We start from the raw sequence: 57,671 nt of genomic DNA on the forward strand, positions 1-57,671 counted from the left end.
ACGAATCAAAAAATACAAAGAAAAATGGTGTGCATAAAAAATGACCATACCTCATACGAAGTATGGTCATTCAGTAAACACTCATTTTAGATATTTAACCTGTCTACTTGACAGGGGGCATATCAAACGCCTGGCTTCCTGCGGAAGGCATAGCAATTCCAATCAGTTTTGTTAAATTGGTTGTTTTAATTCTTAGATCTTTTCTCGTTAAATGTAACTTCTGGCGTTTTGAGAACATCAGATACAAGGAAATTGGTACAATTGCAATCTGCCCAATCACGGTTGATAAATCTGCACCCAAAATTCCCATATGATATACCTGTATGAATAATGCCGTTAAGATGATGTTGATTATAATTGAAATTACAGACAGGATTACAGGTGATGTTGTATCTCCACGAGCCTGCCTTGATGCCTGAAATGCTGTAAAGATGAATAGAAATGGCATTTCGAAAGATCTAGCACGCATATAGATCAATGCCTGTTCATATACTGCACCCTTGGCTCCCATAAAATGAAGTACCATCGGTGCAATTACATATAGGATTGCATTGAATATTACGCCAATCCCTATACTTAGTACCAACAATAGTGCAATGTATTCTTTTGCGCTTTTCTCATCTTTCGCTCCAAGATACTGACTGATTACTGCAACTCCCGCTACTGCTAACCCAACACTTAACGATAAGAATATATTTAACAGTGGCCAAGTGATGGAGATTCCCGCTTGTGCAGAGACGGAATTATCCATTTGCCCAATAAAATAGGTATCCACCAAATCATGTAACGATTTCATAATATTCGCAAGCATAACAGGCAGTGCTAGATAAATGAAAGCACCGTATATATTCTTTTCTTCTAGTAATAAATAAGATCGCTCTTTCTTCATTTGTTTTCTCCTCAAGTTCTGTCTACGGGAATTTCTGTCCCATAAAAACAAATTATACTACGTAAGGATTACAAATTAAATGTATTTTATTACAGTATTCATTGGTAGAAATGTAGTTTTCTATGTACTATAAAAAACAATCCGATCAAACATTATCTTATTTTTCTCTAGAAAATCCGAAAACTCATATAATTTTATTTCTTTGCTAAAATAATCACGTAAACTTTTTTCTACACATTCCATATCACCAATTCGTTTTATAAACTTGCAAAATTCATCGTATATAAATTCGTAATGTGCATCCTCTGCATATTCGAAATGTATAATAACTCCTATTTTACAATGGTCCTTATCATACCAATACTCAAAATTAATTAAATTACCAAGTAGCTTAATTCGTTCTCCACTTTCATACCCTTGTGCAATCCACTGATCTGATAACAACATTATCCCTCCTTCTAATGTTCTACTTATGTTACATACTCCCATATTATCAAATAACTAGTTCTATAATATATGTTATAGTATACCTTACTCTCGTATTTCCCAGCATTTTAAAAATAACAATAATAAGAGTTCTTTCACTCATCTATGATACTACATTATTTTTCATCATATATGTTAAAAGAACTCTTTTATTTTTATTTATTCATCTATTCAAATTACATTCAATTTTGTCTATTTCTTGCTCAAACTCTACAATTAACAAGACGTACAGCCACCATCGCATCCACCTGCTGGTGCAGCCGTTTCTTCTTTTCTTCGAAGAAGATCAAAATCATCTAAATCCATTCCAAAGTCAACATAGATCTGTTGTTTTGGATGTGGACAGCTATCCATATCAACGCCTTCTGCATCTGTGATTCGTTTAACCGTTGCCATGATATTTTCTCCATTTGCTTTCATGACCTCGATGGTATCCCCCACGCAGAACTTGTTTCTTTGTTCTAGTCCGTATAGACCTGCTTCATTTTTTCCTTGGATCAGACCTAGATACGTATATTCTTTTACATAGGTATTGCTGTCATAGATCTGAGATTCACTGGTTGTTGGTCCAAAGAAGAATCCGGTTGTGAACTGACGATAGGTACATTTCGCAATTTCTTCCTTGTAATATGGAATGTTCTTGCGATAGGTTTCCTCACTGATAAAATAATCGTCAATGGCTTTTCTGTATGTTCTTGCTACTGCTGCAACATACAGAGCGGTCTTCATTCTACCTTCTACCTTCAAACTATCGATTCCTGCTTCAACAATTTCAGGAATATACTCGATCATACATAAATCTTTTGAATTAAAGATATAGGTTCCACGATCATTTTCAAAGATTGGCATATATTCGCCTGGTCGTGTCTCCTCAACGATATGGTATTTCCAACGGCAAGGGTGTGTACAAGCACCAAGGTTTGCATCTCTTCCTGTAAAGTAATTGCTTAATAGGCATCTTCCAGAATAAGACATACACATTGCTCCATGAACAAAGGTTTCAATCTCAAGATCGTCTGGTATATTCTTACGGATTTCGCCGATTTCCTTTAAGGATAATTCTCTGGCAGATACGACTCTCTTTGCACCCATACGTTGCCAGAATAGATACGTTCTGTAGTTTACATTATTTGCTTGGGTACTGATGTGTAATTCCATCTCTGGAATCACTTCTCTTGCAATATCGAATACCCCAGGATCAGAGATAATCAATGCATCCGGTTTAATCTCTTTCATCTCTTCAAAATACTCTGCAACACCTTCCAAATCACGGTTATGCGCGGTAATATTAGCTGTGATATATACTTTTTTCCCAAATTGATGGGCATATTGAATTCCTGCAATCATATCTTCCTTTGAGAAGTTCTTTGCTTTTGCACGAAGTCCAAACATTTCTCCACCGATGTAAACGGCATCGGCTCCGTAATTTATGGCAACTTTTAAAACTTCCAGACTGCTAGCTGGAATCAGTAATTCTGGTTTTTCTCTTCTACTCATTGCTTGCTTTCTCCTTCTAATCGTGTACTTAACGTAACTCCATCACCGATAGGCAACACAATCGTATCAAATTCCTGCATATGTGTCAACTCATAAAGGTACTCCCGCATACGGGAATGAATGGTACGATTTCTTCTGGTAACTCCATAACGGGATTTTACCACATCTCCATCCTGTAATACATTATCTGAGATCAAAATACCACCAACAGGTAACATTTTCATTATGTTAGGCAAAAAATTAATATATTGTCCTTTCGCAGCATCCATGAACATAAAATCAAAGCTTCTTTCCTCATTTGCTAACTGTTGTAAGACATCTGCTGCATCCCCTTCCAATAGGGTGATACGATCGGAACGTTTCGCATATTCCATATTCTCTTTTGCTTTCTGAATTCGTTCTGGCATCTTCTCTATCGTTGTTATATGACAACTCTTTGGCATGTATTCACTCATCAATATGGACGAAAATCCAACTGCAGCTCCTACTTCCAATATGTTCTCAGGACGCAACGAACGCAATAAGAAACGTAAAAGGTTCTGGGTTGGTTTCTTAATGATTGGAACCCAGTCTTCTAGTGCTTGTTTTTCAATATTTCGTAACACCTCGGGCATCTCTTGTTCTAAGGAACAGATATATGCCGCTATTCTTTCATCTACTATCATGCGTCTATACTCCTTTTTACAATACAAAGGAGTTATTGCCGATCTAGCGATCGCAACAACCCCTTTCGTATTAAACGATATCTAAATCATAACGTTTCTAATTAATGTCGTCCGAGTCTTCATCTGAATTCTGATTCTTGGAACTCTTCGTCTTTGCGCTTGTATCCTTCGAATCTTTATTCTCTGACTCCTCTTGTCCATCTTTTGTTTTCTCACTCTTATCTTTGGACGACTTGCTTTCTTGATTATCCTTATCTTTATCAAGATTGTTATCATAATCTGATATAACAGTAAGAATTTCTTCATATGACATAGCGGCATTTACCTTATACCGACCTGTCTTAATATTGGACTGAAATAACTTGGCACGCAAGTAAAACGCATACTTGTTGTTGATCACACGATTCAACTCTAATTTACTTGCAACACTCATTGTCGATTCACCTTTATTGATGGTGATCGTAACTTCCTTCACATCATCATCTGCATCGGCTAAAGCAACTTCACCAAATACTTCATAAGCAAAATCATAAGCCACTCCACTATATTTTGTTATTAACATAACAACAATAACATAGAACAAAATATTTAATAAGATATGAACTACAAAACTTGATATTCCTAGTATTAGCTTGGTTGTCTGGGACCTGGATGCCATAGGTGAACCTCCTTTACTTATATGATAAAATCAATCTTTAAATCAATATTATCCCACAAATAGTGGTTAACAGTCTTCAACATAGTGTTGACTCTTTGCTCGACGATTAAAAATTCCTGTACCAGAGGATTCATCAAAACATCTTTGTACTCTTCTCTTATGGAACGGCAGATCTCCAAGGAATGTTCTCCATCCGTAAGTTGTACTTGATAATTTCTAGATCGATACTCATTTAGTCGCGCTAAAAGTGCTTCGTTTTCCTCAATACTTGCATATAAACGCTGGTATTGATTATACTCGTTGCTCTTTTTTATGGCGGCAACTAGATTCTTCATCTGATATTCGATATCTTTCATCTTTCATCCGTCCTTACTTCAAAGTGCCTCACATACCCTCACGGGTTTTTTGTTGCGATTACACATCTTCTATCGTCAAAACTAAACTTCCATTATGATCGGTAAGATCATTGGATTTCTCTTTGTCTTCTTCCACAAATAATCACTTAAGGAGTCTTTAATTTCTGTTTTAATCTTGCCCCAATCTGTGATATTACGACCAATGCATTTATCCAATGCATTATTGACAACTTCTCTTGCATCATCCATGAGTGTCTCAGACTCTCTAACATATACAAAACCACGTGATACAATATCTGGTCCTGATAAGATCTGGTTGCTGTATTTTTCTAAAGTTACAACAACGATCAATAATCCATTTTCTGATAAATGTTGACGATCACGAAGTACGATATTTCCTACATCACCTACACCAAGTCCATCTACTAAGATGCCTTGCGCTGGCACTTTGCCAACTACCTGTGCTTTTTCTTCTGATGCTTCTAGCACATCCCCAGAAGATAAGATAAAGATGTTATCCTTAGGAATTCCAAGACTCTCTGCAATTTCTGCATGTTTCATCAAATGTCTATATTCACCATGAACTGGGATTGAATATTTCGGTTTCGTTAATGCATAGATTAATTTGATTTCTTCTTGGCAAGCATGTCCAGATACATGGGTATCTTGGAACACAACTTGTGCGCCCTTCATTGATAATTCATTGATCACTTTTGATACTGGTTTTTCATTACCAGGGATTGGTGTGGAACTAAAGATTACCGTATCACCAGGTTTAATTGTTACTTTCTTATGAATTGAAGCTGCCATACGAGACAACGCTGCCATCGCTTCCCCTTGGCTTCCTGTTGTGATCAATACCAATTGCTCATCTGAATAATTCTTCATCTGCTCAATATCAATCAATACGTTATCTGGCATAGTAATATATCCAAGCTCTGATGCGGTGGTTATAATATTTACCATACTACGTCCTTCAATTACCACTTTACGGTTGTACTTGACAGCTGAATTAATTATCTGTTGCACACGATCCACATTTGATGCAAATGTGGCAACAATAATCCTATGTTTTGTGTTTTCTGCAAATATATTATCAAATGTCTTTCCAACGGTACGTTCTGACATGGTATAGCCTGGTCTTTGAACATTCGTACTATCACACATTAAAGCGAGTACGCCTTTCTTTCCGATCTCTGCAAATCGCTGAAGATCAATGGTACTTCCAAACACTGGCGTGTAATCCACTTTAAAGTCACCTGTATGAACAATGATTCCAGCTGGAGAGTAGATTGCTAATGCTGCTGCATCTGCAATACTATGGTTTGTACGAATAAATTCGATACGGAAACATCCAAGGTTAATGGATTGTCCATATTTAATTACTTTTCGTTTTGTTGTTTTCAATAAATTGTGTTCTTTTAATTTGTTCTCAATGATTCCAATCGTTAATTTTGTTGCATAGATTGGTACATTCACATTTTTTAATACATAAGGGAGTCCACCAATGTGATCCTCATGGGCATGGGTAATAACAAACCCTTTTACTTTATCAATATTGTTGATCAGATAGGTTACATCAGGAATAACTAAATCAATTCCTAACATATCATCTTCTGGAAAGGATAGACCACAATCCACGACTATAATACTATCCTCATATTCAAACGCTGTAATGTTCATTCCGATTTGTTCTAGTCCACCTAGAGGAATGATTTTAACTCCTTTTCCATTTGTTTCTTTTGCTTTCAAAAAATAGCACCTCCAATGATTATTTTTAATTTATATTTCGATCATTGGGAATCAAACAGGGGGTTCCTGCCTACATTCTATTAGCAAAGTGCTTTTCTCTATATTTGTGTATGTGAATAATCCCATTCACTTACAATGGGGTCTTACTTTTGTTGGCATTTCGTACAATACCCAAACAGTTTTACTTCATGATCTACTACACGGAAACCCTTCGATTCGTATATTCTTTGTTCCAGCGTTTCTAGCAAATCATCTTCAAAAGAAAATACATTCCCACAATTTAAACAGATTAAATGATGGTGATGGTGTACGCTTTCTTCTTTTCCTAATTTCCCTATCTCATATCGAACATAGCCGTCATCCAAGTTCAACTTGTCAATCAAATGCAACTCGGAAAAAAGCTGAATGGTACGATATACCGTAGCTAGTCCTATATCAGGATACTCTTCTTTTACACAATCATATATTTCTTCTGCAGTTAAATGCTCATCCGGCCTACTATCCAAAACTTCTAAAATCGCTATTCTTTGTGTCGTAACTTTTAATCCGTTTTCTTTTAATAATTCTTTAAAACGTGTTTGGTCATTAGACATACTTGCCTCCCTGCCTGTATTTACAGGTTATTTATAAAGTAAGCAAATGGTAGTTTATTAACATTACACAGATAGAGATTCCTCTCCACTATACCAGAATGTATTATAATTCCAATGATTATATATACCTCTTCTTGCAATGGTGTCTCGCACCATGCAACTTACACTTATTAATCTATATATTGGGAATCTTCAAAGAACATCCCAATAGTAAAACTTCGCTAATCGCGAATTGTTCTTTCTTATTCCATATTCTGCTTATCACAAACTCTGTGACTTATCGTATTATCTATTCGATCCTTTTCAAATTGATCTTATAATCCTATATCTTCTAATCTTTTACTCTTTTTCAAATTCAATATCGGTATCATCTAGCATCTCCATAAAAACTTTGGATATTGCCTGTAATTCATTATCATCTTCTACTACATCATAAACGATATCTTCGGATTCATTAGACGATTCTTTTAAAATCAATGCATTCGCTTCTTCTTCTTCTACGGAATCCGCAACAAGAATATAGTTTTTTCCATTAATCATCGTCTGTTCTAGTACATAGAACTCGATTTTCTCATTATCTTGTGTAGTAAATACGATTTTTTCCTGTTTATCCTGTATTTCTTCCATTTACACTTCTCCTTCGCCGGCTTCTTTTGCTTTATTCATATTATAGTAATCCAAATACCCTTGTAAAATGAAGATAGCTGCTATCTTATCTACTACCTTTGCCCGATCTTCCCTACGCATATCTCCTTCGATTAATGCCTGGTGTGCAGCAACTGTTGTCAGCCGTTCATCCCACAAAACTACTTCTAAACCAGTACGTCTTCGCAACATCTCTGCAAACTCTTCTGATTTTTCCGCACGTTCTCCAATTGTATTGTTCATATTCTTAGGATATCCAAGAACGATTTTTTCTACTTCATATTCTTTGGCTAATTGCTCAATACGTGCTAATGTCTGCCGAAGCTTATCTGGCTGCTTTCTACGGATTACTTCAATTCCCTGCGCCGTTAATAAAAGTCCATCGCTAATGGCAACACCAACTGTAACTGAGCCATAATCAAGCCCCATTATTCTCATAAATTCTCCTATCATAAATAACCCATATTATACAGGATACCAGGAAAAATTCCTGGCATTCCGTATAAACGTTTATTTGGTAAGTCTTGTATTAATATAATTATCTAATAGTTCTTCTAAGATTTCATCACGTTCTACTTTCATGATCAAACTTCTTGCACCCCTATAGCTGGTAATATACGTAGGATCACCTGACATAATATAACCAACAATCTGGTTTACTGGATTATATCCTTTCTCCATTAATGCAGTGAATACCGTAGCGATTACTTCACTCACTTGGATTTCTGGTTCTTTTTGTACTTTAAAATACTGCGTATTACTAATGTCTTGCATACTATCACGTTCCTTTTTCTAGCAATTACATTGCTTTATCATTATTCTCCGTTATACCTATATTAATATATCCGGCTGGAAAATTCAATGTATTATTTTGAATAATTCATGAAAGCATGAAGAACTTCTTCCGATGCAAACCCATCAATCACAACTGGTACAATCTGGTTCACAAGGGATTCTTCCCCTTCTACCGCTACTTTAACGTATCTCTGTGTATGACCTACCATGTATTCTTTTCCATCAATCGTTACACGTTCTTCAAACAGAACTTTTTCATTTTCTCCAATAAATGATTCCAAATACATATGATTGTTCTTCTTATCAAGTTCAATCAAAGTCTCACTTCTCTCATGCTTTATACTCTCTGCAATTTGATTTTCCATCGCAGCAGCTCTTGTTCCCTGTCTCTTTGAGTATTTGAATACATGTGTCTTCATGAACGTAATCTTTTTTAAAAACTGAATGGTTTCACCAAACTCTTCTTCTGTTTCTCCTGGGAAACCGACAATCACATCGGTTGTTAATGCTGGACGATCAAAATGTTCTCTTAATTGTTCACATTTCTCCATAAATAATTTTGTGTCGTACTTACGGTTCATTCTTTTTAAGGTTGCATCACAACCACTTTGCAGAGACAGATGAAAATGTGGACAGAATTTACTGTTCTTACTTAAAGTCTTAACAAATTCATCCGTGATTATTCTTGGTTCAAGAGATCCCAATCGAATCCGTTCTACCCCATCTACCTCACTGATTTCTGTGATAATCTGTAACAATGGCGTATGTTGTGCCTGATCAATGGCTTGATCGTATTCTTCAACAGAGGCACTATCTAAGCCATAAGAGGATAAATGTATTCCCGTTAAAACGATTTCCTTATATCCCTTATTCACCAATCGATGAACTTCTGCTAGAATATCTTCCTTCTTTCTACTTCGTATTCTACCTCTTGTATACGGAATGATACAGTAGGAGCAAAATTGGTTACAACCATCTTGAATCTTCATGTATGCTCTGGTCTTTTCCGCAAGAGACCCAATGGCCAATTCCTCGTATTCCGAATCCTGTGCAATGTCAATTACTGCTTCATTCTCTTCATGATCGCTTAAGTAGTTTTCTAACAATTGTACAATCTGTTTCTTTTGGTTGTTTCCCACTACTAGATCAATCGCCTCATCTGCTTCCAAAGCATCTTTTGCAGCTTGTACATAACAACCAACAGCTACAACGACTGCATCCGGATTCAATTTCTTTGCTTTATGAAGCATCTGTCTGGATTTACGATCCGCAATATTGGTTACTGTGCATGTATTAACTACATATATGTCTGCTTGCTCCGCAAAATCTACAATCGTATAGGAGGCTTGTTGAAACAACTGTTCCATTGCTTCCGTTTCATATGAATTCACTTTACAGCCAAGTGTAAGGAATGCCACCTTCCTATTCTCTAATGGTTGTTTTATCTGGTTCTCCATCTTTCTTCCTTTCCATATATTGGACAAACTTTTTGACTATTCTAACGTTTGTCATGACCTTTTTTTATCTATATTGCATATTGACTTTTGCCTATTGAAACTGTAGTATTATAATATATTAAGCAATAGAAAAACTAAGCAAAATCAAGTCTTTCCAATTGTTTAAATTCAAACATCTAAGGAGGATTTTACTATGAAAACAGTTAAAATTTCTTTAAATTCAATTGATAAGGTGAAAGCATTCGTTAACGAAGTAACAAAATTCAATTCTGATTTTGATTTAGTTTCTGGAAGATATGTAATCGATGCAAAATCAATCATGGGTATCTTCAGTTTAGACTTATCAAAACCAATTGATCTTAACATTCATAACGAAGAAAGTGTTGATACAATCTTAACAGCACTTGCACCATATATTGTTGAATAATAAGATTCAATAATGACATTCACCAGCGAACAAACAGCTTTTTATTCGAGAGGTAAATTACTTATTGGGGAGGATACATCGTATCCTCTTTTTTTCATGTTTATAACGATTACTTTATGTTTATCAATCTTTTTCATTCTCTTTTTATAAACTTACACTCTAGATTAGAATCAACAATTCGTATTTTCCTATGCTTTTGATTTCTTATAAACATTCACGCAAACTTCACACAGTATCTATCATCTACTATCTACTTGATCAAGTTAATAGTTACGGTGTGAAGGGTGCGATTATCCATCATAATTTCTTTAAAGAAAGGAACGTGTTCTACTTGATTTCAATGGTTTCCATTGTATCTAATGCTACTTTTACTAATTCATCGATCTTCTCTTCCAGATTTCTTTCTGAACGTTCAATTACACCAACATTTGGTTTTGTTACTGGATGTTTTGCAACAAAGATTGTACAACAATCTTCAAATGGAAGAATTGATGTTTCATAAGTATTAATCTTTTCTGCGATATCTACGATATCCTGCTTATCAAAACCGATAACTGGTCGATACACCGGAATATCACAAACCGCATTGGTTGCTGCTAGACTCTGCATTGTCTGACTTGCTACCTGACCAATACTTTCTCCTGTAATCAAGCCAAGACAGTTTGTTTCTTTTGCAACACTTTGTGCAATACGCATCATATATCTTCGCATGATAATCGTCAATTCATCGTGTGGACATTTTTCATAGATATATAACTGGATATCTGTAAAGTTTACTACATGAAGATTAATTGGTCCGGAATATCTCGCTACTAATTTTGCAAGATCAACTACTTTTTGTTTTGCTCTTTCACTTGTATATGGTGGTGCATGGAAATACATTGCATCAATCTGAACACCACGTTTTGCGATCATATAACCTGCAACAGGGCTATCGATTCCACCGGAAAGTAAAAGCATGGCTTTTCCATTGGTTCCCACTGGCATTCCACCTGGTCCTTCAATAATCTTCGAATACACATATGCTTTGTGTCGAACTTCCACATTGATTCGAACTTGTGGTTCACGCACATCCACTTTCATTTCAGGAAAACGGTCTAATAAAGCTGCTCCCATCTCAATACAGATTTCTGGTGATTTAATTGGATACTGTTTGTCTCCACGTTTAGCTTCAACTTTAAATGTAAAATTACGAGTAGGATATAGATTTTCTACAAAATCTCCAACCTTTTGCACCAAATTATCCCACGCAGTATCCTCAATGATTACGACTGGGCAAATAGCTGCTACTCCAAATACACGTTGTAATGCCTCTACTGTTTCTTCATAGTCATAATCAGATAATGCCTCTATATAGATTCTTCCCTGTTCCTTTGAAACATAAAACTCTCCATCCACTGCTTTTAAAGCGAATTTAATTTGATCACGTAATGCATTTTCAAATAAATATCGATTTTTCCCTTTAATGCCAATCTCTGCATACTTTATTAGGAATGCCTTAAACATATTCGTACCTTTCCCTTTCTTGACTTTCATTTTTATTACCAAGCAATTGCCTTTTACATCACGTATTCACCTTATATGAATAGTGTCATTTGCTGGCATTGTATTTGTATTATTAATGTCTTGTATATCTTCTTAAAATCGGTAATATTTCATTGATTTGTGTTAGAGCATAATCCAATTCTTCCTTTGTTGTTTGTACAGAAAAACTGAATCGAATCGTAGAATCAAGCAACTCTTTCTTCACACCAATTGCACGTAATGTACCACTTAATCCTGGGTGATTGGAAGAACATGCTGACCCGGATGATACATATACCCCCTTATCTTCCAACGAATGAAGCAACACTTCACTTCGCACATTTGCAAAACTAACGCTCACAACATGGGGTGCTGTTTCACGAATGGATGGAACTGCTATGGCATTCACTGTTACACCTTCTATTTTTGTTACCTCTTCAATAAAATACTGTTTTAGTTCATAGAGATGATCGATCTTCTTCTCATGATCCGTATAGATTTCTTCCACTGCTTTTCCAAGTCCGGCAATTCCCGGAACATTTTCTGTACCAGAACGCATTCCTTTTTGTTGCTCGCCACCATAGATAATCGGTTTTATCTTAACCTTATCTCGGATGTACAAAAATCCAATTCCCTTTGGTCCATGAATCTTATGTCCACTAACGGATAATAGATCGATTCCCATACGTTTCGGATATATCTTAAACTTTCCATATGCCTGGATTGCATCTACATGAAATAATGTGTTCGCATTCTTTTCTTTAATAATCTGTGAAATCTTTTCAATTTCTTCAATCGCACCAACTTCATTGTTCACATACATAACCGAAACTAATATGGTATCATCTCGTAATGCTGCTTCCAACTTATCCAATCGTAGCTTTCCATTCTGATCAACAGGAAGGTACGTCACCTCATATCCACAATCCTCCAAAAAAATAAGAGGGTTATGCACCGATGCATGTTCAATATTGGTTGTTATAATATGCTTGCCTGTCCGATTATTAGCTAATGCCGTACCGATCAATGCCATATTATTGGATTCGGTTCCACCAGAAGTAAATACGATTTCTTTCGCATCCACCTTCAAACTTTTTGCTATTATTGTTTTTGCATTTGTTATATATTTTTCAGCATTTACACCCTTTGCATGCATAGAAGATGGATTTCCATAATCTACATCTAATGTTTGCATCATAATATCACGTACACTGTCAAATGCTCTTGTTGTTGCTGCATTATCCAGATACGCTTCTCTCCCTTGTGTATCCATTTCTTATCCTTTCCTTATCCTTATCCCTTAAAAACCTGAATTGATTACACCTTGATTTACTAACTTTACTTACTTTACTTTCATTTGTTTACGTTACTTTGCCTACTTTTCTTTTCCTTACTCTTCTAACGCAAACATTAATACCGATAAGATTGCAAGTCCCGCTGTTTCTGTTCTTAAAATTCTTTTTCCTAGCGTAATTGGAGCAATCCCTGCTTCCCTTGCTACAGCAACTTCTTCCTCTTCAAACCCTCCCTCTGGACCAATGAAGATTGCAACGGATTTCTTTCCTTTTACTTCTTGAATCTTTTGTTTGGTTTCTTGCATTCCCATGGCATGCTCATAAGGGAGAATTTTATACTCCATTTCCTTTGCCATAGCAACTGCTTCTTTATAATTCATGACTGGCATTACTTCTGGTATAAAACCACGACCTGATTGTTTCGCTGCACTAGTTGCAATCGCCTGCCATCGTTCTAATTTCTTTTGTTCTTTCTTTTTATCATCAAGCTTAACTACGCTTCTCTTCATCATAACAGGAATCACCTGATAAACACCAAGCTCAACAGCCTTTTGAATGATCAATTCCATCTTATCTTTTTTCGGTAATCCTTGAAAGAGATAAATTCTGGCAGGTAACTCCGTTTGCGTTTCTTCCTTGCTTATAATACTTGCTTGTATCTGGTCGGCCGCCAATACCGCGATTTTACAATGATAATCCGTACCTTGCCCATCGCATAAGATCAATTCTTCACCTACTCTCATTCGAAGGACGTTCTTAATGTGATTTACATCCGCTCCATCAATAAGGATTTGCTCCTCTCGTACGTTTGACTGCTCTATATAAAAACGATACATGTTCTCGTTTCTTTCCCCTTTCTACTTCTGATCTCACACTATTTTCTTGCTACAAAAGAAACCCATTCACCCATAACATTCTCTTCAACGATGGTAAATCCATTCTTTTCAATTGCATCTTTAACTTCATCACGTTTCATGTTAATGATACCAGAGGTTATATAGAGTCCGTCTTTTTTCAAATGTTGCCCAATTTCAGCAGACAATGGAATAATCACATCCGCTAAAATGTTGGCTACTACAATATCATAGCGTTCTTTTCCAACTTCTTCTTGCAGCTTCCTATCATCAATGATATTACCGATTTTTACAACAAATTCTTCCTCTGTGATACCATTTACCTTGGCATTGTCATACATGGCATGGATAGCATTGGGATCGATATCTGTTCCTACTGCTGCTTTTGCTCCTAATTTCAAACCAATAATGGATAGGATTCCACTACCACTTCCTACGTCTAGAAGTGTGGTTTCATTGGTGATATACTTTCTAAGTCCTTGGATGCACAAACGAGTTGTTTCATGACTTCCCGTACCAAAAGCTGTTCCAGGATCAATGTCAATAACCAAATCATCTTCACGTTTTTCGGTTAACGTCTCCCAAGTTGGTTTAATGATAATATCATCTGCCACACGGAATGGCTTCCAATATTGCTTCCAGTTATTGATCCAATCCTTGTCTTCTGTCTCTGATACAGTAATCTCCATATCACCAACTGGAACAAAATCTGCTAATTCCATCATTCCCTGTTTTACAGCCTGTAGAATCTGTTCCGTATCTTCCTCATCAGAGATATAGAAACTTACCGTAGCTTTTCCGTCATCTTCCCCAAGATCAGGTAAGATATCAATAAACATCTCTTTCTTTTCTTCCTCTGTTATAGGAACCTTATCTTCAATCTCAATACCTTCAATTCCAAGTTCATCTAACATGTTACTTACTAGATCTACTGCCTGTGTTGTTGTTTCCAAGGAAAATTTTGTCCACTTCAATGTTCTATCTCCTTACGCTCTATTTCGCATATTTATTAAATCTCGTTCAACTAATTCTTTTCAAATACATCATACCTAGCTCAAACTTCTCACATTAAAAATTTACGTAGAGTAGGTGTTTGCTATATATTAATGGATTTCTTCACGTATCGTATAAGTTTTTAAAAACAATATATCAAAGCTTACTCAAATTGATATTATATCATACTTCCTAGTATAGTGTCAAAAAAAACAAATCCAACTCATTCCTTACCGATTACGCCAATTGGAATGATTGGATTTGTTTCTTACTACCTATAATTACTGATTTGAACACAAAGGCCTAAGCAATACTTCGATTAGGCTCTTGCTAACCTAATCAACTATTTATTAAACCAGCCTTTTTTCTTTTTCTCTTTGTCCTCATGAGCCGTTGCTTCAACATCTGGTTTTTTACCTGTTACTGCTTCATCAAACTTCTGTAACAATTCTTTTTGTTCTGCATTCAACTTCGTAGGAACCTGTACGACTAATGTCACATAATGATCTCCACGAACTTCTTTGTTCCGTAAAGTAGGAACCCCTTTTCCACGCAAACGTACTTTTGTATCCGTCTGTGTACCTGGTTTTACTGTATAGTAGACATCTCCATCTACTGTACTAATTCTTACATCTCCACCTAATGCAGCTTGTGCAAAGGAAATTGGAGCAGTAGAATAGATATCATAATCCTGACGTTGGAAAATTGGATGTCTGCTAACTACTACTTCTACAAGCAGATCGCCTCTTTCTCCACCATTAACACCTGGTTCTCCTTTTTCACGGATACGAACGCTTTGTCCATTGTCAATACCAGCAGGAATTGTTACCTTAATCTTCTTTCTGCTACTGATATATCCTGTACCATGACAATCTGTACATTTTTCTTTAATAATCTTACCAGTACCACGACAATCTGGACATGTCTGTACATTTCGAACCATACCAAATAAAGATTGTTGTGTGAACACAACCTGACCTTTTCCACCACATTTTGTACATGTTTGTGCTGTAGTTCCAGGTTTTGCACCTGTTCCGTGACAAGTTGCACAATCATCTTTTAATGTTAGGTCTAATTCTTTCTCACAGCCAAATACAGCTTCTTCAAATGTAATTCTAACGCTGGTACGAATATTTTGTCCCTTCATTGGACCATTATTTCCACGAGAACGACTTCTTCCTCCACCGAAGATATCGCCGAAGATATCACCAAAGATATCGCCCATGTCCATACCATTAAAATCAAATCCACCAGCTCCACCACCGGCGCCACCTTCAAATGCTGCATGACCAAATTGATCATACTGTCTTCTCTTGTCCTGATCACTTAAAACAGCATATGCTTCCGAAGCTTCTTTGAACTTCGCTTCTGCCTCCTTGTTTCCAGGATTGGTATCTGGATGGTATTTCTTTGCAAGAACACGGTATGCTTTTTTTATCTCCGCATCGCTCGCAGTCTTTGCTATACCAAGGACCTCATAATAATCTCTCTTATCTGCCATACTCTATCTCCTAACTGCCGCTATCATTGTTTACGATACGACTTATTCCCTTTCTATCAATTCCTGCCACATAACAAAGTGTCTGTCGTACATGCTTGTGCCAATAGCACTTACAAGTGATAAACACTTTGCAGAGCAATTACCTATATATAATTACATCTCGTTATACTGTAATCTTAATATAGGAATAGGCAGCCTAAATATTAGACCGCCTATCTCTTCGCTTCGGGACGGACCCATAAGCCCTATAATACTGAAATTTATTACATTCGTCAAGCAAAATCTCCCTTTTGCTTTCCTTCAAATTCTTAAACTTCTCTATAATCTCCGTCTACAACGTCATCATCATTGTTTGCAGTACCTTGTGATGCACCTGACATATCAGGACCAGCACCTTGTGCACCAGCTGCACCTTGTGCTTGTTCATATAATTTAGCAAATAAGTTTTGTGCACTTGTCATTAATTTTTCTTTTGCAGCTTTGATATCTGCAACTTCGCCTTCTGACATAACTTCTGGGTTGCTCTTTTCGATCAACTCTTTTAAGTGTGCTAAATCTGCTTCAACAGTAGCTTTGTCATTGGCATCTAATTTATCGCCAGCTTCTTGTAATGCTTTTTCAGTTTGGAATACCATAGCATCTGCATCATTGCGAGTATCAACTGCTTCTTTACGAGCTTTATCTTGTGCTTCATATTCAGCAGCTTCTTTAACAGCTTTTTCGATATCAGAATCTGACATGTTAGAACCAGCTGTGATTGTAATGTGTTGTTCTGCACCAGTACCTAAATCTTTTGCAGATACATTTACGATACCATTGGCATCAATATCGAATGTAACTTCGATTTGAGGAACACCTCTTCTTGCTGGAGCAATACCATCAAGTCTGAATTGACCAAGTGATTTGTTGTCTTTTGCGAATTGTCTTTCACCTTGAACAACATTGATATCAACTGCTGTTTGATTATCTGCTGCAGTAGAGAAGATTTGGCTCTTTCTTGTAGGGATTGTCGTATTTCTTTCGATTAATTTTGTTGCGATTCCACCCATTGTTTCAATTGATAATGATAATGGAGTAACGTCAAGTAATAAGATATCTCCTGCACCAGCATCTCCTGCTAATTTACCACCTTGGATAGAAGCACCAAGAGCTACACATTCATCTGGATTTAATGTTTTACTTGGTTCTTTACCAGTTAATTGTTTTACTTTATCTTGAACAGCTGGAACTCTTGTTGAACCACCAACTAATAATACTTGACCAAGTTCACTTGCAGTCATACCAGCATCACGAAGTGCGTTTTGAACTGGAGTAGCTGTTCTTTCTACTAAGTCATGTGTTAATTCATCGAATTTAGCACGAGTTAAGTTCATATCAAAATGCTTTGGTCCTTCTGCTGTAGCAGTGATGAATGGTAAGTTGATGTTTGTAGTTGTTGCTGAAGATAATTCTTTCTTTGCTTTTTCAGCAGCTTCTTTTAATCTTTGAAGAGCCATCTTATCAAGAGATAAGTCTACGCCTTCTGCTTTCTTGAATTCATCGATCATATATCTTGTGATTCTTTCATCGAAATCATCACCACCAAGTCTGTTATCACCACTTGTTGCTAATACTTCGATAACACCATCACCAATTTCAATGATTGATACATCGAATGTACCACCACCTAAATCGTAAACCATGATTTTTTGTTCATGTTCATTATCAAGACCATATGCTAAAGCTGCTGCTGTTGGCTCGTTGATGATACGTTTTACATCAAGACCAGCGATTTTACCAGCATCTTTTGTTGCCTGTCTTTGTGCATCGTTAAAATATGCAGGAACAGTAATAACAGCTTCTGTAACTTTTTCTCCCAAATAGCTTTCTGCATCTGTTTTTAATTTTTGAAGGATCATTGCTGAAATCTCTTGTGGAGAGAATTTCTTATCATCAATTGTAACCTTAAAGTCAGTACCCATATGTCTCTTGATTGAAGAGATTGTTTTATCTGCATTTGTAACAGCTTGACGTTTTGCTGGATCACCAACTAATCTTTCTCCTGTCTTTGTAAATGCAACAACCGATGGAGTTGTACGAATACCTTCTGCATTTGCAATAACAACAGGTTTTCCACCTTCCATAACAGCTACACATGAATTTGTTGTACCTAAGTCAATACCAATAATTTTACTCATAATCAATTCCTCCTAATATAATAAATCGAATCATTTACGATTTCTTTGTTCAGTTTCATTTAATCTATTGCATTAGTTTACTACTTTTACCATACTGTGACGAACTACTGTTTCTTTGTACAGATATCCTTTTTGGAATTCATCTGAAACAATGTTCTCACCCAAATTCTCATCTTCTGCATGCATTACTGCATTGTGAAGATTTGGATCAAATTCTTTTCCTACTGATTCAATTGCAGTTACACCAGCTTCTTCTAAAGAAGAAACCATTTGTTTGTAGATTTTTTCAATACCTTGTGCAAATGGGCTTTCCTTCTCATCTTCTGATATTGCTCCAAGTCCTCTTTCGAAGTTATCGATTACTGGAAGGATTTTTTCAATGATGCTCTTTGCTCCAAACTCAAACATCTGCGATTTTTCTTTTTCAGTACGTTTTCTGTAATTTTCAAACTCAGCCATTTGACGCATTAATCGATCTTTTAATTCCTCGATTTGGGCATCTTTTTTATCTTTCTTCTCTTTTTTATCCTTTTTAAAGATGGACTTAGATGATTTTTCTGCACCTTCTGCATCTTCTTCTACTTCTTCCACAGTATCCTCTACTGTTTCTTCTGCTGTTTCTTCTGTCGTTTCTTCTACTGTGTCTTTTTCTACTACATCTTCCATCTTTTCTTGATCAGCCACTTTTCGACTACCACCTTTCCTCTAATTGGATATGCCTATTTATTTTTAAATATATCATCGAGTTGACTCATCATATTCTGTAATGTGCCTACTACTCGTTCATAATCCATTCGTTTCGGACCAATAATTCCTACTTTCCCATAGACGCCTTCTTCAATCTCATACGTTGCTGTAACAACGGAACAATCTTTCATAGATTCTACTGGTGTTTCATCACCAATGTATACCTGAATGCCACGATTATCTTTGTCTTCACGTTTATCTGAAATCAAATCCGTTAATAACTTCTTTTCTTCAAAAGCTGATAACAGTTCAGAAGCTTTCTTCGTATCACTCAATTCCGGATATTTTAAAATGTTCGTTGCACCACTTGTATAGATTTCAAGATCTTCTTCTTCGTTGATTGCCTCTGCCACTGCATCTAATATGTCGCTTACTAGGCTACTATAAGAACCTGCTTGCTCTTTCATCTTCTGGATTACAGATAAGTTGATATCGGTAATATCCAAACCTTGAAGAAATGTATTCAACAATATATTTAACTTTAGAATCATTTCTTTTTCTATTATTTGCGTGGAGGTGATGAATTTATTCTTAGCAATATTGCCTTCTAAAACAATTACTAATAAAATCTGTTCTTCATCTACTTCACTCAACTGTACGAACTTTACTTTTCTGTGTCGATACTGCGGTGTCGTAATCATCGTTGCATAGTTCGTATTCTGCGCCAACATCTTGGCAACCTGTTGTAACAGAAGTTCCATCTTATCTGCTTTGTCAAGCAGGATTTCCTTCATGTTCTCTACTTCTTGCTCCTTATCCGCCATTAAGGAATCAACATATACTCGATAACCTTTATCAGATGGAATTCTTCCTGCAGAAGTATGTGGTTGAATAATATAACCTAATTCTTCTAGGTCTGACATCTCATTACGGATAGTAGCAGAACTCAGATTCAAATCCGTATATTTTGATATCGTCCTCGATCCAACTGGTTCACCCGTTTCTAGATAATTTTGAATGATAGCCTGAAGAATCTTCCACTTTCTATCATCAAGTTGCACCAGACCACTCCTTTCTTATTTGCTTCAATAAGAACCATTAGGTTTTTGATTGTTAGCACTCAATTAAGTAGAGTGCTAATATCTTTATAAATAAAATATCACTATGCATTTCTTTTGTCAAGGAATATTTAAAAAAACTTTTATTTGCAACATACTGCCTTAATAAGTCACACGTAGTTTCGTAGTAATGTATTTAGCTCCTACTATATTAAGTAATCGATACTATGACTGGGAAAGTTGGAGGACTTTCCTAGTAAATAAAAAAAGAACAAGCACTATGATGGAACCATCTCCCATTCGTTCGCATTTTAGGCTCAACTTATGAAATGGTTCACCATTGTCTTGTTCTTTATTATTTTCATCCATATCAAATGATATCCCAAAGGAACTCTTTTAAATAATGGAATTTATGCATTTCTATCTTTATTGAATATCGATCTTATAAATTCATTGATCTTAACGATTCTTAGATCATATAGATTCTTTGATCTTAACGATTCTTTGATCATATAGATTCTTTGATCTTAACGATTCTTTGATCATATAGATTCTTTGATCTTATCGAATCTTTTTCCTTATCAAATTCTTAGTTTAAGGATTCAACGGAATCTTATCTGTATTCTTACTAAATTCATTATATTCCTTGTTATAACGAATAAAATACTCATCTCCATCTATCAATACATTTCGCTTCATAATCTCAATACATGCATCACTTATGCTGTTAAAGATGATATCATATTCCTCACCAAAATCTGTATTCTTCCATGGCATAATCTGAATTGGACGAGAAACCTTCTTAAATATATTGTCATAGATCTGAGGATCTGATACCCCACTCATTAAGATTGCCCGAAGTCCCGCTTTCTTATCTCCCACATTGGTTATGGTATTTCCCTTAATAATTGGCTCTTTCCAATTCATTACACGAATAGCATCCTGGTCACAATTAGTTATGGTATTATTGATAATTTGTACATTCGTATGCAACTTGTTCTGAGAATACTTATGTGTTCCAATGGAACGTTCTAGGTTCTTAAAGGTACAATTGGAAATAGTCACATTCAGATTTGCTGTTTTGTCATAAGAACTCCAATCAGCATGGAATCCATTGGTATTCTCATCAGGAGTATCTAGATTGATTGCTTCTTTATTATTTTTTCCAGAATCTTTGTGATTTTTAAAGGTACATTTTTCAACGACAACATCCTTCGATGCATCCATTTCTATAAAATGACCCCCATGCATATTCTGAAACGTAATGCCAGTAATTTTTACATTGCTATTGTGGCACATCATAATTCCTACTGTATCTTCATCATATTTTAAATCAATGATTGCTGTGCCTTCTCCTATTATAGAGATATTCTTTTCCCCTTTGTATTTTTTATATACCCCTTCTTTACTGCTCTTTGTATAGCTACAAAACTGAAAGATGGATTTCGATGCTGCGAATTTGCTTGTTCCAGATTTCGTTCCTTTGATGATCTTCACACCATTCTTCAGTTTGATGGTTACATTCGATGGTACATATAATGTATTGGAGATGGTATAACTACCTTTTGCTAATTCTAAGGTACCGCCGCCCTCTTTTTCTAGCTTCTTAAGATAAGATAACAGAACATAATAATGCTTTGTATACTTATTATAAGTACTATATTTTTCTGATTTGTCACAAGGCTTGGTCTTCGTGGTAATCTTATACACTTTACTTTTGGCTTGTACCGTTACTGGATTGTTTTGATTTGGTATAATCACACCAACCAATAGTACAATAAGAAGTAAAAGTGGTATCATTTTTCTAGTAGTGTTTTTATGCAACATATTTGTCCTTCCCTTCTGTTACTTCCATAATCGCTCTCTATTATACCACACCATACAAATATTGTATTGATTGATTACAAATTAGGACAAATTTACTAAAATCAAATGCTCCTATCCTTTCCTAAGCTCCTATCTAACTTTCCAACCATAGCAAGTAGCGAAAAATGACAACAACCTTATATTTCTATGATAACCTATAAAAGAAATTCGGACATTACATAATTACTAATATCAATGCCACGTTCTGTTAATCGCACTTTGTGATCCACGCGCTCTAACAAACCCTCTCTACACATCTCATCAACTGTATGTCCATATATTGTATTGAATTCAGCTTGAAAGATCTTGTTAAATGATTCAATATCAATTCCCTTCATCATACGTAATCCCAAGAACATAAACTCCTCCATTTGTTCCTGTATAGGTAATACATGAATTTCTTTCGCACCTAATTTATGAAGCAATTGAACCTTTTCATCTTTACCGAATACTTCTGGTAACCTTTCATTCTGTCCGTATATATCTTTCTGCCGTATAAACTCTTGCAAATGCTCTTCATTATGGAAACGTATCGTATCAATGCAAGAAGAAGCTCCCAAACCAAATCCAATATAATCAATTCGTTCCCAATACGAACAATTGTGTTTGCTTTCATATCCCGGCTTTGCATAGTTAGAAATCTCGTACCGTTCATACCCAGCATCTCTAAGCATCGTCCTCGTCTTATGATACATGAAACGATCTTCCTCCTCAGACGGTAATCCTTCTTGATCTGCATATTTTTCATAGAATGGTGTCCCTTCTTCTATGATCAAACTATATGCTGAGATGTGTTCTGGATCAAGGGAACAGATTTTCTCTAATGTAGCTTCCCAAGTATCAATCGTCTGTCCAGGTAAAGCTGACATAAGGTCTACATTAATATTATTGAATCCACATTCTCTTGCCAAATGATAATTTTCCTCAAATTGTTCATACGTATGGATCCTACCTAGCAATCTAAGTTCTGTATTATTGGTTGATTGCAATCCCATACTGATACGATTGATCCCAGCTTCTTTATATGTTAGCAACTTTTCTTTTGTCAACGTTCCAGGATTTGCTTCTATCGTAATTTCAATCCCAGCGACTTTTGACCCAACTCCATTACTTGATTTGTTATCTGGTATCTCAACATTGCCAATCCTTGAACTGTCAATATTAAATATTCTATAGACATGACTTAGAATATCCTTAATATCCGTTGCATCAATACTACTTGGTGTACCTCCACCTATGAATATTGTACGAACTTCATATTCATTTGCTAAGAACTGATATGCTTCGATCTGTGCATGTAATGCTTGTACATATTCCTTCTGTATTCCTTCCTCTGCTGGTCCAGACAAGAAATCACAATATGCACACTTTGACATGCAAAATGGTATATGAATATAGATTCCTAATGGTTTCTTCTGATTCATTGTTAATGCCTCTTTCTATTTCAATAGCTATTGAAAGCTTTCTAATCCTGTTCTTACTGGTTTATCTTGAACGCAACACTTTATATCGGTATATACTTAACTTGAAAACGAATAAAATATGCGAAACTTATTTTTTGAGTACATTAAGTTTCGCATACATTTATTGTTATTTTATTTATTTCCTGATTGTTTCTTCCAAACAATTATCCTTTTCGTATCAAAGATAAAGACTTTTGATTATTCCTCATCTAACTTTAATACACTCATAAATGCTTTTTGTGGTATCTCTACGTTACCAACCTGGCGCATTCTCTTCTTACCTTCTTTTTGTTTTTCAAGAAGTTTTCTCTTTCTTGAAATATCACCACCATAACATTTGGCAAGGACATCTTTTCTCATTGCTTTTACAGTTTCTCTAGCAATAATTTTACTTCCGATTGCCGCCTGAATTGGGATTTCAAACAATTGTCTTGGAATCTCATCCTTTAATTTTTCACACATCTTTCTTCCACGTTCGTATGCCGTATCTGCATGAACAATAAAGGATAATGCATCCACTTCTTCTCTATTAATAAGGATATCCAACTTCACTAATTCTGATTTTTCATATCCCTTCATCTCATAATCAAAGGACGCATATCCTCTTGATCTTGATTTCAATGCATCAAAGAAATCATAGATAATCTCATTCAATGGAAGATCGTATTTTAATAATGCTCTCGTCTCTTCCATGTATTCCATACCAAGATATATCCCTCTTCTTTCTTGACACAGATTCATGATTGCTCCAACGAATTCCGTTGTTACCATGATTTCTGCACTTACGATTGGTTCTTCCATGTATAGGATTTCTGATGGGTCTGGAAGATTGGAAGGATTGGTAACCTCAATCACTTGTCCATCCGTTTTATGCACTTTATAGATAACACCTGGTGCCGTTGTCACAATGTCTAAGTTGTATTCTCTCTCCAAACGTTCCTGAATAATCTCAAGATGAAGCAATCCTAAGAATCCACAACGGAATCCAAATCCAAGTGCAACTGATGTCTCTGCTTCAAATTGTAATGCTGCGTCATTTAACTGTAGTTTTTCCAATGCGTCTCGAAGATCTGGATATTTTGCACCATCTGCTGGATACATACCACAGTATACCATTGGATTTACTTTTTTGTATCCAGGTAGCGGCTCTTCACATGGATTTTGGGCATTCGTCACCGTATCGCCTACCCTCGTATCCTTCACGTTTTTTAAGCTGGCTGTAATGTAACCAACCATACCTGCTGATAATTCCTCACATGGAATGTATTGTCCAGCACCAAAATAACCAATTTCAACTACATCTGCGCAAGCGCCTGTAGCCATCATCTTGATTTGCGTACCTTTCTTAACCGTTCCTTCTTTGATTCTACAGAAAATAATAACACCTTTGTACGCATCATAGACAGAGTCAAAGATCAACGCTTGTAAAGGAGCTTGTGGATCTCCCTTTGGTGCTGGGATTTTTGTAACAATCTGCTCTAATACTTCTTCTATATTAATACCATTCTTAGCCGAAATAAGAGGAGCATCCTGTGCCTCCAAACCGATCACATCTTCAATTTCATTCTTTACACGTTCTGGTTCTGCACTTGGAAGATCAATCTTATTAATAACAGGCATAATATCAAGATCATGATCAAGTGCCAGATAAACATTGGCTAATGTCTGTGCTTCGATACCTTGTGCTGCATCAACAACCAAGATTGCTCCTTCACATGCAGCTAAACTTCTTGAAACTTCGTAGTTAAAATCCACATGTCCCGGTGTATCGATCAGATTGAAGATATACTCTTCTCCATTGTTCGCTTTATATACAATACGTACCGTCTGTGCCTTAATGGTAATCCCACGTTCCCGCTCTAGTTCCATATTATCTAGTACTTGCGCTTGCATTTCACGACTGGTTAGTAATCCTGTTTTCTCGATAATACGATCCGCTAATGTAGATTTACCATGATCAATATGCGCAATAATACAAAAATTTCTTATCTTACTCTGGTCAATGTGTGCCATCTATAATCCTCCTGAGCCTGCAACAGGCTTACTTTCCATATTTCTGATAAGCATTATATCATAGGAAACTAGCAGACACAAGAAGATTTAGAAGGCGTTGTCCATCACGGTTCACGAATACTTGTGGTATTTCCCGAAAGAACCTGATGCAAAACTTTGGCAAATGGCTCCATGGCATTCTTTGCTTCCTCAACCGTATTCTCCACGCTTCCAAGCTCCACCAAAAGGGAACGTGGCATCAAATGTAGGTTATACCGATACTGTTTCAGATAAATCTTCTTCATAAGCGTTGGATATTCCTTCATTGCTTGTAGTTGAACTTGTAAACTAAATGCAAGATTATTTGTCAAATTCTTGTTTGGCAAATATGTGATCTCTCCACTTGCATTCCGGCTCAATCCATTGAACAACATGATCGGTGCCACTTCTTTTCCTTCTATTGTAGTAACCACTCGATCGCCAGAATTCCTATGTAAGTCAATCATAACCTTTATGGATGGATTATCCTTTAATATCTTCTTCACACCTTTCAACGAATAATCATACGCCTTACTTCGATCCAGAGATCCCCCCATCATATCATATACGGTGGTATCATGAATCACTTGAATTCCATAATCCTCCTCAAGCGTCTTTGCTAGCACTTCCCCTACTCCTACAACCGTATCATCGCTTTCATTTGCACGGCTGTCAGCAAATGCTTCTGAAGCATGGGTATGATAGATGAGCACCTGTGGTTTTTCTTCCACAATCTCAATGCTCAGATCTTTCTCTAACAATTTTTCAACATCAAATTCTTGTTTGGTCGTATACGTATATTTGTCAACAATATAAAAGTTCTTTATCATAAAGGAATAATCTCTTTGCTTTTCCAACATAAGTACTTTATTCAGGATCTCCTTATTTGCAATCACCGTGGTACTTACTGCAGCTGCATCTTCCTCATAATAGGAATCTCTTGGATTTTCAACGAAACACTCCTCTTCTCCTTCGATACCAAATGTTCCGTCGTCAATTGCCATCTCATCTTCCCCTTCTAGATCATTTCTGCTCATAAATGTGGAATTCGTCATTAGCTTCATTACTTCTAAGAATTCTGTATCAACCGCTTCCCCTTCTCCATTTACAACCGTTTGAACCCTTTCTGCAATGGTGTAGCGTTGAATTGGAAACAAGCTTGTCATCAATTTGAATATCATTTTACTACCCTCTCCTTCTGGAAGGACTGCCTTTTCAATTATGTATGATTGCATCTTCGACTGTTCTTTGCAAAGGGATAAAGACATATCACTCACGATTTCTTCAACAACCGATTGAAGGGTATCGGTAAAATCTGTTTTTGTAGAAACTGCACAGCATTTTATAATAACGCCAATTGCAAGAAAGGATAATGCAATCCAGAAAACTTGTTGCAATGATTCATATAGATCTATTTTTTCAACCTTCATCTTGACCTCCCTTTGGAAAAGCATTTCTTTATAATATATTCTATGAACATGGTATTATGCCTGTATCACTTCCTCTCATCTTACTTTGAACTGCTCCCAGCCCCTGTTCAAAGTGCAGTTTTTTTGTATATTCGATATGGTTTACCGCACTTTAAACAGGCAAAGATCTCCTTGCTCCCAAACAATCATTTTAACTTCTTAAAATTTACAAAAGCACTGATTCAACGCTTCTGATATGGTATAACTAATTCTTTTTACTGCATCATCAATTCCCTTTGGTGTTACAAACATATTGCAAACCATCTTCTCCCGTACTTCCTCCATGAACTTATAGGTTTCTTCATCAGAAAAACCTTTTCCATCTAGAAAACGTTCAATGGTATCATTCACAATCGTTGCACCGTCCACAACTGTTGGAACACCAATCGCAATGACTTTCACGCCCAAGCACTCCTCATTTAGTGCATTACGATGATTTCCCACACCTGACCCTGGACTGATTCCTGTATCCGTTATCTGAATCGTCGTATTCAAACGACTTACACTTCGCGCGGCAAGTGCATCAATTGCAATTAGACATTTTGGTTTCGTTTGCTTAATAATTCCTTGCAAAATTTCACTTGTTTCCATACCTGTCTGCCCCATAACCCCTGGTGCAATGGCACTCATTGATTCCATATGATTCTTTTTCTTAAATTCTTCTCCATATTCTCTTATCAGATGTCTTGTTACAAAAAGGTTATCCACCACTTTGGGTCCTAATGAATCTGGTGTCACTTCACGATTTCCAAGACCAACGATCAGAACTTCACCCTCACTCTCATCTGCTAATAACTCTTTAATATATTTTACGATTTCTTCGGTTAATGGTTCATGATAGGAATCATCATCCTCCTGTAAATGAGGTGCTTCAATTGTAATATAGGTACCAATTGGTTTTCCCATTGCTTCCTGTCCATGCTCATCTTTTATAATTACTCTCGTAATCTTAATGTCTTTATCTTCCACCTGCTCTTCTTCTAGAACAACCCCGGATATCTCAACTTGATCCTCCTCATAACTCTCCTGTACTTCAAGTGCAAGGTCTGTACGAGCATTACAATTTGCATTGCTTCGCTTATTCCATTCCTTCATCTTTGCGATTCCTCCTTTATTTCTATTCATATTGTGTAATTGTCCAGTGCCATTTTCATTACTCTAGACAAATATAAATGAGATTGAATAAAACTTACTTTTACAACATGCTTTTTGAGTCATCAACAGTTTTACCAATAAATCTCGAAATTATGTATTGACAGAAATTCGTTCTTATACTACAATATATGAGTATGTTTACATTAGAACGTCCGTGTCCGGTTTAATGGAACAAAATATTTTAATTTAAATAATTTTTTGGAGGTGTACGGATTGGCTAACATTAAATCTGCTAAAAAGAGAATCAAAGTTATCGAAACTAAAACAATGAGAAACAAAGCAATTAAATCTAAAGTAAAAACTGCTATCAAGAAAGTAGACGCTGCTGTGGCTGCTGGTGACGCTGCTCTTGCAAAAGCATGTTTAAGAGATGCAATTAGCGAAATTGACAAAGCTACGAAAAAGGGAGTTTATCACAAGAATACTTCTTCTAGAAAAATCTCTCGTTTAAGCTTAGCTGTTAACAAAATCGCTTAATTAAAACTATAGATATAACAAGCTTGTTAGGACCTATCGAATGATAGGTCTTTTTTTCTTGCTATTCTCATTTACTTTCATCATTTTATTATAGATGCATTTGATGAATATCCCATACAAATCCAATACCAATATACATAGTTTATTCAAATTGGTGCATACTACGACTATTCTTGGATTACAATTCACACTTGTCTATAAAGTGTAGATAGGAGTTATTATGGAAGTCTTACAAGCAATCGTTACTGCACTCGGATCAATTATTACCTTATTCATATTAACCAAAATAATGGGCAATCGAGAAATGTCTCAATTAACCATGTTTGACTATATCAACGGTATTACCATTGGCTCTATTGCTGCAGAAATGGCAACAACCGAATTTACTGACCTAACGAAACCTTTTGTCGCTATGATTGTCTACGCCTTAGTCGTTACAGCCTCTTCAAAAATCTGCGAGAAATCATTTAAAGCTCGTCGTATTATTGCCGGAAAATCTTCTATTTTATATGATAACGGAATTATCTTCGTGAAAAACCTAAAAAAAGCAAAGATGGACCTCAATGAATTCTTATCCCAATGTAGGATAGGTGGTTATTTTCAACTTTCCACTCTACAAACTGTTATTCTCGAATCGAACGGAAAACTAAGCTTTCTTCCGATTTCAACAGAACGTCCAGTTACCGGAAAAGATTTGCAACTCCAACCACAACAGGATCATGTGGTTGCAAATGTAATTATGGATGGGAAAATCATGTATGATAATCTGAAACATACTGGCAAAGATGAAAACTGGCTAAACAAACAACTAAAGGTTCATCAAGTACAAGAATTATCGCAAGTTCTTTTAGCTACTTGTGATAGTCAGAATACACTTAATGTATATATTAAGAACCCTTCTGATCAGCCTTATGATATACTAGAATGACCACTTTCCCTATTGTACCCCCTCCCTATCGTATGCTCGAACTTTGAAGTTATCCTACACCCCAAACTTCTTTGTTTCGAGCATTTTTACATATTAAATACACCTCGGTGTGTCTTATACTTCTCCTTTCTGATTTTTTTTGATAAATTTCGACATTTTACGCACAAACGTATCATAATATGAATATAGTAAAGTATCAACTTCTATTGGTTGATGAACCAAGTATCCATTAACAATAGCCCCTAATTAAAATGGAGTGATTTTATGTATAATTCCAATTACTACCCATACGACGGCCAATCATGGGAATACAATAGACAATGCAATTGCTCAAATAATTGCTGTTGTAGATGTCCTGCTGGTACCCCTGGTGCTCCCGGTGCTCCCGGTGCTCCCGGTGCTCCCGGTGCTCCTGGTGCTCCTGGTGCTCCTGGTGCTCCTGGTGCTCCTGGCGCAAACGGAATCGGAGCAATTATACCATATGCTTCAGGAAGCAGTGTTGCTTTAGGCGTTAACACTGGAAATCTTAGTAGAAATGTCGGAATAATCGGATTTGGTGAAGATACCACTGAAAATACAACGATTAATACACCTATTACAACGGTAAATGATTTGCAAGCATTTGCTTTTGTTGCTCCTAGAACATTAACATTAAGTTCCATTGCTCTTGCCGCAGTTGGTCAATCCGTAACAGCAACTAACGCAACTATTACTGCACAAATCTATACTGCTGCACCAAATAGCACTACATTTACGCCATTTCCAGGTGCATCTATTACGATTCCTGCACCTACAACCAATAACTCCTCTGGTAATTTTGCTAATATAACGGGTACTATTGCTGCAGGCACGCGTGTACTTTTTGTTGTATATGCTTCAAGTACTTCCACCAGTGGCGTTGTAAATGTATTTTTGAATGGTTCACTAGGCACTACCTAACAGTCCTTTCTGCAAAAGGATAACGATTTAAAAATAGCCAGCCAATAATATGGCTGGCTATTTTTAATTTCCAGTATGTACATGTTTACATAAAAGGTAATGTTTTTAGATACAACTATCTTTACTTACCATTAGGAAAGAATCCACGTAATACAGAGGCAACATTACTGATTGGCATTGTTTGCAGTAACACTCTTCCTGGGCCAGAGATTACCGTGTTGAAGATTCCCTCCCCCCCAAATAACATATTCTTAACTCCTGGTACCGTTTGAATATCCATTGAACAAGTTGCATCCATTGCAGCTAAATATCCTGTATCTACTACAATTGATTGCCCTTGTTGTAAGGTATACTCAACCACATGACCATCAATCTCAATAAAAGCTTTTCCTCTTCCCGATAACTTCTGCATGATAAAACCTTCTCCGCCAAATAAACCTGCACCTAATTTCTTACGAAAATGAACCGATAATTCAACACCTGCTTCTGATGCAAGAAATGCAGATTTTTGTACGATCAAGTCTCTTCCTGGCTCAATCTCAAACATACGAATGGATCCTGGAAAACTGGAAGCAAATGCAATCATACCAGGTCCACCTTGAGCTGTATAAATATTTTGAAAAATTGCTTCTCCAGCAAACATTCTTCCTAATGCTTTTCCAACACCACCATTAGAACTGGTCTCCATTCGCATATTAGGTGACATCCAACTCATGGATCCTCGCTCTGTAATCATTTTTTCTCCATTTTCCAGATGACAAATCACAACTGGTAGTGATTCTCCTTGTAATTCATAATTCATAATTCATAGTAACTGTCTCCTTCCCGTTCACCCGTTATAGATGATACTATCTGTATTATACTTCATAATCCACACTTATCCAACCATTTGTAGTAATAGATTCTTACTTACATCTTCCTTATGTGAGAGTTCACTTTCTCTCGTGGATTACTATCGGGAAAGTCAGAGAACTTTCATTATAGGGTTCGAGTGTCAAAAGCCCTTATTTATTTTGAGGTCAGTCAATTTGCACAATTTAAGTTTGTATAACATGTAATACAGGACATAGTTCAATCGCAACACGCTCTCGCTTGGATGAAGTTCGTAGTGGTACATAAGGCTCTAAAGTACAGAGCCAAAGTACCAACGACTTCATACAGTTGCTCATCAAACTATGTCCTGTATTACATGAGATTAGCTAGTGTTTGTGCAAATTAACGAAAGAAAGTTTTAATAAGGGCTTTTGACACCCTAATCATTATAGAAAAAAAGACGCCCTTCTTAATGGGACGTCTTTCACTCTATTATGTTATATAATCATTCACCTTTTGCTCAGCCAATCACAGATACAAGATAAAAAGGTACTTCCATCTTTTTATTCATTTCTTCACCTTCAACGATTGTAATCTGTACGGTATGTTTTTTTCGTTCCCCATGCTCTAAGACTGTGGTAAGTTCTAATTTGTCTCCCCACGTCTCATCAAAATTACCATCTAACAAGACCGCCTTGTCTGTTTTACCATCGATCACCACACTTGCAATAGGAGCCGGTTGCTTTACGGATCTTCTGTATTGAATTGCGAGAGAACTTGCCTCTACAACAAAGGTTATATGTGCCCCTTTCTCACGCGCTGTCCAACCATGCTTAAAACAGTCTGTAATATCCTTCTGCTCACTTTGATCCACATCAAATCCTTCCCCTTGCCATAGAATGTTCTTGTTCTGATAGCGAACAACATTTTCATAGTCATTGTATGTCATTGGTACTTTTTGCTGTTCTTCTACTTCTTCCTCATTCTCTTTAACTTTGTTAATCTTCTCAAGAAAATAAGTAACCATAGAAGCAACCAAAGCATGCCCTTTATCATTAGGATGCAAATCATCTGGTGTGATCTCTCTATTTAAAATCTGACCAGAAACCACTTGCGGATATATACTACTTTGCATACTGATGCAAGGGAGTTGATAATATCTTCCGATCTTTCCATGTTGTAGCTGTGCATTACCACCTGTATGATAATACACATTATGTAAAAGCATAACTGCAGGTTTTTCCGATGAATAATACACTTTACGAACCAATCCTTCGTATGTTTCCAAAAAATGTTCATCACTCTCATCATTTACGGAGAATTCAATAATCACAAAATCAGGTTTCTTGGATAATAAGTCCGCTTCCACTCTCGCAACTCCAAACTGAGACGTTGTTCCTCCAATCCCAGCATTCACATAAGTAAACGCCGTATTGGGAAATGTATCTTCCCACCATTTAAAAATCTGATATGCGTAACAAGTTGTTGGAAGAGAAGACAAACTCCCCTGGGTGATGGAACCGCCAATAAACCCAATGGTCAATGCCTCTTTTGCTGCTGCTCTTTGTAAAACGTTCTTTAATCGACTGCAATTTCCTCGATTGAAAATTGCAGCTTCACGATCTATCATATCATACATTATAGTAAAACTCCTTTCAAAGCTGGTGTATCTCTATACCATTCAAATTACTCGGAGATTTTTGCAACACTATCCTTATGCACCACTCTACCTTGAACAATCACAACACTAGGTTTGTAGTTAGGTGTTGCTATCTTCTTGATAATATTATGAATGATACGTCTGGCCATTTCTTTAAAATCAACTTCATAAGATGTAATTCCAATATTACTCATTCCTGGATATAAGTAATTATCAAATCCTACGATTGAGACATCTTCCGGAACCCGATACCCTTTATCTTGTAAAATCTTAATTACATAACTTGCTGTTAGGTCACAGTTACACACAAAAGCAGTTGGCATATCCTTTCGTATGATGTCTTCTGGGCTTACCTCAATTGTTGCAATATCAGAGATCCGGTCTTCTATGATCCACTCTTTCTTAATCGTAACCTTATGTTCCATTAATGCTTTTGCATAACCAAAATAACGGTCCGTAATACTATCCGTTGCTAAGATAGTTCCAACATAACCAATCTTGGTATGTCCCATTTCAAACAGATAGTTAGTCAACATATAGGAACCAAAATAACTGTTTGAGATAACCGCATCACAGGATTCTTTTTCATCATAGAAATCAAGATAGATCACAGGTACACCTGCACGCGTATTCAAGCATTGTAGATATGCATCTTGTAAACGTCCAATAACAATTACCCCATCAACTTTTTGTTCCTGTACTAATTTGGGTAACTGTAATTTAATCTCATCATCTTTGCTTACCACTTCAAGCAAGGTAAAACAACCTTTTGCAACTGCACGCTGTGTAACAGCCTGGTACATCTGCCAATAGAAGGAATCATATTTATCCAAGAACATCTCGCTGATAATGACACCAATATTATAACTTGTATTCTCTGCTTCTCGCTTAATTGCAGAAGGTTGACGATATCCCATTTCATCTGCTAGCTTTTTTATCTTCTCCCGTAGTTCTTCACTAACACCCTTTTGGTCAGATAATGCTTTTGAAACCGTTACCGTACTAACATTCAATTTTACAGCGATGTCTGCTAATTTCACTGATTTAGCCATATACTTTTCCTTCCTTTATTCCAATGATATTAGGGGTCAAGGGTACATTCACCCCCGATACCCACAGATTGGTATTCCTCCACGTCTGGTATCCCAATACATATGAACTTTTACCCTTGTATCCTATATATTTTAAGTAAGTCCATCGTAATTTAGCTAATTTTAGCTAAATATTTAATATCATATTAATTTCTTTACTCTTTTTTGTCAAGATTTTTTTGTATATGACCGCCTCTTTTGATACTCTTTCTACATAACTAGCGAATACCAATTTCCGTATCGGTGGACGTAACCGAACTATTTTCCTTGATGTAATCTACAATTGCATCAATTTCGGTGAATGCTAATCCAACATAACTGTCAGCGGCACCATAATAAATTGCAATCTTTCCAGATTCTGCGTCGTGAATGGTTGCACAAGGAAAGCAAACATTCGGAACAAATCCATGTTCTTCATACCATTCTTCTGGAGTTAATATAAAGTTTTCGCAACGATACTTAACGATGGAAGGCTGCTCTAAATCTAAAATTGCACCTCCGATGGAATACACATAACCGTTACAAGTACCAGTCACACCATGATAGAACAATAACCAACCTTCTGATGTTTCAATAGGAGCAGCTCCTCCACCGATCTTCAAGGATTGCCACCATTCATTACCTTTGCTCATTACATGTCTATGTTTTCCCCAATATACCAGATCAGGGCTCTCACTTAAAAAGATATCACCAAATGGTGTATGTCCACTATCTGACGGTCTGGATAACAGCACATAGTTTCCATTAATTTTACGTGGGAATAAAACCGCATTCCGATTAAATGGGAGAAATGGATTCTCTAGTCTTGTGAATGTTTTAAAATCTGTGGTCTTTGCCATACCAATTGCTGCTCCATAGAAATCTTGGCACCATATGATATAATAGGTATCCTCCACTTTTACCAAACGAGGGTCGTATGCGTAACGAGGTAAGAAAGTTTCTCCTTTTTCGTTTACAAAATTAATCTTCTCTTCATCAATTTCCCAATGTATGGCATCTTTACTTCTTCCAAGATAGATATATGGAATACCATTTACCTGCTCACCTCGGAACACACCAATGAATTCTCCTTCATAAGGCATGACCGCACTATTGAAAATGCGCGCTACCCCTTTTACAGGGTTTCTTCCGATGATGGGATTCTCCGAATAGCGCCATACTGGTGCATCCTTTAATCCCTCCGGTCTTTCCTGCCATGGTACATTTGGTACTGGTTGACTAATGATTTTCACTTTACTCATTGTATACTCCTCTCTACGTTATCCTTTTACCGCACCTGCAGTTATTCCATTGTAAATCTGCTTTTGACATATAATGAATACAAACAATGCTGGCAATAAGGAGATGATAACACCTGCACATATTAAGTTATAACGGCTTCCAAGTGGTCCGGTGAAGGAATACAAGGAAATTGCTACCGTACGTAATTCTGGTCTTTGTAGATATAAGTTCGCACTATAATATTCATTATACGTACTAACCCCTTTCAAGATCATACTTGTTACAATTGCAGGTCGAAGCAACGGTAACATGATCTTCCAATAGATCTGCATATAGGAAGCTCCATCGATAATCGCAGATTCATCTAAGGAAACGGAGATATTCTCCATAAATTGAATAAATATATAGATAGAAATAACATCGGTTCCCATCATCATGATAATATAGCCATAAAGATGATTGATGAATCCAAGTTGTTGCATGATATTATAAACGGATATCTGCATTGCAACACCTGGTAATAATGAGGCGAATAGGAACAGATTACGAATCAATGCATTCCCAAGGAAGTTGAAACGGTTTAATACATATGCCAATTGTGTTCCAATTAAGATTGAACCAATTAAAACACAAACTAACACGATGGTTGAGTTCAAAAATGCTCTTCCCATGTTTGCCATTTTGAAAGCACTTATGAAATTATCAAAATTCAGCCAATTCTCCGGTAATGTCATTACATTGGTACTCTGGTATTCCGCATCGGTTTTGAAAGCAGTAATCACACAGGATACGATCGGTATGACTGCTACAAAACTAAAGAATACCAGTGAAAAATATTTGATAAATATCGCAGAGATTTGTCCGACGCCATAATGTTTTCTTCGTTTCGCTGCCATCTATACCGCCTCCTTTTGTTTCTTACTTACTTTGTTCCTACGACGTTTCTTTGATGTAACTACTTCATCTTCAGCATTTGCATTCCGAAACGCAAACTTAAAGAACAACTTTTGTAAGATTGTTGCAGTAAAGATTATCATCAATAGTACGATAGCCATTGCAGAAGCTAAACCAACCTTTTGGTTCGTATGCGCAATTCGGTTCATTACTACAAAATATGTAGCGGTTCCATTTCCTCCATTCGTGATAACATATGGTGGTTCAAATGCACTAAGAGAACCGGTAATCGATAGGATAATGTTCAACGTTACAATGGTTTTGATACTAGGTAAGATGATATGCATAAATTGTTGGAATTTATTCGCACCGTCCAGTTCAGCCGCTTCATACATCTCTGCATCTACAGACATGATTGCCCCGATAAACAGGACCATGTTCTGTCCAAAATATCTCCAAACAGATGTACCCACAAGGGAGACATTATTAAGTCCCTGCGTTCTCAACCAAAACGGAAGATTTTCAAGATTAAAACCACACCATTGCAGTACGGTATCAAATACAAAACCTCTTGTGTAGAAAAACTTAAAGATAAATCCAATTGCAATCCCATTAATTAAGAATGGGAAAAACATAAATCCCTTGAAGATATTGCCACCTTTTGTTTTAAAGCTTAACATAGTAGCCAAATACAGTGCGATAACTAGCTGCACAATCGATCCTGCCATATAATACAAGCATAATTTTAAGGAACTAAAAATCTGTTTATTCTCAAATACTTCTTTATAATTATCTAGGCCAACATAGGTCCGTGTACCTGTATATTTCATTTTATAAAAACTGAATTTGAACATCTCCGCAAACGGAAAATATGTAAATAAAAATAATAACAAAAGAGGGATGAACATAAATGCAAATATAATAATAGCTTGTTGTCCTTTCCTACTTCTTAAACGTTGGCGCAAGGACTTTTTTCTATGGTCTGTATAGGTTATCATATAACCCTCCTTCTATTTGATAGTACGTGCTGTTGCATATTGTGTATTAATACCATCTGCAACAGCACGTATTCCACATCATTTTACCAATGGATTACTTATATGTCCTTATTGATTTACTTCAATACTATTAGATTCTTGTGCAGAAGCCCAAGCTTCGTTCCATTCTGCCATAATTTCATCGAATGTCATGCCCTTATTCGCTGCATTTTCAATAATTTGTTGAACTTTTGTATTACCACCTGCATTGATCATTAAGTCTGAATCTGTATTTAATAGATTTAAATAATCTTCTTCACCAGCTACAGCAGGATCATCTGCTATGAATTCAATACCTTCGAATGCAGAATATACTTCTGGATAGTTATTATCTTCTGCATTGATTGGGATACCACTTTCATTGTATGAGAATCCTGATTTATCTGTCATCCATTTAACGAATACCATTGCTGCTTTCTTATTATCATCAGATGAATTTGCATTGATACCATAGCAGTAATCAGGACCAGCTGATGCATATTGTTTTCCATTTACAGTGATTGGGAATGACATGTAGCCGATATCATCTGCGTGTTCACCAGCCGCTTGCATCTGAGGATATGCCCAAGAACCGAGTACCATACAACCAATTTCACCATTATTGATCATACCTTTACAACCTTCCCAGTCAGTTGTTGAGAAGTCTTCTTCTGTTAATCCACCTGCTACTGCATCATATAAGATTTTGTACACAGCATATGCATGTGTATTATCCCCTTTATCTGAGAATGGATCTTTTGCGTGTAACAATGTTTGATTCATATAGGTAGACTCACCTGTTGCAGATCCTCCAAGATATGCATCCCATGCACCCATAGTCCAACCAGCTGCATAGTTTGTGTATAGAGGAATTGCATCTGTCTTATCTTTAATTGCTTGTAAAGCTGCTAAAAATTCTTCTGGTGTTTTTGGAATTGTAGTAATTCCTGCCTTTTCAAATACTGCTTTGTTATATACGATACCTTGTGCATTACCAGTAGAAGGAATACCATATACCTGATTATCATAAACCCAGTTGTTAATAAATCGAGCTTGTTTGCTTACTGTCTCTACATCCCCATAAGGAATAAAATATGTACTAAGATCTGCTTTATCTACTGCTGGAATTCCCATGATGTCACCCCAGTCACCACTTTGTAAACGTAACAATGCATTATCTGCATAAGTTGTATCTGTTTCCACTTCTACTGTAATGTTTGGATACATTTTATTGAATTCTGCTACGTATTCACTCCATGTTGTTCCTGGATAATCCTCTGTATTCATATCTGTTCTGTGATTGTATACTTTTATTGTCGTTGTAATATCTGTGTAACTTTCTCCCAATACGATATTGGCATAAGATAACTCTTGTTCTGCAGCTGCATCATCTGTTGCTGCTTCTGCTGTATCATCTGTTGCCTTATCCGTTTCTGTTGTTTCTGTTGTTGCTTCCTTTGTGTTATCTTTCTTATTCTCTGCTTTTTTAGAACAAGCAACACATGACAAGGAAAGAACTACTGCAGTACCAATTGCTACAAATTTTTTTAATCTCATAACAAATCCTCCTTTTATTAACAAGTTACTTTTTTGTAACTTTATTTTAATTATAAATTAATTAATTTTTAAGTCATCATTGAGAATTGTTATTTATCTTTCATTCTTGTTTTTTTTAACAATAATTGCGTAAAACGCCCTTATTTTTTTCGAACAATTGTGCTTTTTTACATGTTCAAAATTATTTTAGTCTATTATTATAGGTATTATTAATTATTTTTAATTAATTTTAGTTGTATTATTTATCTTCTTGTTTTATAATATGATACAAGATTAATCGGTTATTTGTTTCAAAATTACATACTTAATTAAACTTCAGAGCCCTAAAAACAAACCGCATACAAATCATATGCCCATTTGTCATTTTCCACGTTTAAGTAAATTGAATTAGGAGACGAGTACTATGATTCCATATAATAATTTTCTATCTTCGATTATTGCTTATTCCAAATTACCCGAGCATCTGGATTTAGATTTTCTTATTCCAGTAATTCTGAAGGCTTCCACCAATTCATTTTCATCTGTTTTAGCCGGATGTAAAGAAGTCTCCTTGACTTTTCCTTTTTATTGCGAAAGCAAGGGCTGCCCCTACTATATTTTACTGTATACCAAAACTGGACAAGGTAGCATCCAACTAAGTGGACATTCCTATCCAGCAAAGGTAGATACTCTACTGTTCTTTTCTTGTGAACAACCATTTAAGATTTGTTCCTTTGATCAAAACTGGACATTTCAGATTCTATACCTGAACCAAGGATTTGCCGATTTATACTATCAGATTTTTCATCAAAATACGGACGTAATCTATGAGGTTAAGTCCTTTTCCTGTGTGCCCTTCTGCTTTCATAATCTTCTCAAAATCGACGAGCAAATGAATTTATCTTCGATCTATGAGATGAAATGGATTACAGACATCTTGACGGAACTTTGTATTTATGTACAGACAAAAGACAATCCAGATGATTCTATACCATATTATGTAAAGAAACTAAAAGAACGAATTGATGAGCAATTACAGGAATCCATCTCTTTAGAAGCCTTTGCAGAAGAATTAAAAGTGAATAAGTATCGATTATGCCGCGAATTTTCTCAGTTCTATCACATGCCTCCACTTCATTATCGCAATCATATGAGAATTGAGAAAGCAAAAGAATTATTATTCACTACCAACTTAACCATTACCGAGATTAGCTTACAACTAGGAATAGAGAATGTAACCCATTTTATTAATCTATTCAAAAAAGAAACAGGCGCTACCCCGCTAGTATTTAGACAGGAAGCACCCGAATCGATTCGTAATCTATATAGAAAGGATCCTGTTTCCTAATAAAAGCATCCCCATCCAATACAGAAGATTCCATATATATACGAAAAGCCTATGTACAGATCTTAATACATCGTACATAGGCTTTCGTTTATTCCTTCCCTTTTAAAGGAATGGATTATTTATATAATTCTACTAACTTCAACAAATGTTCATAACGAGCTTTTGCTGCTTCTTCTGATGCAGAGAATAATTTTTCTGCACGATCTGGGAAAGAACGAGTCAGACGAGTATAACGAGTTTCGTTATTCAAGAAGTCTTGATATGATCCATCACCAGGTTTAGACGTTAATGTAAATGGATTCTTTCCTTCTGCTTTCAATGCAGGATTGAAGCTGAATAGATTCCAGTAACCAGCTTTAACAGCTGCTTTCATTTCATCTTGACAGTGGTTCATACCACCCTTAACTCCGTGTAATTCACATGGAGCATATCCGATGATTAAGGAAGGTCCATTATATGCTTCCGCTTCTGCAAGTACTTTTACAGTTTGTGCTGGGTTTGCACCAAGAGCAATCTGTGCTACATATACGTAGCCATAGCTCATAGCAATTTCAGCAAGAGATTTCTTACCTATTTCTTTACCAGCAGCAGCGAATTGACATACTTCACCGATATTAGATGCCTTTGAAGCTTGTCCGCCTGTATTAGAATACATCTCTGTATCGAATACCATAACGTTAACATTTTCTCCAGAAGCAAGCACATGGTCAAGTCCACCAAATCCGATATCATATGCCCAACCATCACCACCGAAGATCCATACAGACTTCTTAGCAAGGTATTGTTTCTTTTCCATAATCTCTTTGCAAAGATCACATCCTGCATCTGCGCCCTTCTTAATTTCAGCAACTAATGCTTCTGCAGCTGATGCATTGTCTTTTGTTGAATCTTTTGTTTCCATGAATTTTGCTACAGCAGCTTTAAGTTCTTCAGAAGCTTTATCAGATTCTGCTACTTTTTCTACTTTCGCAATTACTTGATCACGAATTGTCTTTTGTCCAAGATACATACCAAAACCATGTTCTGCATTATCTTCGAATAAAGAGTTAGACCAAGCTGGTCCTTTCTTCGTGTCTTTGTTTACTGTATATGGACTTGTTGCAGCTGGACCACCCCAGATTGATGAACATCCTGTTGCATTAGAGATGTACATTTGCTCACCAAATAATTGTGTGATTAATCTAGCGTATGAAGTTTCTGCACAACCTGCACAGCTTCCTGAGAACTCAAGAAGTGGTTGGTTGAATTGAGAACCTTTAACGGTATTATCAGCTGGCATTCCAGGTTTCTTTCCTACATTTGCTACTAAGTAATCAAATACTGGTTGTTCTGCTGCTTGTGATTCTTGAGGAACCATTGCAATTGCAGCAGTTGGACATACGGTTACACATTCGCCACAACCCATACAATCTAATGGGGAAACGCTCATTGTGTACTTGTATTCTCCAGCCTTTGGTTTCATATCAGCAAGTTTGATTCCAGCAGGAGCAGCTTTTACTTCTGCTTCATCTAACATAAATGGACGTATTGTTGCATGTGAACATACGAATGCACAATTGTTACATTGGATACATTTTGTAGCATCCCATTCTGGAACAGATACGGCGATACCACGTTTTTCATATGCAGAAGCACCAGTTGGGAATTGACCATCTGCGCATTCAGCGAATGCAGAAACTGGTAGGTTATCCCCATCCATTAAACCGATTGGATCAAGTAATTCTTTTACCATCTTAACAGTTTCTGGACGTCCAACTAATTCTCTTGCAACTTCTTTTTGTTCTGCATTTGCCCATGAAGCAGGAACTTCTACTTTATGGATTGCATCTACACCAGCATCAATTGCTTTGTAGTTCATCTCAACAACTGCATCACCCTTCTTACCATAAGACTTCTTAGCAGCAGCCTTCATGAAGTTGATTGCATCGTCGATTGGCATTACATTTGCTAATTTGAAGAATGCAGATTGAAGAATGGTGTTGGTACGTTTACCCATACCAATTTCAATTGCTTTATCAATTGCATTGATGGTATATAACTGAATATTGTTCTTTGCAATATATCTCTTTGCTTCTGCATTTAGATGTTCTTCTAATTCTTCATCAGACCATTGACAGTTAATCATGAAGATTCCGCCTGGCTTAACGTCTTGAACCATCTTGTATCCTTTTACAACATAAGATGGGTTATGACATGCAACGAAATCTGCTTGGTTGATGTAATATGGGCTTCTGATTGGTTTGTCACCAAAACGAAGATGGGAAATTGTTACACCACCTGTTTTCTTTGAGTCATATTGGAAATATGCTTGGATGTACTTATCTGTATGGTCACCAATGATCTTAGTTGAGTTCTTGTTAGCACCAACTGTACCATCTCCACCAAGACCCCAGAACTTACATTCAACAGTACCTTTTGCTGAAGTAATAGGAGCTGGTTTTACTTCTGGTAAGCTTAAGTTCGTAACATCATCTACGATACCGATTGTGAAACGAGCCTTAGGCGCATCCTTCTCTAACTCTTTGTAGATTGCGAATACAGATGAAGGTGGAGTATCTTTTGATCCTAAACCATAACGACCACCCGTTAATACGATATCATTCAATCCAGCTTCTCTTAATGTAGCAGCTACATCAAGGTATAATGGATCACCGAATGCTCCTGGTTCTTTTGTACGGTCTAATACAGCCATCTTCTTAACAGTCTTAGGAAGTACTTTTAATAAACCTTTTACTGACCAAGGACGGAATAATCTTACTTTGATTAAACCAACTTTTTCACCTGCTGCAGTTAAGTAATCAATTACTTCTTCCGCAACATCACAGATTGATCCCATTGCAACAATGACACGATCTGCGTCTTTTGCTCCATAGTAGTTAAATAGATCGTAATCTGTTCCTAATTTTTCATTTATCTTAGCCATGTATTTTTCAACAACAGCTGGTAAGTTATCATATACACTATTACATGCTTCACGATGTTGGAAGAATACATCTCCGTTTTCATGAGAGCCACGCATTGAAGGATTCTCTGGATTTAAAGCATGTTCACGGAATACTTTTACTGCATCCATATTACACATTTCTTTTAAATCTGCATAATCCCATTTTTCAATCTTTTGAATTTCATGTGAAGTACGGAAACCGTCGAAGAAGTTAATGAATGGAACTTTTCCTTCAATTGCAGCTAAATGTGCAACTGGACTTAAGTCCATAACTTCCTGTGGATTTGTCTCGGCTAACATTGCAAAACCTGTTTGACGACAGGCATATACATCACTATGATCACCAAAGATGTTAAGTGATTGAGTAGCAACCGTACGTGCTGATACATCAAATACACAAGGTAATTGCTCTGCAGCAATTTTGTACATATTAGGGATCATTAATAAAAGTCCCTGAGAAGCTGTAAATGTAGTGGTGATAGCACCAGCAGCAAGTGAACCATGTACTGTTCCTGCAGCTCCTGCTTCAGATTGCATTTCAACAACCTTCACCTGATTTCCAAAAATGTTTTCCTGTCCTAAAGCAGACCATTGGTCAACATAATCAGCCATTGGGCTTGAAGGTGTAATTGGGTAAATGGCAGCAACATCAGTAAACGCATAAGCTACATGAGCAGCGGCTGTGTTACCATCCATTGATTGTTTCGCTCTTGACATTCGTATTTCCTCCTTTATGTAATAAAAGGTCTTATGGGCCCTATTCGAAGAATATTTTATCATTTTTCATACGTTTTGTAAAGGAATTTACTGTTCACAATGTCGAACAATCTGTTAATTTAAGATTTTTTTTAGATATATTTCATATAAATTTTGGTACATTCTTTCCAATCTCAAAATAATTAACGTTTTTTTATGCATATTAACCATTATTTTTTTGATTTATTCGACTTATTTATCTGTTTTTTACTATTTTACCATCTGTTATTCCTCCTATAGCAACTACATAAATACCTTCTACAGATGATCAACTGCTGCTCTCTCGATTGGCAAGCCTTCTTTGTATCGTTCAATAAAAGCATCAAAACCTTTTACATCATTGGCATCTGGTTTTACAACACTTCCCGTCTTGCCACCAAATACCCGATTGCTTAGGTACTCAGCCAATGATTCTTTTGCTTGTTTATCAATCATATAAGACGCTAATAAAGCAATTCCCCACGCTCCACCTTCTCCTGCTGTGTCCATAACAGAAACTGGTACATCCATCGATGCTGCTACGATTTTCTGCCCTACTCCTTTTGTCTTGAATAAGCCGCCATGTCCATAAATTGTTTCCAGTTTTACGCCTTCTTCTTTTAGAAGGATATCTAAACCTACTTTCAATGCACCTAATGCAGTAAACAGATTTACGCGCATAAAATTCGCAAGATTAAATTTGGAATCTGGTTTCCGCACAAACAAAGGACGTCCTTCTTCAAATCCCGTAATATGTTCCCCAGAGAAATAATTATAGGAAAGCAGTCCACCACAATCTGCATCTCCCTCCAGCGCTTTATTATAAAGCATTTCATAAATCTTGTTCTTATCAGAAGAAACGCCCATTCCAATCAAGAATTCTTCAAACAGATTTACCCATGCATTCAGATCCGATGTACAATTATTACAGTGTACCATGGCAACAAGATCACCCGAAGGTGTTGTAACAAGATCCAATTCTTCATGAACTGCTTTTAGTTCTTTTTCCAATACAACCATGGCAAATACGGAGGTACCAGCAGATATATTACCTGTACGAACTTTTACACTATTAGTGGCAGCCATACCAGTACCAGCATCTCCTTCTGGTGGGCAAAGCATTACCCCTGCTTGCAGATTTCCTGTTGGATCTAATAATCTAGCTCCTTCTTCCGTTAGACAGCCCGCCGATTCTCCCGCAACTAGAACCTTAGGAAGAATATCTTCTAATTTCCAACTAAAATTCTTATTCGCAATTCGTTCATTAAATTGATTGATCATCTTTTGGTTAAAGTTCTTTGTTTCAATATCAATCGGAAACATACCAGAAGCTTCTCCGATACCAATCACCTTTTTTCCTGTTAACTTCCAGTGTATGTATCCAGCCAAAGTCGTCAAGTATGTAATGTCTTTCACATGTTCTTCCCCATTTAAAATGGCTTGGTCAAGATGGGCGATACTCCATCTTTGTGGGATATGATAATTGAACAAGTGTGTTAATTGTTCTGAAGCTTCCCCTGTAATCGTGTTTCTCCAAGTTCGGAAAGGAACAAGTAATTGGTCCCTTGAATCAAATGCCATATAACCATGCATCATTCCACTAAATCCAATCGCTTTCAGATTTGTGATTGTTCCATTATATCTTGTCTGTACATCCTTCGTCAGGTCTAGATAACATGCAGCAAGACCTGCCCAGATTTCTTGCTCTGCATATGTCCAGATATGATCAACCAATTGATTTTCCCATTCATAACTTCCTGATGCTATAGGCATATTCTCTTCGTCAACTAAAACTGCTTTTATTCTTGTTGAGCCAAATTCTATTCCCAAAATTGCATTTCCCTGTTCAATCGTTTGTTTTGCATTACCCATTCTAATCACCATATCCTTTCCAAGATCTATCCGATTTGCACAAGTACACATCGTCATTTTCTCATACTCTAAGCATACAACTTGTACGCTCCTATGCACAAGATGTTTTTCAACAATTCGCTTCTCAAAAACACAAAACTAAACTTTATGCATAAGGTATTATAGACACAATCTATATTAGGAGGGAACTCAATGGAAGCAACAAGGCGTTTTTGCGCCACTCCATCCAGACAATATAACGCAGAATTAGAACAGGATTCTTGTGACTATTCACCGACTCCAAATGTAATCACAGGTATTCCACCACGTGGGGAAAGTTTCAATGAACGTATGATGAACCCACGCGCCTCTTTTTTACCGATCGTTGGTACAATTGTTGATGTAGAAACGGAATACTTTAATCGAAGATCCAATTGCATTTCAAACTATAACCTAACCGTACAAACAGATGATGGGCAGGAAGTCCATTTCATAGTGAATGCTAATACGTACTATGTTGACTGCATCACACAGAAACCAGGTCAACGGATCATTGGTTTTTATGATACTTCTGCTCCAATGCCACTCATCTATCCACCACGCTATATTATCAAAGTACTCGCTCTTGACTTACAAAACCGCTTTGTAAATGCGGACTTCTACGATTGTTATCTTGTTAGTAGCAACCAGTCTTTACAACTCGTTATTTCGAACAACACCTATATCATTGATGAAAGCGGTCACCCATATTGTGGTAACATCTCAAATCGATATATGGTTGCCTTGTACAGCCAATTTACAGAAGATTCACCTATTGTTACAACGCCATATGTTTTAGTCGTCTTGCATTAAAATTATTATCATGTGAGTGCACATCCCCCGAAGGGTTTTTATAATAGGAAAGTCGGAAGACTTTCCTATTATAGAAAAAGGGAACATACTGTTGCAATATGTTCCCTTTTCTATATAAATCATCGTGTTTTTCGCACTTTTCTTATTTTCCCTTTGATCGTCTTTACCTGAAGAGCATTCAATACTTTGTCACCTTTCCCATTCAGAATTTCAACATACGTTATACTATCTCTCACATCAATTGCACCGATATCTTCTGCAAGAATTCCATCAATACTGCAAATAGTTCCTACTATATCCACAGCACGCATCTTGCTTTTCTTACCTCCACTTATGGTCAATTTCATGATCGTCTGCTGGAATGCTTCCCCCTTCTTTTTCTTAAGGACTACTTTTTCTTTCTGGCGATCCCAAAATGGTTTTTCCTCTTCGGCTGTTCCTTGTTGGTATATGTTAATTGGAAGTTCATAGCCAACATATGTTTCAACCATGCGCTTCATCTTTTGATCTGCACTTGTTACAAAACTGATTGCCGTTCCTGTCTCCCCATTTCTACCTGTCCTTCCTATACGGTGTACATATGTTTCTCGTCCTGTTGGGAAATCATAGTTAAATACATGGCTTAACCGATCAAAATCAATCCCCCTAGCAACAACATCGGTCGCAATCAGATAACGGAAACGTCCTTCCCGAAACCCTTCCACCGTTCGAATACGATCCTGTTGATCAATATCACCATGGATCATGCCCGCTTTCACTCCATCTCTTCGAAGTTTCCGACAAAGAACATTCACCATCTCTTTTGTTCCACAAAAGATCATACAGCTGTCTGGATTTTCTTTTGCTAGTACGTGTAGGAACATCTTATATTTGCTATTGCTTTCCTCTTCCTTGTCTTCCTCTTCCACCTCATAGATTTCCTGACGAATGTGATTCTGTTCCTCTAGGGTGTCTTCGATGGCAATAAATACAGGATTCTTAAGGTATTGTTCAATCATCCTCTTGATTGGTTCTTCTATGGTAGCCGAAAACAACATGATTCTTGGTGTTTTTTTTAGCGTATCTAGAATCTTCTTTACATCCTCAAAGAATCCCATATCTAACATTAAATCCGCTTCATCGATTACAACGGATTTTAAAGCATCAAAGGATAGCGTTCCTCTTAGGATATGATCTAGGATTCTCCCTGGAGTTCCTACAACAATATGGGATTTTTGTTTTAATGACTGGATTTGTTTTTCAATGGGAAATCCCCCAATCAAATCTGGCACTTTTAACCGTTTTTTTCTTCCGATCAAGTACAATTCCTGTTTTGTTTGCATCGTTAGTTCTCGTGTCGGTTCTAGTACCAATGCAGTTGGCGTATTCTCCTCCCATATTGCTTCCTCACATAAGGGTATTGCAAATGCGGCAGTTTTTCCGCTTCCTGTCTGTGAACGTCCCACCACATCTCGCCCACTTAATGCTTCTGGTAATACCTGTTCCTGTATCTTCGTTGGAACAGTATAATTTAGAATCGTCAATGATTCCAGTATTTCCTTTGATAAATCATATTTACAAAATTGATTATTCATGTATCCTACTCTTTCTCTATTTGAGACAAGATTCCCCTTATCTCTTTTTTTTATATAACGCAATACACCTTATGGTAAAGTTTGTGTTTATACGTAGTCGGCTAGCCATTCCTATGCTAGTGGGCTAAAACGAACTTACACCTTCTAGTTTAGGATTAAATTCAAATGAAAACTTGCGTTATTACCAACGATTTTGAAACCAACAGTACCATTCAATGTATTAATGTCCACAGAACCTTTCGATGCTTCTTGCACTACGGTATGTTCGATATTATTCGCATCGATGTATATGACACTTACTGTTCCGGTTGTTACGGTTAACGAATAGTCAACTTTCATTAAGTGATTTTTCGTATTATATCCACTATATACTACCTGTGTTCCCGTAAGACCCTCTCCACTTACTGTGATATCTCCCACCAAATCGGAATTCACATTACATTCTCTCTTATACGTATCAGCGTAACCATTCGAAGCATATGTCGTATTATTTGAAAGCTTCGCCAGTTCATCCCCATATTGGAATGTCTCGTCTGACAATTCAGACTCAAAAAGATAGACAACACCATAATCTTGTGTTTGCTCCATATAGTTCTTTACAATCTTGTCGAGTCCTTCTTGGCTCAAAAAGCTTTTAATCGTCTCAGCAGCTCCAATATCCAGTGTTTTTGCTACATAATCATATAATACCTGATCCAGTGTATCTGTAGGGTACGAAGCTGGTGAATTGAGATATTTTGCTATATCTAATTTGATATTACTATTATCCCCAAAGTCCTCCTTTGCAGTCGTCCATGCAAAACTGCTACTCGATCCAATTGCACCATTTTCCTCTTCTACGACAAATTGCTCATTTCCACCATTGTCTTCACTTAATGCCTCCTCACTTGCTTCTGATCCTACTCCTATATTCTTGTTCGTTGTCTTTCTATTTTGTGCATTGATCATTCCTGCTGTCAATACGCTACAACCAAGAAATCCCCCAATCAAACATACTACACACAATCCGAATACTTTATTGAGACTTACTTTCTTTTCCGCCATAATTTCCTTAATTCTCATCTGTGTAACACTTCCTTCCTCATTCATTCCTGCTACCATAACAGGTTCCCGATGCTTTTCTCGATAGATTGCCATTAAAATTGCCTTAGAGTACGATTTCTTTTCCACCTTGTCCATTCCCAGGATTACTCTTTCATCACAGGATAATTCACAAGCGATGTTTATCTTGTGAACAAGCTTTCGCAAGATTGGATTAAACCAGTGCACAATGCTCATTAAAGCAAAACCTTCTTTATACCACAAATCTTTTCGTTTATAATGTACCAATTCATGCCGTAAAATCAGTTGTAATTCAGTCACATCTGTTTTCTCAACTGGCAGATAGATGGTAGGACAAAACAGTCCGAATATCATAGGCCCTGTAACAAGTTGATTCATCTGAATTCTTGGAATTTTACGAAAAGACAACTTTGCGGATTCCTGAAAGAGAAGAACATTCAATTCTTGATACCACTCTTCATTGTTACCATTCGGCATTGCTCTTCCTTTTGCTAATTTTCGAATGTATGTGATGCGAACCCCTATACGATAACAAACCAAAATTACTACGCCCACACTCCATAGAATGGCAATAAGATCAATTAACTTTAATTTTTCATTTACATTGGTAGTCTTCACCAAATCTTGTGAAACGTGATTTGTTTGTTGTGTAGCCATATTTGCTAGCTGCGTAGTCGAATTAGATTCTTCATCAGAAGCTACCGCATCATCAACAGACCGTGTTTCAAAGCTTCCTAAATCCATCTCAAAATAACTCTGTATTCGTTCAATTCCCTGAACCTTTTCACCAATAGGCAAGGTAATTGGTAAAAAGGCAGCGATCAAAACAATGCTATGTAAATAATACCTTGTATTCTTCCGTAACCTTTTTCCCAATAATGCAAGGAAAAGCAATAATAGTCCATATATCAAAGTTGCTGCGATCGTCATATAAAACACCTTTGTGAACAAGTATACAATTCCATCTAGTATCATCATCTGCCTCCTCTCTAAAAAGATTACTCCTTATTGTTGCTCAATCTCTTTCAGTAAATGTTCTAATTTTTCGTCACTTAGATCATTCTCGCATAAGGAAGCAAGCATACTCTTCAAAGAACCTTTATGAACATTTTCCATGAATTTTTTTGTTTCCCCTTTTCGGTATTCTTCTTCACTTATGATAGCACGGTATGAATTCACCCGACCCTTGTTACATTCTAGAAGTCCTTTTTCTGTTAATCGAGCTAAGAAGGTACGCAAGGTACTGTACTTCCAATCTTTCTTTGTTGATAACAGATCTAGAACTTCTCCAGGTGTTATCTCTCGGTTTTGCGACCAGATAACCTCCATCACTTCATATTCTGATTCAGACATTGAATTTACCATCTTAATTCTCCTCTCACAAAATACTCGAAAGCTCGTTTACTCTACAAACGAGAACGACGGCGAAGTAATTCACCAAAAATACTACTTAAGGTAGGTTCAAATTGACGCCGTCATACTAGACTAAAAATCACACAGCGCAAAAGTGCTACATGATGTAACACGTCTTATGTTACATCATGTAGCACTTATTGTCAAGTACGAAATATTCAAAAACGGTTCCATCCACCTTAACCATTGCTACCTGTGTGGTTTATTTAAGCGAGAGGTCCGGATGAGTTTTAATGATTATGTCCTACGCCAGCGCATTTCCTTAGCCAAACAGCTACTGAAAACAACCGACCTTCCCATCCACTATATTGCCCTCTGACAATCAATAATCCTGACAGTATTTCTGGTAATATCCTTGTGGATATCCACATACAGGACATCGTTCTGGTGCACATTCACCATAATACATATTACCGCAATTCAAACAAAGCCACCAGATTTCTTCTTTCTTACAAAATACCAGCCCTGTTTCAATATTCTCAGCCAATTGGGTAAAACGATAATCATGTGATTCTTCTATTGCAGCTATACCACTAAATATCTTTGCTAGCTCCGCATATCCTTCCTGGCTCGCAACTTTCGCAAATTCCTTATAGATTCCAGACCACTCACTATATTCTCCTTTCGAAGCATCTTTGAGATTTTCTAACGTACTTGGAACTTCTCCACCATGTATAATTTTTAGCATGATTTCCGCATGCTCTCTTTCATTCCCTGATGTTTCTTCAAATATGTTTCCAATCTGCTCATATCCATCCTCTTTTGCTTTCATTCCATAGATCGCATATTTTGTACTCGCTTTGAGTTCCCCTTCTAACGTTTTCATTACATTTTGATACGTTTTACTATTTCTAAAATCCATAGCAATCTCCTATCCGTTCATTTGGGTTTTCTTATCCCTTACAATGCTAATATATGAAATTGGTACAGGAAGGGTTCTAAATCCTTACATTTAATCCATCATAATATTTAATTAATCGTAATATGTAATCAATCGTAACATTTAATCAATCGCTGCATGAATAAAGAAAAACCACCATACCCTCTGCATGGATCCTAAAAGGATCATAACAGGAGGTATGGTGGTTGGTATTCTATCCTTCTTACTCTAATCGATTGACGCTTTTTTAGTGGAAAGCATCAAAAGACTAGGCTAATTTTCATTATGAAGAGATTTGCTATCCATCGTTACTTGTACACCAAGTTTCTTGAAACAGTCTCTGTCAACTTTTGTTAAACGACCAGTAGAGTGTACTTGTGTTCCACGTAGATTCTTTAATTCACGTAATGCTTTCACCGCATCTTCATCCGTAGAAGCACTACTTGATAAAGCAATTAGAATCTCATCTGTATGAAGTCTTGGATTTTTACTTCCTAGATATTCTACTTTTAATTTTTGAATTGGTTCGATTGCACTAGGTGAAATGATATGTTTTTCTTTTGGAATACCTGCTAAGATCTTTAATGCGTTTAATACTAATGCGGCAGATGGTCCTAATAGATCTGATGTTTTTCCAGTTACAATCGTTCCATCTAACAATTCCATAGCAGCTGCATCGTCGTTTGTTTCTTCCCTACGTTGTTTTGCTGCTCCAACAACCTTTCGATCTTCCAAGGTAATCTTAGCTTGGTTCATCAATAGTTCGACTTTATATAACTCTTCTTTTGCTGCATTTCCAGTCGCAATCTTATTCAACGTTTCATAATATCTACGAATGATCTCTTGTTTGGAAGCATCCCTACAAGCTTCATCATCAATGATACAATTTCCTGCCATATTAACACCCATATCGGTTGGGGACTTATATGGGCTTTTTCCATAGATTCGTTCAAACATCGCATTAACAACAGGGAAGATTTCCACATCACGATTATAATTTACCGTTGTAACACCATACGCTTCTAAGTGGAATGGGTCAATCATATTAACATCATTCAAGTCTACCGTTGCAGCTTCATACGCAAGATTTACTGGGTGTTTCAAAGGAAGATTCCAGATTGGGAATGTTTCATACTTTGCATATCCAGCATTCACACCATGTTTATGTTCATTGTACAACTGGGACAGACAAGTTGCCATTTTTCCGCTACCTGGTCCCGGCGCTGTTACTACAACGAGTGGTCTTGTAGTTTTGACATAATCATTCTTACCATATCCCTCTTCACTCACAATATAATTCACATTATTTGGATAGCCTTCAATTTTGTAATGGAAGTAAACTGCAACATCTTTCTTCTCCAGCTTGTCCTTGAATAGATTTGCACTGGTTTGTCCAGAATATTGAGAGATTACCACACTTCCAACATATAACCCCTGATGACGGTATTCATCAATCAGACGTAATACGTCCATATCATACGTAATTCCCAAATCACCACGGATCTTATTTCGTTCAATATCTTCTGCACTAATGACAAATAAAATCTCTGCCTTATCTTTCAATTGCATTAACATCTGCAACTTACTTGATGGTTCGAATCCAGGCAAAACCCTAGATGCATGGTAGTCATCAAACAATTTTCCACCAAATTCAAGATATAATTTGTTGTCAAACTTTGCAATACGTTCCAAAATGTGTTCCGATTGCATCTTCAAGTATTTTTCGTTATCAAAGCCTTGTCTCATCGTTCATTTCACCTTTACTCATTTTTTTATAAAGTTTATTATAACATAACTTTATAAAATTAAAAGGAAGGAGTTGTATTATTTTAAATAAAATATAAAGAACCCATAAAAATTAGCCTGTTTCTTCTTTTACTTAGACCCATCATCATCTGTTTTCTCCCGAAATATGATTTCATCGTATCCCGTTTCTTCATCCAGCCGAACACCATATGTATACCCTTTTAATTCCTGTAGAACCAACTCACAAGTCGTATTAATAATACAACCTTCCACTAGATGTCCTCCCACCGTTGATAGATCTTCTTTTGCCAATGCAATATGCAAATGGGTTCGGGTGGCACTTACTGTCCCTTGTAAGGAAACAATCTCACAGTGTTCTGGAATCATTCGAATGGTAACGCCTCTCGCATCTCGCACTTTCGCTTCCAATACACAACCAACACCCGATAATACAATGGCTGCTTCTAATTTTTCTTCAATAGCGATCTTCTTTATGGCAAGGAGTAGATCCTCCCCTCTATGTAACCGCTTGCATATTATTCTTCCTAACATCATTCCTATCCTTTCTGTATCACCAAGCATTCCTACCATTACAGCTTTGTAGGTCATAAACAATTGGATTCTAATACAAACTACACACGTTAAAATGTATATGTATCGTAGATGCTTGCTATATTCTTGAGAAAATTGTCTGAACACGTCAGCACTGTACTCTACATTCGAACCTATCAAGTACACATTTATCAATGAATATAGCAAGCATCTAGTTGATGAAAACAAACCCGTTTCATCAAGTAACCTTTGTATCCTATTATACCTTATCTGACCATAAAAGGTAAATTCTTTTACAACATCTCTCTTCCAACGGTTGTATTATCAACTTTGCGGTCTTGTAATTCTGGTACAGGATTAGGCGATTCTTCAAATCGATAATCCATTCCATTCTTTTCAATATATTGTGCAATCACTTGGTGGCTTGGAACCGCTTCCACATTGGCATTCACCTTTTCTTGGAACTGGAAGAAATCATCATTCTGTGGCAAAGTAGCTGCCTCCACATAGTTGTCCCCTTTTGAAGTTAATTTCACCGTATTGGCAAGAACATCTCGAACGTATTGTTTGTTCTCTCTTAACTTCAACAATTGTGGGAAGTTTCCATCTGGTATTACCTGTTGCCATTCCTTCTTGTCATATTGTTTTAATAAATCTGCTGCCAGATGCAGATGTCCTACTTCCTGTATAAAATGTTCCTCCCAGATTGCTTTGATTCGTTCATCCTTCTCATCTTCAAAGCAGGAATAATACAGGTAGCATTCCGTATATTCATGACATAATAATTTTTCAAGCATTGTCATATTGGTATCCAATAAGCCACCGTATTGGGTAACATGTTGTTCTTCTATTAATCCAATCTCCTGATATAAGCTTCGACCCAGATCCGACTCATACAGCGATGCAACATTCATATAATAATTCATGGTTTGTTGCTCTGCAGCCGTAATGATCTCCACATTAAGTTTTGTGATTGGACTTGCTGTCTTGCTATCAATCCAACGACGTAAATTATCATAAGGGTAACGATGTTCTGCTATTGTTGGTCTTCCTGGCATTATCTCGGTATAATGTCCAACTAATTGTTCGGCTTTTGCTCCCATCTCCATCTCTAAGAGATCGGAATACCGATAGAGGTGATCAAAGTCCTCAAGCAAGGCGAAATCCAATGCCATCTTTACATGTAGATCTGGTTCTCTTTGTGCCAATTCTGCAGTTAAATCTACCGCCAATTGTTCATAACTGACGGTATGTTCAAGGATGGTTTCATCTGGTGGTTTGAGTGCACCAATCACTTTCTGCTGTTGTTGCTCACTTCTACGAATCAACGCAAGTTCTTTTCTAAGATCTTGGCTAGGACAGCTTCTTGAGAACTGATGTCCAAACCAAACCTGTTCAAATTCTGTACCATTCATTAAGATGATTCTTGTCTTCGTGTACGGGTCCACTTCCTGTTTGCAGTAAGGTTTCGGTTGAATGCGAGACCAATCCTTAAATGTATCTGCAATTTTGACTCCCTTTTCTTCAAATGGATTCATTTCCTTCCTCCTATCAATTTTATGATTTGCCAGACATACTACTATCTTCCCTGCTTGGCAATTAACTTGCATTATCCTTTAAAATAAAGGAAAAAAATAGAGGGTATAAAGAATTTTCTTCTTCATACCCTCTATATATTATGGCTGATTTCCTTCATATTACTCAGAACTTAATCTTCCTTCATTTTTTCTTTTACAACCAAAACCATCACGCTTCTTGGCTGTAGTGTTACCTGTAGATCAACCGGTTGATTTAAAGCAATTCCTACTTCTTCAAACGTATTAACTTCCATTACCCAATTTCGGTCTGCCGGTAATTGTGGTAAATACACAACCTGTGCTTCCCAATAGGTATTAATTGCTATGAATACAATATCATCCCCTGTATTATCCGCTGTTCTTCCCGCAAACATCACACCAACTACATGAACATTCCAATTATACTCTGCATTCCAAGAATAGTTTCCATGTCGACTGATACAAGGGAAATTCAAAGAACAGGTTCCCATATCTTTTCTTAAAACTCCATGTTGTTTTCGAAAATGAATCATATAGGATACAAATGAAAACATATCTTTATTTTTTTCTAACAAAGACCAGTCAATCCATGAGATTTCATTATCCTGACAATACGGATTGTTATTACCAAACTGTGTATTGCAGAATTCATCTCCAGCAAGGAACATCGGTGTTCCCCTACTGGTCAGCAAAACTGCAAATGCATTACGAATGAGTCTTCTTCTAAGCTTAAGGATCTGCTCATTATCCGTCTCTCCCTCTACTCCACAGTTCCAACTTCGATTGTTGCTCTCTCCATCTGTATTATTCCAACCATTTGCTTCATTATGTTTAAAATTATACGAATAGAGATCATACAAAGTAAACCCATCATGACAAGTAATAAAGTTAACGGAGGCGTTCTTCCCTCGTATATTCGGATCATACAGATCCTCCGAACCTGTTATACGTGCCACTGCTGCAGTAGCAAATCCTTCATCCCCTTTTAAGAAACTACGAAGATCATCACGATATTTCCCATTCCATTCAGCAAAACGGTTCCAAGAAGGAAAACTTCCTACTTGGTATAATCCTCCCGCATCCCATGCTTCTGCAATTAGTTTCACTTCCCCTAAGATTGGGTCAAACGCAAGACTTTGAATTAGCGGTGGTTTATTCATTGGTTCTCCGTCTTCATTCCGACCCAATATGGAGGCAAGATCAAAACGAAAACCATCTACACGATAATACGTTACCCAGTATCGCAAACATTCCAATATCATCTGTTGTACAATTGGGTGATTACAATTCAGCGTATTCCCACAACCGCTATAATTATAATATTCTCCATTCGGAGTTAGCATATAATAGATGTTATTGTCAAATCCCTTAAATGAAAAAAAAGGTCCATTCTCATTTCCTTCTGCTGTATGATTGAAAACCACATCTAAGATGACTTCAATGCCATTTTCATTTAAGGTCTTAATCAGTTGCTTTAGCTCGTTGCCTTCTCGATTGTATTCAACTTGAGCGCTATATCCGGTATTGGGAGAAAAGAAATTAACGGTATTGTACCCCCAATAGTCAATCAACTGCTTCCCATTATATTCTCTGCAATCATGCATCTCATCAAATTCGAAGATTGGCATTAACTCAACGGCATTTACTCCCAATTTTTTCAGGTAAGGAAGCTTCTCCATTAAGGCTGCATAGGTTCCTGGCTTTGTGGTAATACTTCCATCAAGTTTCGTATATCCCCGAACATGCAATTCATAGATGACAAGATCCTCCATTGGAATCAATGGTTGAACAAAATCCCCCCAGTCAAAATCATCACGAACAACCCTTGCTTTATATGTATTCCCATTGGGTTTAATTCTCCCCCAGACACTTTGCCCTGTAACTGCCCTTGCATAAGGATCTAACAGATATTTATCTTTATTAAAGATAAGCCCTTTTTTCGGATTATAGGGGCCATCCAGTCGATAACAATATTCAAATTCTTCTATATTCAAACCAAAAACGATCATGGAATACACTTTACCAATCCGGTAATGGGGAGGAAACTTGATTACTGCATAAGGTTCCTCTTCTGTCCGATGGAACAATAGCAGCTCACAAGAAGTTGCGTGATTGGAATGGATGGTAAAATTAACACCACCCGGTATTTCCGTTGCACCATTGATTTCATAAAAACCTGGCCGTATGTCATATCCTGCTATATGATCAAAAGGAACTAGATGGATCATATTATTCGCTATCTCATTCATGTACCGATCACTCCGTTCATATGCATTACGTGGACGAATAT

49 protein-coding genes are annotated in these 57,671 nt (G+C 36.7%); 5 read left to right on the forward strand and 44 right to left on the reverse strand.

The genetic code is table 11. From position 1 onward, the window contains the following. Positions 1-103 precede the first annotated feature (103 nt). The 12 genes from HBB17_RS15445 to mtaB form a co-directional block, all read right to left on the reverse strand. Positions 104-889 carry an MATE family efflux transporter gene (locus HBB17_RS15445; protein ID WP_167958414.1) on the reverse strand — a complete coding sequence of 262 codons (786 nt, stop codon included), beginning with the start codon at positions 887-889 and terminating at the stop codon, positions 104-106. A gap of 120 nt (positions 890-1,009) precedes the next feature. After that, a complete protein-coding gene (locus HBB17_RS15450) occupies positions 1,010-1,336 on the reverse strand; it encodes a hypothetical protein (protein ID WP_167958415.1) in 327 nt (108 codons plus the stop codon). A gap of 255 nt (positions 1,337-1,591) precedes the next feature. Continuing rightward, positions 1,592-2,872, reverse strand: a complete 1,281-nt coding sequence (locus HBB17_RS15455) for a peptidase U32 family protein (protein ID WP_167958416.1) — start codon at positions 2,870-2,872, stop codon at positions 1,592-1,594. Then, positions 2,869-3,537 carry an O-methyltransferase gene (locus tag HBB17_RS15460; RefSeq protein WP_167958417.1) on the reverse strand — a complete coding sequence of 223 codons (669 nt, stop codon included), beginning with the start codon at positions 3,535-3,537 and terminating at the stop codon, positions 2,869-2,871. The genes HBB17_RS15455 and HBB17_RS15460 overlap by 4 nt, the downstream gene beginning before the upstream one ends. Before the next feature lie 97 nt (positions 3,538-3,634). Continuing rightward, a complete protein-coding gene (locus HBB17_RS15465) occupies positions 3,635-4,195 on the reverse strand; it encodes an endolytic transglycosylase MltG (RefSeq protein ID WP_167958418.1) in 561 nt (186 codons plus the stop codon). 17 nt (positions 4,196-4,212) lie between these two features. Next, the gene (locus HBB17_RS15470; RefSeq protein ID WP_167958419.1) at positions 4,213-4,551 is read right to left on the reverse strand and encodes a YlbF family regulator; all 339 of its coding nucleotides are present in this window, start codon (positions 4,549-4,551) and stop codon (positions 4,213-4,215) included. A gap of 81 nt (positions 4,552-4,632) precedes the next feature. Then, entirely contained in the window at positions 4,633-6,303 is a 1,671-nt protein-coding gene (locus HBB17_RS15475) for a ribonuclease J (RefSeq protein ID WP_238483770.1), read from the reverse strand. Positions 6,304-6,446: 143 nt separating this feature from the next. Further along, positions 6,447-6,896: a Fur family transcriptional regulator gene (locus HBB17_RS15480; RefSeq protein WP_167958420.1), complete on the reverse strand. Its 450-nt coding sequence runs from the start codon at positions 6,894-6,896 to the stop codon at positions 6,447-6,449. Positions 6,897-7,235: 339 nt separating this feature from the next. Next, the gene (locus tag HBB17_RS15485; protein WP_167958421.1) at positions 7,236-7,523 is read right to left on the reverse strand and encodes a DUF1292 domain-containing protein; all 288 of its coding nucleotides are present in this window, start codon (positions 7,521-7,523) and stop codon (positions 7,236-7,238) included. Then, positions 7,524-7,979 (reverse strand): Holliday junction resolvase RuvX, encoded by a 456-nt coding sequence (ruvX, locus tag HBB17_RS15490; protein ID WP_167958422.1) that lies wholly within the window; start codon positions 7,977-7,979, stop codon positions 7,524-7,526. It abuts the gene before it with no gap. A gap of 72 nt (positions 7,980-8,051) precedes the next feature. Further along, positions 8,052-8,315 carry an IreB family regulatory phosphoprotein gene (locus HBB17_RS15495; protein ID WP_167958423.1) on the reverse strand — a complete coding sequence of 88 codons (264 nt, stop codon included), beginning with the start codon at positions 8,313-8,315 and terminating at the stop codon, positions 8,052-8,054. A gap of 92 nt (positions 8,316-8,407) precedes the next feature. After that, the gene (gene mtaB, locus HBB17_RS15500; RefSeq protein WP_167958424.1) at positions 8,408-9,793 is read right to left on the reverse strand and encodes a tRNA (N(6)-L-threonylcarbamoyladenosine(37)-C(2))-methylthiotransferase MtaB; all 1,386 of its coding nucleotides are present in this window, start codon (positions 9,791-9,793) and stop codon (positions 8,408-8,410) included. Between the two features lie 193 nt (positions 9,794-9,986). Here mtaB and HBB17_RS15505 point away from each other — a divergent pair, with 193 nt between their 5' ends. Continuing rightward, positions 9,987-10,220, forward strand: a complete 234-nt coding sequence (locus tag HBB17_RS15505; protein WP_167958425.1) for an HPr family phosphocarrier protein — start codon at positions 9,987-9,989, stop codon at positions 10,218-10,220. Between the two features lie 327 nt (positions 10,221-10,547). Here HBB17_RS15505 and thiI read toward each other — a convergent pair whose 3' ends face one another. From thiI to gpr, 13 genes are all read right to left on the reverse strand, one after another. Beyond that, the gene (gene thiI, locus HBB17_RS15510) at positions 10,548-11,726 is read right to left on the reverse strand and encodes a tRNA uracil 4-sulfurtransferase ThiI (RefSeq protein ID WP_167958518.1); all 1,179 of its coding nucleotides are present in this window, start codon (positions 11,724-11,726) and stop codon (positions 10,548-10,550) included. Between the two features lie 112 nt (positions 11,727-11,838). Continuing rightward, the gene (locus tag HBB17_RS15515) at positions 11,839-13,017 is read right to left on the reverse strand and encodes a cysteine desulfurase family protein (RefSeq protein ID WP_167958426.1); all 1,179 of its coding nucleotides are present in this window, start codon (positions 13,015-13,017) and stop codon (positions 11,839-11,841) included. A 117-nt stretch (positions 13,018-13,134) separates the two neighbouring features. Next, positions 13,135-13,875: a 16S rRNA (uracil(1498)-N(3))-methyltransferase gene (locus tag HBB17_RS15520; protein ID WP_167958427.1), complete on the reverse strand. Its 741-nt coding sequence runs from the start codon at positions 13,873-13,875 to the stop codon at positions 13,135-13,137. 38 nt (positions 13,876-13,913) lie between these two features. Next, complete coding sequence (prmA, locus tag HBB17_RS15525; protein WP_167958428.1) at positions 13,914-14,867, reverse strand: 50S ribosomal protein L11 methyltransferase; 954 nt, start codon at positions 14,865-14,867, stop codon at positions 13,914-13,916. A gap of 362 nt (positions 14,868-15,229) precedes the next feature. After that, the gene (dnaJ, locus tag HBB17_RS15530; protein WP_167958429.1) at positions 15,230-16,387 is read right to left on the reverse strand and encodes a molecular chaperone DnaJ; all 1,158 of its coding nucleotides are present in this window, start codon (positions 16,385-16,387) and stop codon (positions 15,230-15,232) included. A 308-nt stretch (positions 16,388-16,695) separates the two neighbouring features. Then, positions 16,696-18,564, reverse strand: coding sequence for a molecular chaperone DnaK (dnaK, locus tag HBB17_RS15535; protein ID WP_167958430.1), 1,869 nt, complete (start codon positions 18,562-18,564; stop codon positions 16,696-16,698). A gap of 72 nt (positions 18,565-18,636) precedes the next feature. Further along, on the reverse strand, positions 18,637-19,230 hold the full coding sequence (gene grpE, locus HBB17_RS15540; protein ID WP_167958519.1) for a nucleotide exchange factor GrpE: 594 nt from the start codon (positions 19,228-19,230) through the stop codon (positions 18,637-18,639). A 53-nt stretch (positions 19,231-19,283) separates the two neighbouring features. Continuing rightward, positions 19,284-20,312 (reverse strand): heat-inducible transcriptional repressor HrcA, encoded by a 1,029-nt coding sequence (gene hrcA, locus HBB17_RS15545; RefSeq protein ID WP_167958431.1) that lies wholly within the window; start codon positions 20,310-20,312, stop codon positions 19,284-19,286. Between the two features lie 591 nt (positions 20,313-20,903). Next, positions 20,904-22,136, reverse strand: coding sequence for a right-handed parallel beta-helix repeat-containing protein (locus HBB17_RS15550; protein ID WP_167958432.1), 1,233 nt, complete (start codon positions 22,134-22,136; stop codon positions 20,904-20,906). Positions 22,137-22,330: 194 nt separating this feature from the next. After that, positions 22,331-23,599 carry a radical SAM family heme chaperone HemW gene (gene hemW, locus HBB17_RS15555; RefSeq protein WP_167958433.1) on the reverse strand — a complete coding sequence of 423 codons (1,269 nt, stop codon included), beginning with the start codon at positions 23,597-23,599 and terminating at the stop codon, positions 22,331-22,333. 237 nt (positions 23,600-23,836) lie between these two features. After that, the gene (gene lepA / locus HBB17_RS15560) at positions 23,837-25,651 is read right to left on the reverse strand and encodes a translation elongation factor 4 (protein ID WP_167958434.1); all 1,815 of its coding nucleotides are present in this window, start codon (positions 25,649-25,651) and stop codon (positions 23,837-23,839) included. A 104-nt stretch (positions 25,652-25,755) separates the two neighbouring features. Next, positions 25,756-27,099 carry a stage II sporulation protein P gene (gene spoIIP, locus HBB17_RS20490; RefSeq protein WP_238483772.1) on the reverse strand — a complete coding sequence of 448 codons (1,344 nt, stop codon included), beginning with the start codon at positions 27,097-27,099 and terminating at the stop codon, positions 25,756-25,758. 198 nt (positions 27,100-27,297) lie between these two features. Beyond that, positions 27,298-28,233: a GPR endopeptidase gene (gene gpr, locus HBB17_RS15570; RefSeq protein WP_167958521.1), complete on the reverse strand. Its 936-nt coding sequence runs from the start codon at positions 28,231-28,233 to the stop codon at positions 27,298-27,300. Positions 28,234-28,506: 273 nt separating this feature from the next. On the opposite strand from gpr, the gene rpsT reads away from it, so the two are divergent. Together rpsT and HBB17_RS15580 are read left to right on the forward strand one after the other, a co-directional pair. After that, positions 28,507-28,770, forward strand: a complete 264-nt coding sequence (gene rpsT, locus HBB17_RS15575; protein ID WP_167958435.1) for a 30S ribosomal protein S20 — start codon at positions 28,507-28,509, stop codon at positions 28,768-28,770. A gap of 220 nt (positions 28,771-28,990) precedes the next feature. Further along, the gene (locus HBB17_RS15580; protein ID WP_167958436.1) at positions 28,991-29,698 is read left to right on the forward strand and encodes a DUF421 domain-containing protein; all 708 of its coding nucleotides are present in this window, start codon (positions 28,991-28,993) and stop codon (positions 29,696-29,698) included. A 281-nt stretch (positions 29,699-29,979) separates the two neighbouring features. On the opposite strand, the gene HBB17_RS20365 is transcribed toward HBB17_RS15580, so the two are convergent. The 9 genes from HBB17_RS20365 to HBB17_RS15625 all read right to left on the reverse strand — a co-directional run bounded on the left by HBB17_RS20365 (position 29,980) and on the right by HBB17_RS15625 (position 38,889). Continuing rightward, entirely contained in the window at positions 29,980-30,360 is a 381-nt protein-coding gene (locus HBB17_RS20365) for a hypothetical protein (protein WP_207717364.1), read from the reverse strand. A 60-nt stretch (positions 30,361-30,420) separates the two neighbouring features. Continuing rightward, a complete protein-coding gene (locus HBB17_RS15590) occupies positions 30,421-30,630 on the reverse strand; it encodes a hypothetical protein (RefSeq protein ID WP_167958437.1) in 210 nt (69 codons plus the stop codon). 128 nt (positions 30,631-30,758) lie between these two features. Then, a complete protein-coding gene (locus tag HBB17_RS15595) occupies positions 30,759-31,439 on the reverse strand; it encodes a TIGR00266 family protein (RefSeq protein WP_167958438.1) in 681 nt (226 codons plus the stop codon). A 531-nt stretch (positions 31,440-31,970) separates the two neighbouring features. Continuing rightward, positions 31,971-33,089: an SGNH/GDSL hydrolase family protein gene (locus HBB17_RS15600; protein WP_167958439.1), complete on the reverse strand. Its 1,119-nt coding sequence runs from the start codon at positions 33,087-33,089 to the stop codon at positions 31,971-31,973. A 47-nt stretch (positions 33,090-33,136) separates the two neighbouring features. Then, complete coding sequence (locus tag HBB17_RS15605) at positions 33,137-34,162, reverse strand: LacI family DNA-binding transcriptional regulator (protein ID WP_167958440.1); 1,026 nt, start codon at positions 34,160-34,162, stop codon at positions 33,137-33,139. Positions 34,163-34,419: 257 nt separating this feature from the next. Further along, positions 34,420-35,442 (reverse strand): glycoside hydrolase family 130 protein, encoded by a 1,023-nt coding sequence (locus HBB17_RS15610; RefSeq protein WP_167958441.1) that lies wholly within the window; start codon positions 35,440-35,442, stop codon positions 34,420-34,422. An 18-nt stretch (positions 35,443-35,460) separates the two neighbouring features. Then, complete coding sequence (locus HBB17_RS15615) at positions 35,461-36,318, reverse strand: carbohydrate ABC transporter permease (RefSeq protein WP_167958442.1); 858 nt, start codon at positions 36,316-36,318, stop codon at positions 35,461-35,463. Then, positions 36,319-37,314 (reverse strand): carbohydrate ABC transporter permease, encoded by a 996-nt coding sequence (locus HBB17_RS15620; protein ID WP_167958443.1) that lies wholly within the window; start codon positions 37,312-37,314, stop codon positions 36,319-36,321. 108 nt (positions 37,315-37,422) lie between these two features. Further along, the gene (locus HBB17_RS15625) at positions 37,423-38,889 is read right to left on the reverse strand and encodes an ABC transporter substrate-binding protein (protein ID WP_167958444.1); all 1,467 of its coding nucleotides are present in this window, start codon (positions 38,887-38,889) and stop codon (positions 37,423-37,425) included. Positions 38,890-39,292: 403 nt separating this feature from the next. Here HBB17_RS15625 and HBB17_RS15630 point away from each other — a divergent pair, with 403 nt between their 5' ends. Then, positions 39,293-40,216, forward strand: a complete 924-nt coding sequence (locus HBB17_RS15630) for a helix-turn-helix domain-containing protein (protein WP_167958445.1) — start codon at positions 39,293-39,295, stop codon at positions 40,214-40,216. A gap of 115 nt (positions 40,217-40,331) precedes the next feature. Here the strand turns inward: HBB17_RS15630 and nifJ are convergent, their stop codons facing one another. Further along, positions 40,332-43,877: a pyruvate:ferredoxin (flavodoxin) oxidoreductase gene (gene nifJ / locus HBB17_RS15635; RefSeq protein WP_167958446.1), complete on the reverse strand. Its 3,546-nt coding sequence runs from the start codon at positions 43,875-43,877 to the stop codon at positions 40,332-40,334. A gap of 297 nt (positions 43,878-44,174) precedes the next feature. Beyond that, positions 44,175-45,779 carry a xylulokinase gene (locus HBB17_RS15640; protein WP_167958447.1) on the reverse strand — a complete coding sequence of 535 codons (1,605 nt, stop codon included), beginning with the start codon at positions 45,777-45,779 and terminating at the stop codon, positions 44,175-44,177. A gap of 180 nt (positions 45,780-45,959) precedes the next feature. Between HBB17_RS15640 and HBB17_RS15645 the strand changes: the two genes are divergently transcribed. Next, positions 45,960-46,598 carry a hypothetical protein gene (locus HBB17_RS15645; RefSeq protein ID WP_167958448.1) on the forward strand — a complete coding sequence of 213 codons (639 nt, stop codon included), beginning with the start codon at positions 45,960-45,962 and terminating at the stop codon, positions 46,596-46,598. Between the two features lie 119 nt (positions 46,599-46,717). Here the strand turns inward: HBB17_RS15645 and HBB17_RS15650 are convergent, their stop codons facing one another. The 8 genes from HBB17_RS15650 to glgX form a co-directional block, all read right to left on the reverse strand. Then, on the reverse strand, positions 46,718-48,172 hold the full coding sequence (locus tag HBB17_RS15650; RefSeq protein WP_167958449.1) for a DEAD/DEAH box helicase: 1,455 nt from the start codon (positions 48,170-48,172) through the stop codon (positions 46,718-46,720). A 144-nt stretch (positions 48,173-48,316) separates the two neighbouring features. After that, positions 48,317-50,212: a M56 family metallopeptidase gene (locus tag HBB17_RS15655; protein ID WP_167958450.1), complete on the reverse strand. Its 1,896-nt coding sequence runs from the start codon at positions 50,210-50,212 to the stop codon at positions 48,317-48,319. Between the two features lie 27 nt (positions 50,213-50,239). Then, entirely contained in the window at positions 50,240-50,599 is a 360-nt protein-coding gene (locus HBB17_RS15660; protein WP_167958451.1) for a BlaI/MecI/CopY family transcriptional regulator, read from the reverse strand. Between the two features lie 370 nt (positions 50,600-50,969). Continuing rightward, the gene (locus HBB17_RS15665) at positions 50,970-51,509 is read right to left on the reverse strand and encodes a rubrerythrin family protein (protein ID WP_167958452.1); all 540 of its coding nucleotides are present in this window, start codon (positions 51,507-51,509) and stop codon (positions 50,970-50,972) included. Positions 51,510-51,800: 291 nt separating this feature from the next. Beyond that, on the reverse strand, positions 51,801-53,273 hold the full coding sequence (locus HBB17_RS15670; RefSeq protein ID WP_167958453.1) for a DUF1846 domain-containing protein: 1,473 nt from the start codon (positions 53,271-53,273) through the stop codon (positions 51,801-51,803). Between the two features lie 129 nt (positions 53,274-53,402). Then, positions 53,403-53,882 carry a PPC domain-containing DNA-binding protein gene (locus HBB17_RS15675; protein WP_238483773.1) on the reverse strand — a complete coding sequence of 160 codons (480 nt, stop codon included), beginning with the start codon at positions 53,880-53,882 and terminating at the stop codon, positions 53,403-53,405. A 236-nt stretch (positions 53,883-54,118) separates the two neighbouring features. Further along, positions 54,119-55,363 carry a hypothetical protein gene (locus HBB17_RS15680; RefSeq protein WP_167958454.1) on the reverse strand — a complete coding sequence of 415 codons (1,245 nt, stop codon included), beginning with the start codon at positions 55,361-55,363 and terminating at the stop codon, positions 54,119-54,121. 170 nt (positions 55,364-55,533) lie between these two features. Continuing rightward, the gene (glgX, locus tag HBB17_RS15685; RefSeq protein WP_167958455.1) at positions 55,534-57,630 is read right to left on the reverse strand and encodes a glycogen debranching protein GlgX; all 2,097 of its coding nucleotides are present in this window, start codon (positions 57,628-57,630) and stop codon (positions 55,534-55,536) included. Between the last annotated feature and the right edge of the window lie 41 nt (positions 57,631-57,671).

The organism is Anaerosporobacter faecicola (assembly GCF_012070565.1).
In the GTDB taxonomy this organism is placed as follows: Bacteria; Bacillota; Clostridia; order Lachnospirales; family Lachnospiraceae; genus Anaerosporobacter; species Anaerosporobacter faecicola.

What these genes read in the sequence shown, in the direction of transcription:
- HBB17_RS15445 (WP_167958414.1), bottom strand. Translation starts at nt 889, where the DNA reads ATGAAGAAAGAGCGATCTTATTTATTACTAGAAGAAAAGAATATATAC.
- HBB17_RS15450 (WP_167958415.1), bottom strand. Translation starts at nt 1,336, where the DNA reads ATGTTGTTATCAGATCAGTGGATTGCACAAGGGTATGAAAGTGGAGAA.
- HBB17_RS15455 (WP_167958416.1), bottom strand. Translation starts at nt 2,872, where the DNA reads ATGAGTAGAAGAGAAAAACCAGAATTACTGATTCCAGCTAGCAGTCTG.
- HBB17_RS15460 (WP_167958417.1), bottom strand. Translation starts at nt 3,537, where the DNA reads ATGATAGTAGATGAAAGAATAGCGGCATATATCTGTTCCTTAGAACAA.
- HBB17_RS15465 (WP_167958418.1), bottom strand. Translation starts at nt 4,195, where the DNA reads ATGGCATCCAGGTCCCAGACAACCAAGCTAATACTAGGAATATCAAGT.
- HBB17_RS15470 (WP_167958419.1), bottom strand. Translation starts at nt 4,551, where the DNA reads ATGAAAGATATCGAATATCAGATGAAGAATCTAGTTGCCGCCATAAAA.
- HBB17_RS15480 (WP_167958420.1), bottom strand. Translation starts at nt 6,896, where the DNA reads ATGTCTAATGACCAAACACGTTTTAAAGAATTATTAAAAGAAAACGGA.
- HBB17_RS15485 (WP_167958421.1), bottom strand. Translation starts at nt 7,523, where the DNA reads ATGGAAGAAATACAGGATAAACAGGAAAAAATCGTATTTACTACACAA.
- ruvX (WP_167958422.1), bottom strand. Translation starts at nt 7,979, where the DNA reads ATGAGAATAATGGGGCTTGATTATGGCTCAGTTACAGTTGGTGTTGCC.
- HBB17_RS15495 (WP_167958423.1), bottom strand. Translation starts at nt 8,315, where the DNA reads ATGCAAGACATTAGTAATACGCAGTATTTTAAAGTACAAAAAGAACCA.
- mtaB (WP_167958424.1), bottom strand. Translation starts at nt 9,793, where the DNA reads ATGGAGAACCAGATAAAACAACCATTAGAGAATAGGAAGGTGGCATTC.
- HBB17_RS15505 (WP_167958425.1), top strand. Translation starts at nt 9,987, where the DNA reads ATGAAAACAGTTAAAATTTCTTTAAATTCAATTGATAAGGTGAAAGCA.
- thiI (WP_167958518.1), bottom strand. Translation starts at nt 11,726, where the DNA reads ATGTTTAAGGCATTCCTAATAAAGTATGCAGAGATTGGCATTAAAGGG.
- HBB17_RS15515 (WP_167958426.1), bottom strand. Translation starts at nt 13,017, where the DNA reads ATGGATACACAAGGGAGAGAAGCGTATCTGGATAATGCAGCAACAACA.
- HBB17_RS15520 (WP_167958427.1), bottom strand. Translation starts at nt 13,875, where the DNA reads ATGTATCGTTTTTATATAGAGCAGTCAAACGTACGAGAGGAGCAAATC.
- dnaJ (WP_167958429.1), bottom strand. Translation starts at nt 16,387, where the DNA reads ATGGCAGATAAGAGAGATTATTATGAGGTCCTTGGTATAGCAAAGACT.
- dnaK (WP_167958430.1), bottom strand. Translation starts at nt 18,564, where the DNA reads ATGAGTAAAATTATTGGTATTGACTTAGGTACAACAAATTCATGTGTA.
- grpE (WP_167958519.1), bottom strand. Translation starts at nt 19,230, where the DNA reads ATGGAAGATGTAGTAGAAAAAGACACAGTAGAAGAAACGACAGAAGAA.
- HBB17_RS15550 (WP_167958432.1), bottom strand. Translation starts at nt 22,136, where the DNA reads ATGTTGCATAAAAACACTACTAGAAAAATGATACCACTTTTACTTCTT.
- hemW (WP_167958433.1), bottom strand. Translation starts at nt 23,599, where the DNA reads ATGAATCAGAAGAAACCATTAGGAATCTATATTCATATACCATTTTGC.
- lepA (WP_167958434.1), bottom strand. Translation starts at nt 25,651, where the DNA reads ATGGCACACATTGACCAGAGTAAGATAAGAAATTTTTGTATTATTGCG.
- spoIIP (WP_238483772.1), bottom strand. Translation starts at nt 27,099, where the DNA reads ATGAAGGTTGAAAAAATAGATCTATATGAATCATTGCAACAAGTTTTC.
- gpr (WP_167958521.1), bottom strand. Translation starts at nt 28,233, where the DNA reads ATGAAGGAATGGAATAAGCGAAGCAATGCAAATTGTAATGCTCGTACA.
- HBB17_RS15580 (WP_167958436.1), top strand. Translation starts at nt 28,991, where the DNA reads ATGGAAGTCTTACAAGCAATCGTTACTGCACTCGGATCAATTATTACC.
- HBB17_RS20365 (WP_207717364.1), bottom strand. Translation starts at nt 30,360, where the DNA reads ATGGAACTTAATGTTAATGTTCTAGGAGCAACAAAAGCAAATGCTTGC.
- HBB17_RS15595 (WP_167958438.1), bottom strand. Translation starts at nt 31,439, where the DNA reads ATGAATTATGAATTACAAGGAGAATCACTACCAGTTGTGATTTGTCAT.
- HBB17_RS15600 (WP_167958439.1), bottom strand. Translation starts at nt 33,089, where the DNA reads ATGTATGATATGATAGATCGTGAAGCTGCAATTTTCAATCGAGGAAAT.
- HBB17_RS15605 (WP_167958440.1), bottom strand. Translation starts at nt 34,162, where the DNA reads ATGGCTAAATCAGTGAAATTAGCAGACATCGCTGTAAAATTGAATGTT.
- HBB17_RS15610 (WP_167958441.1), bottom strand. Translation starts at nt 35,442, where the DNA reads ATGAGTAAAGTGAAAATCATTAGTCAACCAGTACCAAATGTACCATGG.
- HBB17_RS15615 (WP_167958442.1), bottom strand. Translation starts at nt 36,318, where the DNA reads ATGGCAGCGAAACGAAGAAAACATTATGGCGTCGGACAAATCTCTGCG.
- HBB17_RS15620 (WP_167958443.1), bottom strand. Translation starts at nt 37,314, where the DNA reads ATGATAACCTATACAGACCATAGAAAAAAGTCCTTGCGCCAACGTTTA.
- HBB17_RS15625 (WP_167958444.1), bottom strand. Translation starts at nt 38,889, where the DNA reads ATGAGATTAAAAAAATTTGTAGCAATTGGTACTGCAGTAGTTCTTTCC.
- HBB17_RS15630 (WP_167958445.1), top strand. Translation starts at nt 39,293, where the DNA reads ATGATTCCATATAATAATTTTCTATCTTCGATTATTGCTTATTCCAAA.
- nifJ (WP_167958446.1), bottom strand. Translation starts at nt 43,877, where the DNA reads ATGTCAAGAGCGAAACAATCAATGGATGGTAACACAGCCGCTGCTCAT.
- HBB17_RS15640 (WP_167958447.1), bottom strand. Translation starts at nt 45,779, where the DNA reads ATGGTGATTAGAATGGGTAATGCAAAACAAACGATTGAACAGGGAAAT.
- HBB17_RS15645 (WP_167958448.1), top strand. Translation starts at nt 45,960, where the DNA reads ATGGAAGCAACAAGGCGTTTTTGCGCCACTCCATCCAGACAATATAAC.
- HBB17_RS15650 (WP_167958449.1), bottom strand. Translation starts at nt 48,172, where the DNA reads ATGAATAATCAATTTTGTAAATATGATTTATCAAAGGAAATACTGGAA.
- HBB17_RS15655 (WP_167958450.1), bottom strand. Translation starts at nt 50,212, where the DNA reads ATGATGATACTAGATGGAATTGTATACTTGTTCACAAAGGTGTTTTAT.
- HBB17_RS15660 (WP_167958451.1), bottom strand. Translation starts at nt 50,599, where the DNA reads ATGGTAAATTCAATGTCTGAATCAGAATATGAAGTGATGGAGGTTATC.
- HBB17_RS15665 (WP_167958452.1), bottom strand. Translation starts at nt 51,509, where the DNA reads ATGGATTTTAGAAATAGTAAAACGTATCAAAATGTAATGAAAACGTTA.
- HBB17_RS15670 (WP_167958453.1), bottom strand. Translation starts at nt 53,273, where the DNA reads ATGAGACAAGGCTTTGATAACGAAAAATACTTGAAGATGCAATCGGAA.
- HBB17_RS15675 (WP_238483773.1), bottom strand. Translation starts at nt 53,882, where the DNA reads ATGACCTACAAAGCTGTAATGGTAGGAATGCTTGGTGATACAGAAAGG.
- HBB17_RS15680 (WP_167958454.1), bottom strand. Translation starts at nt 55,363, where the DNA reads ATGAATCCATTTGAAGAAAAGGGAGTCAAAATTGCAGATACATTTAAG.
- glgX (WP_167958455.1), bottom strand. Translation starts at nt 57,630, where the DNA reads ATGAATGAGATAGCGAATAATATGATCCATCTAGTTCCTTTTGATCAT.